Source organism: Rhodococcus coprophilus NBRC 100603, assembly GCF_001895045.1.
Taxonomy (GTDB): domain Bacteria; phylum Actinomycetota; class Actinomycetes; order Mycobacteriales; family Mycobacteriaceae; genus Rhodococcus; species Rhodococcus coprophilus.
Genome location: NZ_BDAM01000009.1, coordinates 1 through 57,671, shown reverse-complemented (window position 1 = coordinate 57,671; position 57,671 = coordinate 1). Strand labels below are relative to the sequence as shown.

At 68.0% G+C, this 57,671-nt stretch carries 42 protein-coding genes and 1 riboswitch (1 of these 43 running past the window's edge); of the genes, 26 read left to right on the top strand and 16 right to left on the bottom strand.

What is annotated here, in order from left to right; translation table 11 throughout:
• Nucleotides 1–472, top strand: the 3' portion of a protein-coding gene (locus RDCOP1_RS15510) for a ribokinase (RefSeq protein ID WP_174555821.1). 398 nt of this gene lie to the left of the window's left edge; the window shows 472 of its 870 coding nt (coding positions 399–870); the start codon falls outside the window, past its left edge; it ends in the stop codon at nucleotides 470–472.
• A 40-nt stretch (nucleotides 473–512) separates the two neighbouring features.
• Here the strand turns inward: RDCOP1_RS15510 and RDCOP1_RS15505 are convergent, their stop codons facing one another.
• The 3 genes from RDCOP1_RS15505 to RDCOP1_RS15495 all read right to left on the bottom strand — a co-directional run bounded on the left by RDCOP1_RS15505 (nucleotide 513) and on the right by RDCOP1_RS15495 (nucleotide 2,067).
• Complete coding sequence (locus RDCOP1_RS15505; protein ID WP_072702136.1) at nucleotides 513–1,343, bottom strand: ABC transporter; 831 nt, start codon at nucleotides 1,341–1,343, stop codon at nucleotides 513–515.
• A gap of 51 nt (nucleotides 1,344–1,394) precedes the next feature.
• Nucleotides 1,395–1,709 carry a DMT family transporter gene (locus tag RDCOP1_RS15500; protein ID WP_072702134.1) on the bottom strand — a complete coding sequence of 105 codons (315 nt, stop codon included), beginning with the start codon at nucleotides 1,707–1,709 and terminating at the stop codon, nucleotides 1,395–1,397.
• Between the two features lie 11 nt (nucleotides 1,710–1,720).
• Nucleotides 1,721–1,786: riboswitch (guanidine-III (ykkC-III) riboswitch) on the bottom strand.
• A gap of 74 nt (nucleotides 1,787–1,860) precedes the next feature.
• The gene (locus RDCOP1_RS15495; RefSeq protein WP_072702132.1) at nucleotides 1,861–2,067 is read right to left on the bottom strand and encodes a hypothetical protein; all 207 of its coding nucleotides are present in this window, start codon (nucleotides 2,065–2,067) and stop codon (nucleotides 1,861–1,863) included.
• A gap of 198 nt (nucleotides 2,068–2,265) precedes the next feature.
• Here RDCOP1_RS15495 and RDCOP1_RS15490 point away from each other — a divergent pair, with 198 nt between their 5' ends.
• Nucleotides 2,266–3,483: a polyhydroxyalkanoate synthase family protein gene (locus RDCOP1_RS15490; protein ID WP_072702130.1), complete on the top strand. Its 1,218-nt coding sequence runs from the start codon at nucleotides 2,266–2,268 to the stop codon at nucleotides 3,481–3,483.
• A gap of 47 nt (nucleotides 3,484–3,530) precedes the next feature.
• Here RDCOP1_RS15490 and RDCOP1_RS15485 read toward each other — a convergent pair whose 3' ends face one another.
• Nucleotides 3,531–4,181, bottom strand: a complete 651-nt coding sequence (locus RDCOP1_RS15485; RefSeq protein ID WP_072702128.1) for a TetR/AcrR family transcriptional regulator — start codon at nucleotides 4,179–4,181, stop codon at nucleotides 3,531–3,533.
• 178 nt (nucleotides 4,182–4,359) lie between these two features.
• Between RDCOP1_RS15485 and RDCOP1_RS15480 the strand changes: the two genes are divergently transcribed.
• Nucleotides 4,360–5,820 (top strand): DHA2 family efflux MFS transporter permease subunit, encoded by a 1,461-nt coding sequence (locus RDCOP1_RS15480; protein ID WP_084722650.1) that lies wholly within the window; start codon nucleotides 4,360–4,362, stop codon nucleotides 5,818–5,820.
• A gap of 47 nt (nucleotides 5,821–5,867) precedes the next feature.
• Here the strand turns inward: RDCOP1_RS15480 and RDCOP1_RS15475 are convergent, their stop codons facing one another.
• Complete coding sequence (locus tag RDCOP1_RS15475; protein WP_072702709.1) at nucleotides 5,868–6,293, bottom strand: HIT family protein; 426 nt, start codon at nucleotides 6,291–6,293, stop codon at nucleotides 5,868–5,870.
• Nucleotides 6,294–6,416: 123 nt separating this feature from the next.
• Between RDCOP1_RS15475 and RDCOP1_RS15470 the strand changes: the two genes are divergently transcribed.
• From RDCOP1_RS15470 to RDCOP1_RS15455, 4 genes are all read left to right on the top strand, one after another.
• Nucleotides 6,417–7,127 carry a nucleoside/nucleotide kinase family protein gene (locus RDCOP1_RS15470; protein ID WP_072702126.1) on the top strand — a complete coding sequence of 237 codons (711 nt, stop codon included), beginning with the start codon at nucleotides 6,417–6,419 and terminating at the stop codon, nucleotides 7,125–7,127.
• Between the two features lie 10 nt (nucleotides 7,128–7,137).
• On the top strand, nucleotides 7,138–8,391 hold the full coding sequence (gene purD, locus RDCOP1_RS15465; protein WP_072702123.1) for a phosphoribosylamine--glycine ligase: 1,254 nt from the start codon (nucleotides 7,138–7,140) through the stop codon (nucleotides 8,389–8,391).
• Nucleotides 8,392–8,539: 148 nt separating this feature from the next.
• Complete coding sequence (locus tag RDCOP1_RS15460) at nucleotides 8,540–10,297, top strand: CocE/NonD family hydrolase (protein ID WP_231923007.1); 1,758 nt, start codon at nucleotides 8,540–8,542, stop codon at nucleotides 10,295–10,297.
• A 31-nt stretch (nucleotides 10,298–10,328) separates the two neighbouring features.
• Complete coding sequence (locus tag RDCOP1_RS15455) at nucleotides 10,329–11,507, top strand: pyridoxal phosphate-dependent aminotransferase (protein ID WP_072702121.1); 1,179 nt, start codon at nucleotides 10,329–10,331, stop codon at nucleotides 11,505–11,507.
• A 44-nt stretch (nucleotides 11,508–11,551) separates the two neighbouring features.
• Here RDCOP1_RS15455 and RDCOP1_RS15450 read toward each other — a convergent pair whose 3' ends face one another.
• A complete protein-coding gene (locus RDCOP1_RS15450; RefSeq protein ID WP_072702119.1) occupies nucleotides 11,552–13,180 on the bottom strand; it encodes a GMC oxidoreductase in 1,629 nt (542 codons plus the stop codon).
• A 144-nt stretch (nucleotides 13,181–13,324) separates the two neighbouring features.
• On the opposite strand from RDCOP1_RS15450, the gene RDCOP1_RS15445 reads away from it, so the two are divergent.
• The 7 genes from RDCOP1_RS15445 (at nucleotide 13,325) to RDCOP1_RS15415 (ending at nucleotide 19,985) form a co-directional block, all read left to right on the top strand.
• Complete coding sequence (locus RDCOP1_RS15445; protein ID WP_072702117.1) at nucleotides 13,325–13,933, top strand: TetR/AcrR family transcriptional regulator; 609 nt, start codon at nucleotides 13,325–13,327, stop codon at nucleotides 13,931–13,933.
• A gap of 30 nt (nucleotides 13,934–13,963) precedes the next feature.
• Nucleotides 13,964–15,385 carry an adenylosuccinate lyase gene (gene purB, locus RDCOP1_RS15440; RefSeq protein ID WP_072702115.1) on the top strand — a complete coding sequence of 474 codons (1,422 nt, stop codon included), beginning with the start codon at nucleotides 13,964–13,966 and terminating at the stop codon, nucleotides 15,383–15,385.
• 89 nt (nucleotides 15,386–15,474) lie between these two features.
• Nucleotides 15,475–16,071, top strand: a complete 597-nt coding sequence (locus tag RDCOP1_RS15435; protein ID WP_072702113.1) for a TetR/AcrR family transcriptional regulator — start codon at nucleotides 15,475–15,477, stop codon at nucleotides 16,069–16,071.
• Nucleotides 16,068–16,496 (top strand): HIT family protein, encoded by a 429-nt coding sequence (locus RDCOP1_RS15430; RefSeq protein ID WP_072702111.1) that lies wholly within the window; start codon nucleotides 16,068–16,070, stop codon nucleotides 16,494–16,496. Before RDCOP1_RS15435 ends, RDCOP1_RS15430 begins: the two co-directional genes overlap by 4 nt.
• A 4-nt stretch (nucleotides 16,497–16,500) precedes the next feature.
• Nucleotides 16,501–18,105, top strand: coding sequence for an L-lactate permease (locus tag RDCOP1_RS15425; RefSeq protein ID WP_072702109.1), 1,605 nt, complete (start codon nucleotides 16,501–16,503; stop codon nucleotides 18,103–18,105).
• A 54-nt stretch (nucleotides 18,106–18,159) separates the two neighbouring features.
• A complete protein-coding gene (locus RDCOP1_RS15420; protein WP_072702702.1) occupies nucleotides 18,160–19,185 on the top strand; it encodes a Dyp-type peroxidase in 1,026 nt (341 codons plus the stop codon).
• The gene (locus tag RDCOP1_RS15415; RefSeq protein WP_072702106.1) at nucleotides 19,182–19,985 is read left to right on the top strand and encodes a family 1 encapsulin nanocompartment shell protein; all 804 of its coding nucleotides are present in this window, start codon (nucleotides 19,182–19,184) and stop codon (nucleotides 19,983–19,985) included. Before RDCOP1_RS15420 ends, RDCOP1_RS15415 begins: the two co-directional genes overlap by 4 nt.
• A gap of 30 nt (nucleotides 19,986–20,015) precedes the next feature.
• On the opposite strand, the gene RDCOP1_RS15410 is transcribed toward RDCOP1_RS15415, so the two are convergent.
• Both RDCOP1_RS15410 and RDCOP1_RS15405 read right to left on the bottom strand, forming a co-directional pair.
• On the bottom strand, nucleotides 20,016–20,498 hold the full coding sequence (locus RDCOP1_RS15410; RefSeq protein ID WP_072702698.1) for a MarR family winged helix-turn-helix transcriptional regulator: 483 nt from the start codon (nucleotides 20,496–20,498) through the stop codon (nucleotides 20,016–20,018).
• 49 nt (nucleotides 20,499–20,547) lie between these two features.
• The gene (locus RDCOP1_RS15405) at nucleotides 20,548–21,210 is read right to left on the bottom strand and encodes an alpha-ketoglutarate-dependent dioxygenase AlkB family protein (RefSeq protein ID WP_072702104.1); all 663 of its coding nucleotides are present in this window, start codon (nucleotides 21,208–21,210) and stop codon (nucleotides 20,548–20,550) included.
• Nucleotides 21,211–21,371: 161 nt separating this feature from the next.
• On the opposite strand from RDCOP1_RS15405, the gene RDCOP1_RS15400 reads away from it, so the two are divergent.
• The 3 genes from RDCOP1_RS15400 (at nucleotide 21,372) to RDCOP1_RS15390 (ending at nucleotide 23,885) form a co-directional block, all read left to right on the top strand.
• Nucleotides 21,372–22,175, top strand: a complete 804-nt coding sequence (locus RDCOP1_RS15400; RefSeq protein ID WP_072702695.1) for an SDR family oxidoreductase — start codon at nucleotides 21,372–21,374, stop codon at nucleotides 22,173–22,175.
• 75 nt (nucleotides 22,176–22,250) lie between these two features.
• Nucleotides 22,251–23,222 carry a phosphotriesterase family protein gene (locus tag RDCOP1_RS15395; protein WP_072702102.1) on the top strand — a complete coding sequence of 324 codons (972 nt, stop codon included), beginning with the start codon at nucleotides 22,251–22,253 and terminating at the stop codon, nucleotides 23,220–23,222.
• 24 nt (nucleotides 23,223–23,246) lie between these two features.
• Nucleotides 23,247–23,885: a GNAT family N-acetyltransferase gene (locus tag RDCOP1_RS15390; RefSeq protein WP_084722648.1), complete on the top strand. Its 639-nt coding sequence runs from the start codon at nucleotides 23,247–23,249 to the stop codon at nucleotides 23,883–23,885.
• A 47-nt stretch (nucleotides 23,886–23,932) separates the two neighbouring features.
• On the opposite strand, the gene RDCOP1_RS15385 is transcribed toward RDCOP1_RS15390, so the two are convergent.
• The gene (locus RDCOP1_RS15385) at nucleotides 23,933–24,361 is read right to left on the bottom strand and encodes a MarR family winged helix-turn-helix transcriptional regulator (RefSeq protein ID WP_072702100.1); all 429 of its coding nucleotides are present in this window, start codon (nucleotides 24,359–24,361) and stop codon (nucleotides 23,933–23,935) included.
• An 87-nt stretch (nucleotides 24,362–24,448) separates the two neighbouring features.
• Between RDCOP1_RS15385 and RDCOP1_RS15380 the strand changes: the two genes are divergently transcribed.
• Nucleotides 24,449–26,305 carry an ABC transporter ATP-binding protein gene (locus RDCOP1_RS15380; protein WP_072702689.1) on the top strand — a complete coding sequence of 619 codons (1,857 nt, stop codon included), beginning with the start codon at nucleotides 24,449–24,451 and terminating at the stop codon, nucleotides 26,303–26,305.
• Nucleotide 26,306: 1 nt separating this feature from the next.
• Here the strand turns inward: RDCOP1_RS15380 and RDCOP1_RS15375 are convergent, their stop codons facing one another.
• The 4 genes from RDCOP1_RS15375 to RDCOP1_RS15360 are packed head-to-tail and all read right to left on the bottom strand — an operon-like array spanning nucleotide 26,307 to nucleotide 30,569.
• Entirely contained in the window at nucleotides 26,307–26,948 is a 642-nt protein-coding gene (locus RDCOP1_RS15375; protein WP_072702098.1) for an isochorismatase family protein, read from the bottom strand.
• Between the two features lie 28 nt (nucleotides 26,949–26,976).
• Nucleotides 26,977–28,626: a (2,3-dihydroxybenzoyl)adenylate synthase gene (locus RDCOP1_RS15370; protein ID WP_072702096.1), complete on the bottom strand. Its 1,650-nt coding sequence runs from the start codon at nucleotides 28,624–28,626 to the stop codon at nucleotides 26,977–26,979.
• 30 nt (nucleotides 28,627–28,656) lie between these two features.
• Nucleotides 28,657–29,427, bottom strand: a complete 771-nt coding sequence (locus RDCOP1_RS15365; RefSeq protein ID WP_072702094.1) for a 2,3-dihydro-2,3-dihydroxybenzoate dehydrogenase — start codon at nucleotides 29,425–29,427, stop codon at nucleotides 28,657–28,659.
• Nucleotides 29,424–30,569 carry an isochorismate synthase gene (locus tag RDCOP1_RS15360; RefSeq protein ID WP_072702092.1) on the bottom strand — a complete coding sequence of 382 codons (1,146 nt, stop codon included), beginning with the start codon at nucleotides 30,567–30,569 and terminating at the stop codon, nucleotides 29,424–29,426. Before RDCOP1_RS15360 ends, RDCOP1_RS15365 begins: the two co-directional genes overlap by 4 nt.
• Before the next feature lie 177 nt (nucleotides 30,570–30,746).
• Between RDCOP1_RS15360 and RDCOP1_RS15355 the strand changes: the two genes are divergently transcribed.
• The 6 genes from RDCOP1_RS15355 (at nucleotide 30,747) to RDCOP1_RS15330 (ending at nucleotide 51,639) form a co-directional block, all read left to right on the top strand.
• Nucleotides 30,747–38,567: a non-ribosomal peptide synthetase gene (locus RDCOP1_RS15355; protein WP_072702686.1), complete on the top strand. Its 7,821-nt coding sequence runs from the start codon at nucleotides 30,747–30,749 to the stop codon at nucleotides 38,565–38,567.
• 92 nt (nucleotides 38,568–38,659) lie between these two features.
• Nucleotides 38,660–39,679, top strand: a complete 1,020-nt coding sequence (locus RDCOP1_RS15350) for an ABC transporter substrate-binding protein (RefSeq protein WP_072702090.1) — start codon at nucleotides 38,660–38,662, stop codon at nucleotides 39,677–39,679.
• 113 nt (nucleotides 39,680–39,792) lie between these two features.
• On the top strand, nucleotides 39,793–49,086 hold the full coding sequence (locus RDCOP1_RS15345; protein ID WP_072702088.1) for a non-ribosomal peptide synthetase: 9,294 nt from the start codon (nucleotides 39,793–39,795) through the stop codon (nucleotides 49,084–49,086).
• 14 nt (nucleotides 49,087–49,100) lie between these two features.
• A complete protein-coding gene (locus RDCOP1_RS15340; RefSeq protein ID WP_072702086.1) occupies nucleotides 49,101–49,322 on the top strand; it encodes a phosphopantetheine-binding protein in 222 nt (73 codons plus the stop codon).
• Nucleotides 49,323–49,332: 10 nt separating this feature from the next.
• Nucleotides 49,333–50,583, top strand: coding sequence for an enterobactin transporter EntS (gene entS, locus RDCOP1_RS15335; RefSeq protein ID WP_072702084.1), 1,251 nt, complete (start codon nucleotides 49,333–49,335; stop codon nucleotides 50,581–50,583).
• A gap of 132 nt (nucleotides 50,584–50,715) precedes the next feature.
• On the top strand, nucleotides 50,716–51,639 hold the full coding sequence (locus RDCOP1_RS15330; protein ID WP_072702083.1) for a DUF5996 family protein: 924 nt from the start codon (nucleotides 50,716–50,718) through the stop codon (nucleotides 51,637–51,639).
• Nucleotides 51,640–51,699: 60 nt separating this feature from the next.
• On the opposite strand, the gene RDCOP1_RS15325 is transcribed toward RDCOP1_RS15330, so the two are convergent.
• The 3 genes from RDCOP1_RS15325 to RDCOP1_RS15315 all read right to left on the bottom strand — a co-directional run bounded on the left by RDCOP1_RS15325 (nucleotide 51,700) and on the right by RDCOP1_RS15315 (nucleotide 54,528).
• On the bottom strand, nucleotides 51,700–52,110 hold the full coding sequence (locus RDCOP1_RS15325; RefSeq protein WP_231923006.1) for a hypothetical protein: 411 nt from the start codon (nucleotides 52,108–52,110) through the stop codon (nucleotides 51,700–51,702).
• A gap of 75 nt (nucleotides 52,111–52,185) precedes the next feature.
• The gene (locus RDCOP1_RS15320; RefSeq protein ID WP_072702081.1) at nucleotides 52,186–53,058 is read right to left on the bottom strand and encodes a siderophore-interacting protein; all 873 of its coding nucleotides are present in this window, start codon (nucleotides 53,056–53,058) and stop codon (nucleotides 52,186–52,188) included.
• 30 nt (nucleotides 53,059–53,088) lie between these two features.
• The gene (locus RDCOP1_RS15315) at nucleotides 53,089–54,528 is read right to left on the bottom strand and encodes an MDR family MFS transporter (protein WP_072702079.1); all 1,440 of its coding nucleotides are present in this window, start codon (nucleotides 54,526–54,528) and stop codon (nucleotides 53,089–53,091) included.
• Between the two features lie 105 nt (nucleotides 54,529–54,633).
• On the opposite strand from RDCOP1_RS15315, the gene RDCOP1_RS15310 reads away from it, so the two are divergent.
• Together RDCOP1_RS15310 and RDCOP1_RS15305 are read left to right on the top strand one after the other, a co-directional pair.
• On the top strand, nucleotides 54,634–55,518 hold the full coding sequence (locus tag RDCOP1_RS15310; protein WP_072702077.1) for a phosphoribosylaminoimidazolesuccinocarboxamide synthase: 885 nt from the start codon (nucleotides 54,634–54,636) through the stop codon (nucleotides 55,516–55,518).
• Between the two features lie 6 nt (nucleotides 55,519–55,524).
• A complete protein-coding gene (locus RDCOP1_RS15305; RefSeq protein WP_072702075.1) occupies nucleotides 55,525–57,660 on the top strand; it encodes a S9 family peptidase in 2,136 nt (711 codons plus the stop codon).
• Nucleotides 57,661–57,671 lie beyond the last annotated feature (11 nt).

The following is a 57,671-nucleotide window of genomic DNA, read 5'->3' as shown; positions in this document are numbered from 1 at the left end:
CCCGGCCGTCGTGCTGACCCAACTCGAATTGCCGATCGCCGCGACCACGGCGGCGGTGGAGTGGGCACGCGTGCACCGTCGGCGACTCGTTCTCAACCCCAGCCCGGTAGTCGCGCTCGACGACCTGATCCTCGCCGACGCCGATCCGCTGGTCGTGAACGAACGCGAAGCCCTCTTCTACGCCGACGCCTCAGTGGAAGACGACCCCGACGACATCGCCACCCGTCTCCTCGAGCGTGTGCGGAGCGCCGTGATCACCCGCGGAGGACGCGACGTGGTGGTGGCAACCGAGGACTACGTCGAACGCATCGCGGTCCCCCGCGTGCACGTGGTGGACACGACGGGTGCCGGCGACCACTTCGCCGGGACGCTCGCCGCCCGGCTGGGGATCGGAGAAGATCTTTTCGCCGCTGCGCACGAGGCGGCAAGGGCTGCGGCGACCCTCGTTTCATCGAGGCGGGCCGAGCGCTGACCGTCGAGGCGGGCCGAGCGCTGACCGTCGGGCGGGCGAATCACGTGGGCGGCAGTAGTTCGCCTTTGCCGCCGCGCAACCACCGGCCGGGCAGCCTGCCCGCGAGATCACCGAGCGGCCCCACCGCCCCCCGAAGCAGTTCGACTGTCTCCCTGAGCATGTCGACGCTCGCGTTCATGCTGATGATCCCCGGCGTCAGTTCCGCGAGCGTGGTGGACAGCGACACGATCTGATCGAGTGGCCCACCCTTCGCCAGCAAGCGATCGAGGGCTCCCTGCTCTGACAACAGCACTTCGAGCACACCACCCTGCGCCAGTGCCCGTTCGACGACACCCCCGGGACGCGTCGCGACGTCGACGATCCCGCCCGGTGCGGTGAGCCGCTCGACGGCTCCGTCCTGCGCCAGCAACCGCTCGAGAGGCCCTTCCGGTGCGGTCAGCCGGTCGAGCAACCCGCCGTCCGAGAGCAGACGATCGAGAGCGCCGTCGTCGGCGAGGACCCGTTCGAGCGGTCCGCCGGGTGCCGTCAGGCGATCGAGGGCTCCGCCGGGTTCGAGCAACCGGTCGAGGATGCCGCCGGGAGCAGTGAGCCGATCGACCGGCCCGCCGGGTTCGAGCAGCCGGTCGAGAGGCCCGCCCGGCCGCATCGCCTGGCCGAGTCCGCGGTCCTCGGAGGTGAGCGTCGAGATCTGCTGCAGCAACCCCATCGAACTGCGGGTGTCGGGCAGGCCGACGGCACCGAGCGCCGAATACGTTTGTGGCGACACCGCGATACGGACCGTACCGATGACGGCTTCGGTGATACCGAGTGCCGTATCTGCCGCCGACAGACCGACCCGGAACGGAAGTGCCAGCGCGGAACCGAGGCTCATGGGGTCACTGTAACCGCATCGTCACCGACCCCCGGGACGTAAGCGGGACGGTCAGTGCACGACCTTCAAACCCACGACACACGCAACGATTCCGGTGATCAGCAAGAGCTTCACGAACGTCGCGGACTCGGTGCCGGTCAGCATCGCGTATCCGACGGTCAGCGCCGCCCCGATGCCCACCCACACCGCATACGAGGTGCCCACCGGCAACGTGCGCATCGCGTACGCGAGGCCCGCCATGCTCGCGACCACCGCGACGCCGAAGACGACCGTCGGCCAGAGCCGCGTGAAACCGTCCGATCTGCCGAGGGCAGTCGCCCATACGGCTTCGAGGACACCGGACAGGACGAGAACGACCCAGGCCATGACGCAACGCTCCTACACCGTCTTGTCGCTCGCCGGGTACGGTGCGCTCGTCCGGGGGACTCGTCTGTGGTCCCTCACCGCCAGGTTAGGAAAAGAGTGCGAGGGCGGCAAGCCGCGACCCCCGAGTGTGAGGTGTCTGTCCGCGCGGGCGTCAGGACGCGACGAGTATCTCCGTCTCCACGGCCACCGCGGAGCAGGCGCATCCGCCGACGAGATCGGCGCAGTCGGCGACCAGCGAATGCCGCACGACCGAGAGGTCGATGCAGGTGTCGTCGGTGCACTCGACGTCCACCGCCGAGTGCAGCACCAGGGACCCGTGGCAATGGTCGATGAGGTTGTCGCACTCCCTACACGTCATATCCCTTTGATAGCACTCACCGCGGACAGGCTGTTCGAGGTGGGTACCCCGGCGTGTTGCACGTCGCTCCCAGCGACTTCTCAGGAAACTCACGCTCAGGACCGAGAATCGCGCGGCAGAGAGAACGACCGGAACCATGCTTCCGAGTGAGCCTTCCGCGATCACCGACACCGTAGCCGGGCGCTGTGAGCGGACCGAGTGACCAATACGATCTTCGTACCCGGAACGTTCACCGAGAACTGGAGGCATCTGATGGGTATCACGGACTCGGTGACACGGGCGGCCCACAACGCGTGGGCATTGTTCGCCGGCGACGGGCTCGCGCCGCCCCACCGCACGGAGTCGGTAGTTGTCGGTCGGGGTCCACATCGGACACTGCGCCGGTTCGGCCCCGACGACGGCGGTGATCCGGTCCTTCTCGTCACACCCCTCGCTGCCTCGCCCACCTGCTACGACCTCATGCCGGATCAGAGCCTCGTGCAGTACCTCAGCGAACTCGGACGCAGCACCTTCGTCGTCGAATACGGCGAGATGACCTCCGAAGATCGCGATCTAGGACTCGAATACTGGATCGACGAAATCGTGCCCGAGTCGATCCACCTGGTGTCCGAGCTGTGCGGCAACCGGGACGTCGACGTCGTGGCGTGGAGTATCGGCGGTGCGATGGCACTGCTCACCTCAGCCGCACACCCGGAACTGCCGGTGCGGTCGATCACGGCCTTCGGAAGTCCGCTCGACTTCTCCAAGATCCCGGTGATGGCGCCGCTGCGGTTGATCGGCAAGCTCTGCGCCGAGCCGGTGATCGATGTTCTCAACTCGGTGTTCGGCGGTGTGCCCGCGCCTCTCGTGCAGGCCGCCTATCGCGTCACGGCGCTCGACCGGGAACTGGCCCGGCCGTGGTTCGTCGCCTCCAACATCACCGATGCCGGCAAGCTGAGCCGGATGGAACTCGTCGACCGCTTCCAGGACGAGATCTCCGGATATGCGGGCAGGGCGTTCGCGCAACTCGCGCAGATGACGGTCGCCAACGATCTGTCGGGCGGAAAGCTGCGTCTCGGTGAGCGGGTCGTCGATCTGGCCGGTGTCACCGTGCCGGTGCTCGCGTTCGCCGGTACCGAGGACATCCTCGCTCCGTCCCGGGCCGTCGAACCGGTCACCCGGTTGCTGCCGAACACCAGCGTGCGGTTCGTGGAGGTTCCGGGTACGCACCTGGGGATGCTCGCCGGGGCACGCGCACGCACCACGTCGTGGGTGGAACTCGCCGCATTCCTCGAGGAACCGGGCTGCGACGAGGAACCGGGCTGCGACGAGGAACCGGGGTACGGCGTCGAGGCAGGGTTCGTCGATCCAGGACAGGACCGGTCGGCATCTCCTTCACCGGCTGCGGCGCCGCACCCCGAGCGCGCCGATCGGTAGAACAGGGCAGGGTGCGCCGCCCTGCTGCGTTCACAACCGGGGGAGAGTCAGACGTCCCTGCCCGTGAAGATCCGGCGCGCTTCCCTGCGCGTTGCCCGGTAGATCTCGACGAGGTCGCCGCTGTCGCCCTTTTCGATGCCGTCGACCCACGCGTCGAAGGCGGTACGTGTGGCGACGCCTGCCGCTTCGACGAGCAGTCGTGCGTAGGTCGGAGGGCGGATGCCGTCCACTTTCGCTGCCACGGTCTGGGTGATGCGGCACATCGCGACGGCGTCGGTGGCGAATGCGGCAGCGCGGAGATGATCGTCGGACGCGATGAGGCGGCGGGCCCTGAGCAGGCGGTCCTTGGTGTCGTCGGAGCTTGCCATGAGCCGGCACAGCGAGCGCTCATAGAGAGCTTCGATGCCCTCGAGGTCGACCTGTTCGGGGGGGACCGAATCGAGCCAGGCGAGCAGTTCGGCTTCGAACTCCCTGTCCGGCTCGTACACCGAGTCCTCTTTGGTGGCGAAGCAGCGGAAGAACGTGCTCGGCGATACACCGGCCAGACGAGCGATCTCGTCGACCGTCGTCGCGGCCGCGCCCTGCTGTTCGAAGAGCGTCAGAGCGGCCCGGGTGATTTCGCGGCGGGTCTCCTGCTTGCGGCGTTCCCGCAGGTCCGGGACGCGTGCAGGTGAGGTCGATCCGACCGGGGGAACCATCCGATCGCTCCTTTCGCTCCGGGCAAGCAAACGTGAGGTGTCCTGGCCGAAGCCGATTCAACAGCGGAAGTCATCTTAACAGCTGAAATCAATTTGACAGTGACTACCATTTGGAGTGAACCTGTCAGAACTGAAGCAGTCGCGGCAGCAGAGGTCCACATCCAGAAAGTTCCACTCAATGCAGATACAACAGGCCGACGACCGACCGGACATCGTCTCCGAAGAAAAGCTGGACCGCGGAAGTGTGCTGCTGATCGGTGTCCTCGTCATCGCAGCCTTCGTCATGATCCTCAACGAGACGATCATGAGCGTCGCGCTGCCGCGCTTGATGGACGACCTCGACATCACCGCGAGTACCGCACAGTGGCTCACGACCGGCTTCCTGCTCACGATGGCAGTGGTCATTCCGATCACCGGTTACCTGTTCCAGCGATTCACCCTCCGGCAGGTGTTCATCGCGGCCATGGGCATCTTCAGTACCGGTACGTTGCTCGCGGCGCTCGCTCCCGGATTCGAAGTCCTGCTGGCCGGACGCGTGACGCAGGCGTGCGGCACCGCCATCATGCTGCCGCTGCTGATGACGACGGTGCTCCGCGTGGTTCCCGCCCACAAGCGGGGAAGCATGATGGGAGTCATCTCCATCGTCATCGCGGTGGCACCGGCCATCGGGCCCACCGTGTCGGGCATCGTTCTGAACGCACTCGACTGGCGGTGGATGTTCTGGATCGTCCTGCCCATCGCGCTCGTCGCATTCGCTATCGGAGCGGCTCTGGTCAAGAACGTGACCGCGCCCGTCGCCGTCCCGCTCGATCTGGTGTCGGTGGTGCTGTCGGTCTTCGCGTTCGGCGGAATCGTCTACGGGTTGAGCAGCATCGGACATTCGGCCGAGGGCTCGGCCGTGCCGGTGTGGATTCCGCTCGGTATCGGCGTGGTCGCGTTGATCGTGTTCGTGCGACGGCAGATTTCGAGGCAGAGCGAAGGACACGCCCTGCTCGACATGCGCCCCTTCGCAACTCCCACCTTCAGCATCGGACTCGGGATGCTGGCGATCAGCATGATGGCGCTGTTCGGTGCTCTGATCCTGCTGCCGCTGTACCTGCAGAACATTCGCGGCCTCGACACCCTCACCACGGGTCTGCTGCTGCTTCCCGGTGGCCTGGCGATGGGATTCCTGTCGCCGTTCGTCGGCCGCATCTTCGACCGCACCGGACCACGCGTGCTCGTGATACCCGGCGCCGTCGTCGTCAGTTCCGCGTTGTGGCTGATGACGTTGCTCGACGCGGAATCTGCTCTGCCGATGGTCGTGGCCGTCCACACCCTGCTCATGGCCGGTCTCGCGACGGTCATGACCCCGCTGATGACCTCTTCGCTGGGATCACTTCCGAGTGAGCTCTACTCGCACGGCAGTGCCATCTTCAGCACGATCCAGCAGTTGGCGGGTGCGGCGGGCACGGCGCTGTTCATCACCGTCATGTCGACCACCGCGGCGTCGCGTGCGGCCGACGGCGCGACGGAACTGATAGCGAGCCAGTCGGGCATCCACACCGCATTCCTCTACGGCGGGGCCGTTTCCCTCGTCGCGGTAGCTGCGTCCTTCTTCATCCGGACGCCGAAGGCGGTCACTCTCGTCCAGGCGTGACGTCACGACCTCGCGGCCCGGACCCCCTGCGGGTCCGGGCCGTTCCGTCATGCCGGGACGTTGTCCGCGTACCCCAGTGCCCGGAGTTCGTCGCGGATCTTGTTCTGCGCACGGTCGAGGGACTCGGCCGACGGATCCTTCTCCGCGGTCGCGAAGTCGAAATCGTCGAGCGAACTAGCCGGGAACACGTGAAGGTGCAGATGCGGGACCTCGAGACCCGCGATCACCAGACCGGTCCGCGGCGCGTCGTACGCCGCCCGTACCGCCTTGCCGACGATGCGCGCGACACCGTTGATCTTGGCCCAGAGTTCGTCGTCGACGCTCTCCCAATGGTCGACTTCCTGCCGGGGCACGACGAGCACGTGACCTTCGGTCAGGGGGTTGATGGTGAGGAACGAGACGACGTCGTCGTCCTGCCAGACGAATCGGCCCGGCAGTTCCCCGGAGATGATCATGCTGAAGACGGATGCCATAGCGCGAGGATAGGCGGATCGCAGTCGGTCGGCGACCTCCGTGACAGCCGGGACCCCGACGGATGCCACGGTGTTCGGGCTGCGCGTCGAGGGTCCGGACACCACAGTCGTATCGTCGCTCACATGGAGGCCCCCGAACCTGTGTGCTCCGAACCTGTGGATGCCGAATCCGCATCCCCCGAATCCGTGCGCACAGGACCGCTGCGGGAACTCGTCGACGAACTCGTCACCTACGTGCTCGCGGGCCTTCCGGAAAGCCGGCGCACCGTAGTGGGGTTGTGTGGGCCCCCGGGAGCGGGCAAGAGCCGCGCGACATGGCTGCTGATGAAGGCGCTCCGGCGTGCGGGTATCCCTGCCGGGCAGGCGCCCATGGACGGATTCCACCTGTCGAACCGGCAACTCGACGCCCGTGGCGCCCGCTCGCGGAAGGGAGCACCCGATACCTTCGACGTCGCGGGTTATCGCAACACCCTCGAGCGGATCAGGGCGCGCGGCAGCGAGACGGTCTATGCACCCGACTTCTCCCGGCGGCTCGACGAGCCGATCGCCGGGGTTCACGCGATAGCTCCCGAGGACCGCGTGGTGATCGCGGAGGGCAACTACCTGCTGTTCGACGAAGGAGGATGGGGCGACATCCGGCCGCTGCTCGACCTGGTGATCTACCTCGACGTCCCCGATTCCACGCTCGCCCGCCGCCTCGTGCACCGGCACGTCGCCAACGGACGAGCCGACGATCAGGCCCGTGACTGGGTGGACAATGTGGATCTCCCCAATGCCGCTGCCGTCGCCGCGAGCCGCTGCCGCGCCGATCTCGTGTGGAAGCCCGTCCCGTAGTCTGTCCTGCGTGCGCGTACTCGTTATCGGCTCCGGTGCCCGTGAACATGCTCTCGCCTTGGCCCTGCGCCGTGACCCCGGAGTGACGGCAGTCATGGTTGCTCCCGGTAACGCCGGGACCGCCGCGATCGCCGAGCAATTCCCGGTGGACGCGGCAGCCGCCGACGACGTGGTGGCGCTGGCAAAGGCCCAGAAGGCGGATCTCGTCGTCATCGGACCCGAGGTCCCTCTCGTGCTCGGCGTAGCCGACGCGGTCCGCGCGGCGGGGATTCCCTGCTTCGGCCCGTCCGCCGACGCCGCGCGCATCGAAGGATCCAAGGCGTTCGCCAAGGATGTGATGGCCGCTGCGGGCGTGCGTACCGCCCACAGTGAAGTTGTGGACTCTCCCGCGCAGATCGACGAGGCGCTCGACCGGTTCGGGCCCACCTGGGTCGTCAAGGACGACGGTCTCGCCGCCGGCAAGGGTGTCGTGGTGACCACCGACCGCGACGCGGCCCGCGATCATGCCGCGGAGATCATCGAGAACGGCCACCCGGTGCTGCTCGAGTCGTTCCTCGACGGTCCCGAGGTCTCCCTGTTCTGCCTGGTCGACGGCGAAACCGTCGTGCCGCTGCTTCCCGCCCAGGATCACAAGCGAGTGGGTGACGGCGATACCGGCCCGAACACCGGGGGAATGGGTGCCTACACCCCGCTCCCGTGGCTGCCCGACGGCAGTGTCGAGCGCATCGTGCGTGATGTCGTCGAACCGGTCGCCGCCGAACTCGTCCGCCGGGGCTGCGGATTCTCCGGCCTGCTGTACGCGGGCCTGGCGATGGGTGCGGACGGGCCCGCCGTCGTCGAATTCAACTGCCGCTTCGGGGATCCCGAGACGCAGGCCGTGCTTGCACTGCTCGAGTCGCCCCTGGGCACCGTGCTCGACGCGGTCGCAACCGGGACGCTCGACACCCTGCCTCCGTTGCAGTGGCGCGACGGTGCCGCGGTGACGGTCGTACTCGCCGCCGAGTACTACCCGTCGACCCCGCGTACCGGGGATGTGATCGCGGGGGCGGACGGCGACAACGTGCTGCACGCCGGCACGAAGCGAGGGCCGAACGGTGAGCTGCTCTCGGCAGGTGGTCGCGTACTCAGCGTCGTCGGTGTGGGCGACGATCTGGCCGCTGCGCGTGCCGACGCCTACGCCACACTCGGGGGGATCAAGCTTCCCGGCGGGCACTACCGGCGCGACATCGGCCTGGCCGCAGTCGAAGGTCGTATCACTCTGTAAACGCATCGGGGTGGGTCGCGAAAGCCTTGCACCGACCAGGTGCATGTTGCACACTCTGTGCATCTTCTGACGTGCCAGGGGTGAAAGCATGGTTTCGTGTCGACGAACACTTACGCAGGATCCGACACCGCTGCGGCACCACAATGTCGTGAGGTACCCGCTGCCCGACGACATCGTCGTCGAGCGTGACCTTCCGATCCGCACGGGAGACGGCACGATCCTCCGCGCCGATGTGTACCGGCCACATCATGCTGCCGACGAACAGTTGCCCGCGCTCGTCGCCGTCACGCCGTACGGCAAGAGCGCCGGCATCGACGACTACCCGGTCGATTTCGCCGCACTCGCAGCCTCGGGCACGTTCGTCGGCGACCTCGGGCTGAGTGAGGCCACCTCGTTCGAAGCCCCCGATCCCGCCTATTGGGTACCGCGCGGATACGCCGTCGTCGTCGCCGACATGCGCGGTTGTTTCGCCAGCGACGGCCGCCCCAGGCTGCTGCTCAGCCGCGCTGCCGTGGACGCGGCCGCGGTGATCGAGTGGGCCGCGGAACAGGCCTGGTGTACCGGCAAGGTCGGACTCGCCGGAGCGTCGTACCTGGCCACGCTGCAGTGGTACACCGCCGCGCTCCGTCCGCCGCACCTCGCGGCGATCGCCCCGTGGGAGGGCATCACCGACCCCTGCCGCGACACCCTCACCCACGGCGGAATCCCCGAGACCCGCTACAGCGAATTCTGGTACCGCGCAATGAACAGCGGCGCCCGCCCGGCGTCCACGTCGCTGCGGCGGATCACCCCGTGGCTGCTGCGGCGTTTCCCCGACCGGTTCCGCCACGTCGCGCCCCCGCCACCCGACCTCGAAGACGTGACCGTGCCCGCTCTCGTCGGGGTGTCGTGGTCGGACCAAGGCCCCCGCAACCGCGGGTCGGTCGAGGGGTACACGCGCCTCGGATCGTCCGACAAGTGGCTCTACACCCACGGCCGTAAGATGTGGCAGACGTACTACAGCGCCGAGGTCCTCGAGGTTCAGCGACGGTTCTTCGACCGGTTCCTCAAAGACGAGGACAACGGCTTCGACGCCGTGCCGCGCGTGCGCCTGGAAACCAGGCACGATCTGCGCACCTACTCTGAACGGTTCGAACAGGACTGGCCCGTTCCCGGCACCCGCTACGTGCCCCTGTACCTCGACCACGGCACCTGCTCCCTGGAGGACACGTTGCCCGGCGAACCGCAGTCGCGGCGCACGTTCCCGGTCGCCGGGGACGAACTGGTCTTCACCACCACCTTCACCGAAGACACCGAGGTCACCGGGCACGCCGCCCTCCGCTTGTGGGTCCAGGCCAAGGACGCCAACGACATGGATCTGTTCGTCGGACTCAAGAAACTCGACTCGCGCGGCCACGACGTGTGGTTCGAAGGGCACGGCGGATACGAGGAAGGCTTCGTCGCGCACGGCTGGATCCGCGTGTCGCACCGAGCCCTCGATCCCGAGGCGTCGACCGCCTACCGCCCGGTCCTCGACCTCACGAAGTACTGGCCGCTGCTGCCCGGCCAACTCGTGCCCGTCGACATCGAGATCATGCCGCACAGCACGTTCTTCGAGGCGGGCTCGACCCTCGCGCTCGTCGTCTCCGGTCACGACCTCGACGGCAACCCCGCCGTCGGCCACGACCGCACCGTGAACAGGGGCTTCCACATCGTGCACGCCGGTGGCGACTTCGACTCGCACCTGCTGCTTCCCGTCGTCCCGGCCCGTCCGCCTGCACCACTCGCGGTCGACGTCGCCGAGAACAGCAGCGAGCAATCCGGGCAGGCACGAGGGTTCCCGCATCAGGCCGCACCGTTCGTCCCGTTGGACGAAGTGCCGATCGCCTGGTCCGCGCTCGCTCACCGGCAGCGGGCCGGTCTCTAGCGTCCCGCTGCGCAGTACTACCGTCGTTCACGTGCGCACCGAATCGCGACGTTCCGGTATCGAGACATTCCACGTCATGGATGTGTGGAAGGCGGCGGCCGAACGGCAACGCTCCCACGGCGACGTCCTGAGCCTGGCGGCAGGCCAGCCGTCGACGCCGGCTCCCGCGCCCGTGCTCCGCGCGGCCGGGCTGGCCATCGAGGCGGAACTCCTCGGCTACACCGAGACCTTCGGGATCCTGCCGCTACGCGAAGAGATCGCCGGTTACCACCGCGACCGCTACGGAATCGACGTCGATGCGGACGACGTCGTCGTCACCACCGGGTCGTCCGGCGCCTTCACCCTCCTGTTTCTCGCGGCGTTCGACCCGGGCGACACCGTGGTCGTCGCGCGCCCCGGATATCCCGCCTACCGCAACACCCTCGCCGCACTCGGGTGCAAAGTCGTCGAACTCGACTGCGGGCCCGAGACGCGGTACCAGCCGACGGTCGCGATGCTCGAAGAACTCGACACTCCGCCCGCGGGCCTGATCGTCGCAAGTCCCGCCAACCCGACCGGCACCATGATCGAACCTGCCGAACTCGCCGCGCTCGCCCGTTGGTGCGACGAGCACGACGCCCTGCTCGTGTCCGACGAGATCTACCACGGCATCGAATTCGGAACGCCGGGCTCGCCCGCGACGTCGACGGCGTGGGCGACCTCGCGCGAGTCCGTCGTGGTCGGTTCGGTATCGAAGTACTTCTCCATGACGGGTTGGCGCCTCGGCTGGATGCTGGCACCCGAGTCCTTGCGTCCGGCGTTGCAGCGGCTCGGATCGAACATGACGGTGTGCCCACCGTCGATCTCGCAGTTCGCGGCGATCGAGGCGTTCGGTACCGAAGCGCGCGCCGAACTCGACGCCCACGTGTCGCGCTACGCCGTGAACCGCGAGTTGCTGCTCACCGGGTTGCCCGACCTCGGCATCACCGAACTCGCTCCCGCGGACGGGGCGTTCTACGTCTACGCCGACATCGAGCATCTGCTGCTCTCCGGGGAGACGTCCACGGCGTGGTGTGCGCGCCTGCTGCACGACACCGGTCTCGCGCTCGCGCCCGGCGTCGATTTCGACACCGTGCGCGGCGACCGCACCGTGCGGCTGTCGTTCGCGGGGGCGACCGCCGACGTCACCGCCGCGCTCGACAGGCTCGCGGGCTGGCTTCCGCTGCCCTGAGCGCCGGCCTGCCGCCGATGACCTGACGGCTGTCGGCCGGTGACCTAACGACCGTCGGCGACGATCCGGGCGAGGTTGCGTTCGGCGAGCGCGGCGATCGTCAGCGACGGATTCGCCGTGCCGGTGCTTCCGGGGATCAGCGCGCCGTCCACGACGTACAGCCCCGGATGTCCGTGGACGCGCCCGTAACCGTCGGTCGCGTCGCCGAGCACTGCCCCGCCGAGCGGATGGGCCGTGAACGACGCGTTCACGTCCTCCGCCATCGGAGGTGCGCCCGGAACGGTGCCGCCCGCAGCGGCCATCGCGTTGTGGACCGCCCGCAGGGCGTCGACGCTCGCGAGTTCACCGCCGGCCGGCCAATCGACGATGGTGCGTCCGGAAGCGGGGTCGTAGACCATCTCCGCGCGCGTCGGGTCGAGCGTCATCCCGAGCGACGCGAGCATCCCCACGTCTTTCGCGGTGCCCGCGACGAACCAGTTCTCGAGGCTGAGCGGCAGTCCCGACTCGTCGACGATCCGCGATGCGGACGGCGCGCCCTGATCCCCGCCGAACCCGTCGGTGAGGGCGAGAGAACGAACGAGCACAGCATCACCGTTTGTGCCCCAGCCCCGTCCGACGTGCTCGTTCAGCCGCCGCAGAGAGCCGGTGTGACGAGCTTCGACGAGCAGTTCGGTCGTGCCGATCGATCCGGCTCCGAGCACGAGACGGTCGCACGTGAGGGTCGTCGTGTTCAGGATCGCGCCGGTCGGATCGACGGCTTGCACCTCGACCCGGTACCGTCCGTCGGCTTCCTGGCCGACCGCGAGCACCCGGTGCCCGTGACACACCAGCGCGCGCCCGGTCGCCTCCGCTTCCGGAATGTAGTTCTGCGTCAGGTCGAACTTCGCGCCGTTGGAATTGCCGAGGTTGCTCTCCCCGGCGACGGCGGAGCGTCGCACCGAGCCCGCCAGCTCGGCCCGGACCACGTCCCAGTCCCAGATGCCGTCGACCCGGTGCGGTGAGTACCCCGCAGCCCGCGCGTCGTCGTCCCAGCGGCGAGAGTGGGTGAATTCGGGAGAGTGATAGATGTCGTCGGGCATCGGGTCGAGACGCAACATCGACCGGACCTTCGGGTACCACGTCGAGGCCATTTCGCCGTAGCTCAGCCGGTCGCCGAATACGTGTTCGAAGAAGCGCTGTTCCGGCGCGATCATCACCCCGGTGAACACGACCGAACCGCCACCGACGGCCGCGCCACGCCACACCGACATGTGGGGGTAGTCGACGACGTCGAGGACGCCGGCGAAGTCGTCGCACTCCACCGGGATGCCGGTCGGGCCGGTGAAATGCGTCCGGTGGTAGTAACCGCGACCGTCGGCGAGAAGATCGGACGTGAACACCTCACGCCACGGATCGCGGGGCCAGCGCATGCCTCGCTCGAGCACGGTGACATGGCTGCCGGCTTCCGCCAGCCGCAGCGCGGCGACACTCGCCCCGAAGCCCGAACCGACGACGATCACCTCCGAGTGCTGCGGAGGCACCGGCGAAGGCGTGAAGAGTTCGGGAACGGTCTCCCAAAGCGTGTCGAGACCGACGGGCAACGCCGAGGCGACCCGGAGAGGGCCTGCCGGCAACCCGACCGCGGCGACTGCCGCTCCGAGTGCGGATGCCTGAAGCAAGCGGCGACGTCTCATCGCGGTACGGCTCCGATCGTTCGTGAAAAACGGGGCGGGCCGCCCAGTCCGGCCCTCGAGCTGACGACTGCGGGCGCAATCGTACCGGGTGGTATCAACTGGCGTTTTCCCCTGGTGAGCGGGCTCGGCTGTCACGATGTGACTGTGACTACCGCAGCCACACCGAAAGGCGAGCGGCGCCGCCAGGCGCTCGTCGAAGCTGCGGCGGAGTTGATTCTCGAGGGTGGCATCGAGGCTGTGCGCCACCGTGCGGTCGCGACGCGCGCGGGTCTGCCACTTGCGTCCACCACGTACTATTTCGATTCCCTCGAGCAGCTCGTCGTGTGCGCCATGCAGCACAACGGTGCCCGCGACGTCGAAATCATGCGCGCTCGCGTCGAGGACGTTCCGGCGAGTCCGCGCAGCTCGGAGAAGACCGCCGAACTGGTCCTCGACCTGCTCGTGGGGAACGCGCAGTCCGGCGACGACCGCGACCGGCTCGTCGCCCGCCACGAAGGATGCGTCGCCACCGCGCGGCATCCCGAGCTGCGCGAAGCGCAGGTGAGCCTCAGGGAACAGATCGACGATCTGCTGACCGACCTGCTCGAGCGGTGCGGCCGGGAGGTCCGGGTACCGCAGTTGCACCGGCTCGTGGTGGTGGTCGACGGGGCGGTGTTGTGCGGTCTCGTCGACGTGGATCCCGACCCGCGTGCCGCGGCACGGGCGATTCTGGTCGACGTCATGCACACCGTCGCGCCGCCTGCCGAACCATGAGTCCGGGCACGGAACGTAAACTGGCCACTCGTGAGCCACATCCCGAACGTCCTCGCCACCCGCTACGCCAGCCCCGAACTGAGGGAGCTGTGGTCGCCGGAGCACAAGATCGTGCTCGAACGGCAGCTCTGGATCGCGGTCCTGCGTGCGCAGGCGGAACTCGGGATCGACGTGCCGGCGGAGGCGATCGACGATTACGAGCGGGTCGTCGAGCAGGTCGACCTGGCGTCCATCGCCGACCGCGAGCGCGTCACACGCCACGACGTCAAGGCACGCATCGAGGAGTTCAACGCCCTCGCCGGGCACGAGCACGTCCACAAGGGCATGACCAGCCGCGACCTCACCGAGAACGTCGAGCAGCTGCAGATTCTGCGGTCGCTCGAGCACGTGCACTCGCACGGTGTCGCGGTCGCCGCGCGACTCGCTGAACGCGCCGCGGAGTACTCGTCGTACGTGATGGCCGGCCGCTCGCACAACGTGGCCGCACAGGCCACCACGCTCGGTAAGCGCTTCGCCTCCGCAGCCGACGAACTGCTCCTCGCGTTGCAGCGTCTCCGAGAACTGATCGAGCGGTACCCGCTCCGCGGTATCAAGGGACCGATGGGCACCGCGCAGGACATGCTCGACCTGCTCGGCGGAGACGCCGACAAGCTCGCGCAGCTCGAAGAGAAGATCGCTCAGCATCTCGGCTTCTCGCACGTGTTCACCAGCGTCGGGCAGGTGTACCCGCGTTCGCTGGACCATGACGTCCTGTCGGCTCTCGTGCAGGTCGGTGCCGCGCCGTCGTCCTTCGCGCACACCATCCGCCTCATGGCCGGGCACGAACTGGTCACCGAAGGTTTCCAGCCCGGCCAGGTCGGGTCGTCCGCGATGCCTCACAAGATGAACACCCGGTCGTGCGAGCGGGTCAACGGCCTGCAGGTCGTGCTGCGCGGTTATGCGTCGATGGCCGCCGAACTCGCCGGTGCGCAGTGGAACGAAGGCGACGTGTTCTGCTCCGTCGTGCGCCGCGTCGCGCTGCCCGATGCGTTCTTCGCGATCGACGGCCAGATCGAGACGTTCCTGACGGTGCTCGAAGAGTTCGGCGCGTACCCGGCGGTGATCGAGAAGGAACTCGTCCGCTACCTGCCGTTCCTGGCGACCACGAAGGTGCTCATGGCGGCGGTGCGCGCCGGTGTCGGACGGGAGACCGCACACGAGGCGATCAAGGAGCATGCGGTGTCGGTGGCTCTCGCGATGCGCGAGCAGGGCCGCGAACCCGACCTGCTCGACCGTCTCGCCGCGGACGACCGGCTTCCGCTCGACCGTGCGGCGCTCGACGAGGCGCTCGCCGATCGATCGGCGTTCGTCGGTGCAGCCGACGCGCAGGTGAGCGCGGTGATCGCGTCCGTACAGGAGCTGGTGGAGCGTTACCCGGACGCCGCTCGCTATTCGCCGGCGCCGATTTTGTAACAAGTAGGGGGCGGCTACGGGGGAGTCCCGAGGGGATAGCTGCACACACAGGGGAGGAATCAGTGCTGGAGAAAATAAGCCCGGGGAGGGTGAGAAACGCGACGCGCACGCGCACAGCGTTACTGGACGCAGCGCTCGAAGTGTTCTTACGGGACGGGTATGCCGCAGCGGCGACGGAGGACATCGTTGCGGTCGCGGGGGTGACGCGCGGCGCGCTCTACCACCATTTCGCGAACAAGCGGGATCTGTTCCGGGGTGTTGTCGAACGGGTGCAGCGGGAGGCGGAGCAGACGCTGCACCCCGGAGAGGTCGACGATCGGTGGGAAGGTTTCACCAAGGCGGTGCTGGCGTCCCTCGACGTGGTCAACGACCAGCCCACTCGCCGGCTGCTGCTCATCGAGGCGCCCGCAGTGCTGGGGTGGACCGAAGTGCGGGAGGCACATCGGCATTCCACCCTGCGTATCGTCGAGGAAATGCTCGCAACGCTCGCTCCGGAGACGCATCGGTCGTCGTCCACGCGTACGTCGGTGCTGGCACATCTGCTCGTCGCCGCCGTCGAGGAGGCCATGCTCTACCTCGCGCACAGCGACGATCCGGTCGGTGATCGTCCCGCGGTGCAGGCCGAACTGCTGCGCCTGCTCAGCACTGCACGCGAACCGGTTGCCGTGGAGGCACCGGGCCGGTGAGCGAATGCATCTTCTGCGCCATCGTTGCCGGTGACGCCCCGGCGAGCATCGTGCTCGACGAACCGGATGTTCTCGCGTTCATGGACATTCGGCCGTTCACGCCGGGCCACCTGCTCGTGGTGCCCAAACGGCACGCGTCGGGTCTGGCCCAGCTCGACCCGGACGACGGCGCGAAGGTGTTCGCCGCAGGTCAGCGCATCGCCACCGCGATGCGGTCGAGCGACCTGCCCATCGACGGCGTGAACCTCTTCCTGGCCGACGGTGTCGCCGCCGGCCAGGAAGTGTTTCACGTCCACCTGCATCTGGTGCCGCGCACGAGCGGCGACGGATTCGGTATCCGTGCGCGTGCGCAGACCCCGAACCGCACGGTGCTCGACGGCACCGCAGACGCACTTCGCGCCGCCGTGGAGTCGTTCGGGGCATGATGCGGTGACAGGCACGTATATCCAGCCGATCGCTCCGATCGGCGGCTCACTCGCGTGGTCGGCACTCGTCGCGGGGCTTCCGTTGTTGACGATGCTCGTGCTCCTCGCGGTGTTCCGGCTCAAGTCCCACACCGCGGCGGCGGTGGCAGTGCTGGTCGCGCTCGTCGTCGCGACGGCCGGATACGGCATGCCCGTCGGCTCGGCGGTCAGTGCGGGCCTCGAGGGGGCGGTATTCGGCCTGTTCCCGATCATGTGGACGGTGCTCAACGCGGTATGGGTGTACCGGCTGACCGTCGAGTCCGGTCACTTCGACGTGCTGACGCGCGCGTTCGCGCGGATCTCGCCGGACCACCGCATCCTGACGATCGTCATCGCATTCCTGTTCGGTGCGCTGCTCGAGGCAGTCGCCGGGTTCGGCACACCCATCGTCGTCGCGACAGTCGTGCTCATCGGTGCCGGACTGCCCCCGGTCCGCGCGGCGGCGGCGTCGCTCCTCGCGAACTCGGTGGTGACCCCGCTCGGGGTGATGGGCACCCCGATCCTGACGATGTCGCGGGTGTCGGAGATCCCGGTCGACGAGATCGGGCCGGTCGTCGCCCGGCAGGTGTGTCTGCTCGCCGTGTTCGTTCCGCTGGTGCTCGTCGCCGTGGTGGGTGGGCGTCGCGGCGTGCGCGAGACGTGGCCGGTCGCGCTCGTGGTCGGGGTCGCGTTCGCCTCCGCGCAGTTCCTCTGCGCGAGTTACCTGACCGTGGGGCTGAGCAATATCGCAGGTGCGGCAGCCGGTCTCGTCGCGCTGCTGGTCGTGCTGAAGGTGTGGCGTCCGGGGCCGGACGCGACTCCCGCCCGTGGGGAAACGCGAATCCACGACACCCGCCGGCGGACCGTCGAGGCGTTCGCGCCGTACGCGCTGATCGTGGTCGTGTTCCTCGTGAGCCGTCTCGGCCCGGTCGAGTCGTTCCTGTCCAACGCCACCTTCTCGTTCGGCTGGCCGGGCCTCGACGTGACGGGGGCCGACGGCAGGGTTCCGACGGCGGAGACATTCACGCTCAATCTGCTCACGGCACCGGGGTCGCTCGTGTTCGTCGCAGCATTGCTCTCGGTGGTCGTGCTGGGTGTGGCAGCGGGCGACGCGCTGCGGTGCCTCGTCGCTGCGGTCGTGCAATTGCGCTGGTCGTTCGCGACGGTGACGGCGGTGCTGGCCCTCGCGTACGTGATGAACCTGTCGGGCCAGACCACCACCATCGGCCAGTTCCTCGCGGGCGCCGGCGCCGCGTTCGCGTTGCTGTCGCCGCTGCTCGGCTGGCTCGGTGTCCTGGTCACCGGATCCAACACCGCGTCGAACGCGATGTTCGGAAGTCTCCAGGTCTCCGCCGCGCAGCAGGCAGGGCTCGACCCGACCGTGCTGGTGGCAGGCAACATGGCCGGCGGAACCGCCGGTACGCCCATTGCGCTGCAGAACCTGGCCTTGGTCTCCTCGGTGCAGGGGCTGTCCGGACGGGACGGATTGCTGATGCGGCGGCTGTGGCCCATCAGCGTCGCGATGGTCGTCGTGCTTGCCGTCCTCGTCTGGTTGCAGACCACTGCCGTCCTGTCGTGGATGCTGCCGTGAGCACATTCGGGACGTAGTGGCGTCCTGGGTCTTCGCGTGAACTACGGTGACACCGTGGCGCGTTCCCAACCGATCTTGACTCCGCTCACCGAGGCGGCGATCTTTCTCGTCCTCACGATCGACGAAGGCCGAGAAGACGAGGTACGCAGTCTCCTCGAAGACTTGTCCGGTCTGCGGCGGTCCGTCGGTTTCCGGATTCCGGACGGTGGACTGTCGGTGGTGACGGGCATCGGGTCGGAGATGTGGGACCGACTGTTCGGCGGTCCCCGTCCAGCGGGGCTGCACCCCTTCGTCCCGCTCGACGGCGGCCGGCATCGTGCGCCGTCCACCCCCGGCGACCTGCTGTTCCACCTGCGCGCGTCGTCGACCGATCTGTGTTTCGAACTCGCGGCGAAGATCAACGACCGGCTTCGTGGCGGAGCGACGGTCGTCGACGAAACCCACGGCTTCCGCTACTTCGAACGTCGTGACCTTCTCGGGTTCGTGGACGGCACCGAGAATCCCGAGGACGAGGAAGCGGTTGCCGCCGCGCTTGTCGGTGACGAGGACCCCGAGTTCGCGGGTGGCAGTTACGTGATCGTGCAGAAGTATCTCCACGACCTCTCGACCTGGAACAGCATCAGCGTCGAAGAGCAGGAACGTGCGATCGGCCGGACGAAGCTGGACGACATCGAACTCGACGACGCCACGAAGCCGGCGAACTCGCACGTCGCGCTCACCTCCATCGAGGACGAGGACGGCGAGGAACGCCAGATCGTGCGCGCGAACATGCCTTTCGGCAGTCTCGGCGCCGACGAGTTCGGGACGTACTTCATCGGTTACGCCGCGACGCCGGACGTGACCGAGGAGATGCTGCGCAACATGTTCCTGGGCAATCCGCCCGGCAACTACGACCGCATCCTCGATTTCTCCACGGCCGTCACAGGCTCGCTCTTCTTCTGTCCGTCGTTGGAAATGCTCGAAGATCTTCCGCCCGCACCGGCGGACGCACCCGGAACTGCCGACACGAGTGCATCGACGCCGTCTGCTGCGGACGGGTCACTCGGAATCGGTGCTCTCAGAAGGAGTTCAACGCTGTGAACAATCTCTATCGTGACCTCGCTCCGATTACCGACGCGGCGTGGGCCGAGATCGAGGAGGAGGCGACGCGCACGTTCAAGCGGCATGTCGCGGGCCGCCTCGTCGTCGATTTCTCGGGCCCCCACGGAACCGATTTCGCGGCGGTCGGTCTCGGCCGACTGGGCGAGGTCGAGTCACCCGCGGCGGGAGTTCGCGCGCGTCAGCATCGGGTAGCGCCTCTCGTCGAACTCCGCGTGCCGTTCACGCTCTCGCGCGAAGAGCTCGACAACGTCGAGCGCGGTGCCAACGACGTCGATCTCGATGCGGTGAAGGAAGCTGCCCGGCAGATCGCGTTCGCGGAAGACCGCGCGATCTTCGAGGGTTACGCCGCCGCCGGCATCGAGGGCATCCGTGCCTCGTCGTCCAACACCGCGTTGCAGCTCCCCGACGATCCGCGCGACATCCCGGAGACGATCAGCCAGGCGCTCTCCGAACTGCGTCTCGCCGGTGTCGGCGGGCCGTACCACGTGCTGCTCAGCGCCGACGAGTTCACCAAGGTCAGCGAAACGTCCGATCACGGCTATCCGATCCGGGAGCAGATCAAGCGTCTCATCGACGGCGACATCATCTGGGCTCCCGCGATCGACGGAGCCTTCGTCCTCACGACCCGCGGCGGCGACTACGACCTGCAGGTCGGGCAGGATCTGTCGATCGGATACCTCTCGCACGACAGCGAGAACGTCCAGTTGTACTTCCAGGAGACGTTCACGTTCCTCGTCTACACGAGCGAGGCGTCGGTACCGCTGATCTCGCACCGCTGATTTACCGCCGCCGGAGGCCGGGACCTGTGCCTAACGGTGCGGAGTCCCGGCCTTCAGCGCTGCGCCGTTGACGCGGACGAGTGCGGTGTGGAGCGCCTCGAGTTCGGCCATGTCGACGCCGAGGGATTCGACCACCTCGCCGGGCACCGCCTCCGCGTCGCGGCGCAAGGACCGGCCCTTGTCGGTGAGGTCGACGACGAGTTGCCGCTCGTCCACCGTGCTGCGTTCGCGCGTGAGGAGGCCGAGGGCTTCGAGCCGCTTGAGCAGCGGTGACAAGGTGGGGGAGTCGAGTTGCAACACGCGCCCGATGTCCTTGACCGTCATCGGTGCCCGTTCCCAAAGGGCGAGCATCACCAGGTACTGCGGGTGCGTGAGACCGAGCCGGTCCAGGATCGGCCGGTATACGGCGAGAACAGCGCGGTTCGCGACCGCGAGTGCGAAGCACACCTGCCGGTCGAGTGCCAGAGGATCGTCGCCGGAGGAGGTCTGCGCTGCCGGAGTATCGACGCTCATACGACCGACAATACCGAAGTCGTAGGACGCCGATCCGACCGCTCCGGCGTCACTCCAGGCCGGTGGCACGCAGTGTGATGTTCAGCCGGCCGCGGGTCAGTCCGACCTCCGCGCTACCGGTGCCCGGGAATACGACGGGCACGCCGTGGAACGCGAACCGCGAGGGTCCGCCGAACACGAACAGGTCGCCGGATTCGAGGCGGACATCGGTATAGGGCCGGCCCCGTGACTCGCAGTTCCCGAAGCGGAACGTGCAGGCGTCGCCGATACTCAGCGACACGATCGGCGCCGCGACCCGCTCGTCCTTGTCCTGGTGCATCCCCATGCGCGCGTCGTCGTCGTAGAAGTTGATCAGTGTGGCGTCCGGCGTGTAGCCGTCTCCCGCTGCCGCGTCCTCGTATGCATCGGCGACTGCGCGTCGGCCGAGACCGACGAGCAGGTCGGGGACGGGTGGCACCGGCGCATCGTCGACGTCCACGGCCGTGCGGCTGTACCGGTAGGGCGACCAGTGCCAGCCGAGGCACACGGTACGTACCGACATCTGCCCACCGCTCGGCAATACGGTGTGCCGCATGGGCGCCGGACCCCTTGCCCACTCGCGGCACAGTTCCACCAGCGCGCGCTGTTCGTCGAGACTCAGCCACCCGGGTACGTGCACCGCGCCGGGTGCGACCTCGCGGCGCGGGCGGGAGATCGAGAACAATTCGTTCACGGGCGGGTCACTCTCGGCGATCGGGGCATTGCGTCCTTCTCCAGGATGCCAAGCCTGGACGCCGACGACGACTCGCCCCCGCGCAATCGGGTGTTCGCCCTATAGTCCGGTGCAGCGTGCAACGGTGCGGTGCTGCGCACATCACGACCGAGGGGGTTCCGGTGAAAGTTGACGGCAAGGTAGCCATCGTGACGGGCGGGGGTGGCGGAATCGGTGGCGCTCTCGCCGCCCGCCTGGTGGCGGAAGGTGCCCGGGTGGTCGTGGCCGACATCGACGCGGACGCTGCCCGAAGCGTCGTGGACGAGATCGGTACCACCTCGGCGATTGCGGTGGGAGCCGACGTTTCCGACTCCGACGAGATCCGGGGTCTCGTCGAACGTGCGGAAGAAGAATTCGGGCCCGTCGACCTGTATTTCGCGAACGCGGGCATCACCGGTCCACCCGGGCTGGACATCGGCGAATCCGCCTGGGACCAGGCTCTCGACGTCAACCTGCGCGCTCACATCCGCGCTGCGAACCTCATGGTGCCCGGATGGGTGGATCGGGGCGAAGGTTACTTCGTCGGCACCGCGTCGGCTGCCGGCCTTCTCACCCAGATCGGGTCGGCCGCGTACTCGGTGACCAAGCACGCGGCGGTCGGGTTCGCCGAGTGGCTGTCGGTCACGTACGGAGACCAGGGTGTGCGGGTGTCGTGCCTCTGCCCGATGGGTGTCAACACTCCGCTGCTGTATGCAGGAAAGAACTCCGATACCGAACTCGGAGCGCTCGCCACCCGTGCGGTGACCGGTGCCGGCGCGGTTCTCGAACCGGACGATGTCGCGGAGATCGTGCTGCGTGCACTCGAGGAAGAGCACTTCCTGATCCTTCCCCATCCCGAAGTCCTCGAGATGTACCGGCACAAGGGCGCCGACTACGACCGATGGTTGAGCGGCATGCGCCGGTACCAGCAATCACTCCGGGGCTGAGCCACGGCGAGTTCGGGAGAACGGTTGCGCGGAAACACCGCCCGCCCCCACTTGTGGTGACATAGCGTCTGCGCCATGGCTTCTGTCGACACCGTCCGCGGCCCCGCCGACACCGCTGATCTCGGCCGCGTCCTCATGCACGAGCACGTTTTCGTGCTCGGTGAGGAACTGCGCGAGAACTATCCAGGCTTTCCGACGGGATGGGACGAGGAACTGCGCGTCGACGATGCCATCTCGAAGCTTCGTGCATTGTCCGACCGCGGCATCGACACGATCGTCGACCCCACGGTGATCGGACTCGGCCGGTACATACCGCGGATCCAGCGCATCGCCGAACACACCGACATCAACATTCTGGTTGCGACGGGGCTGTACACGTACAACGAACTTCCGTTCCAATTCCACTATGTCGGACCGGGATTGTTGTTCGACACCCCCGAACCGCTCACCGAATTGTTCGTCCACGACATTCGTGAGGGCATCGCCGACACCGGTGTGAAGGCGGCGATGCTCAAGTGCGCGATCGAGGCACAGGGCCTCACGCCCGGGGTGGAACGGGTGATGCGTGCGGTCGGCCGTGCACATGTGGAAACGGGGGTCCCGATCACGGTGCACACCAATCCGCATACCGAGTCCGGTCTCGTCGCGCAGAAAGTCCTCGCCGAGGAAGGCGTCGACCTCACGAAAGTCGTGATCGGGCACAGCGGTGATTCCACCGACCTCGATTACCTCCGTAAACTCGCCGACGCCGGGTCGATACTCGGGATGGACCGCTTCGGCCTCGACCTGCTGCTGCCGTTCGAAGAACGCGTCGCCACCGTGGCCGCGCTGGCAGAACTCGGATACGCGGACCGCATGGTGCTCGCGCACGACGCGTCGTGCTTCATCGACTGGTTCCCGCACGAAGTGAAGGAACTCGCGGTACCGAACTGGAACTACAACCACATCAGCGACGACGTGCTGCCCGTTCTCCGCGAGCGCGGCGTCAGCGACGAGCAGATCACCACGATGCTCGTCGACAATCCGCGGCGGTTCTTCGAATCCTGAGCGCGCCCCAGGCGGGACCGGACGGTGCTGACGCCGGCCGTACAGGTCGATCAATACAGTGGAGCCATGACAGCGCACGGTTTGCCGATGACGGTTGCTCGCGGCGTCGGGGTGGACACCGACACTGCAGTGCGGGGCGTCCTCACCGGTCGCCGCCCCGAGGACCACTTTGCCGACGTGACGGTGCGCACGCTCGAGGATCGAGACTGGGATGCGGTGCGGCGGATCTACGGTGAGGGGATCGCGACCGGCATCGCGACCTTCACCGCCGAGGTTCCCGCCCGCGAGGTGCTCGACAAGGTGTGGCTGCCCGGCCATCGGTGGGTCGCCGAGATCGACGGGCGCGTCGTCGGCTGGGCGGCGTTGAGCCCGGTTTCGAGCCGCGAATGCTATGCCGGGGTGGCGGAGAATTCGATCTACATCGCCGACGGGATGCGCGGGCGCGGGGTCGGCAAGGCGCTGCTGCGCACCCAGGTCGATGCCGCCGACGAGGCGGGGTTGTGGACGCTGCAGACCGTGATCTTCCCGGAGAACCGCACCAGTCTCGCCCTGCACCACTCGGTGGGATTCCGCACGGTGGGTATCCGCGAACGTATCGGCAAGCTCGCCGGCGTCTGGCACGACACCGTCCTGCTCGAACGCCGGTCCGAGACGGTGATCTGACAGACCCGGTCTACCTTGTCGGTACCGTGGCCGGACCGGTGGAGATCTCAGTGTGGCGGGTCGTCCACGAGCTTGCGCAGCAGCCGTGACAGGTCGGCTCGTTCGGATGCGTCGAGCCGGGAGAACACCTCTGCGGCGTCGGTGTCGCGTGCCGCGTCGAGTTCGCCGAGGACGGTACGTCCGTGGTCGGTGAGCTGCACACACACCGCACGGCGGTCGGCAGGATCGGCGAGGCGCTCGGTGAGGCCGCGTGATTCGAGCCGGTCGACGACCTCGGTGGCCGAGCGTGGAGCGATGCGCAGGGCCTTCGCCACGACTCCCAGGCGGATGGGAGCGTCGCTCTCGCCGATGACCCGGAGGGCGCGGTGCTCGTGGGGGGACAACTCCCAGGGCTGCAGGAGGTCGTGCCAGCGGCGCCGGAGAGTGCGCGTCGCGCCCATGAGCAGATCGCGCAACACCACGGGAGAATCGGACATGACCGGATCATACCTCACTTGACAGTTACCTCTTAATGAGGCAACCTCAGTAAGTACGTTCGAATCATGAATCGAGGTGGTGTGCACATGATGCATCCCCCACCAGGTCGAGGCCGCCCCTCCGGAGGCCGCGGAAAAATCGACCCCAAAGACGTCGCACAACTACGGGAATCTCCCGTCAGCCTGCGCCGCATCGGTGCGCTCTTCGCCCCCTACCGCAGGCAGATCGCGTTCGTGGTCGTGCTGATCGTCGCGTCGTCCGCCGTCTCGCTCGCTACACCCTTCCTCGTCCGGGCCGTCATCGACGACGCGATTCCGGACCAGAACGTGAGCCTGCTGCTGTGGGCAGTGGGCGGCATGCTCGCGGTCACCGTGATCAGTTCGCTGTTCGGAGTGGTGCAGACCTGGATCTCCACCACGGTCGGCCAGCGGATCATGCACGGTTTGCGGACACGGGTCTTCACTCACCTGCAGCGGCAATCCCTGACCTTCTTCACCCGCACCCGCGGCGGTGAGATCCAGTCGAGGCTGACCAACGACATCGGCGGCATGCAGTCCGTCGTCACGACCACCGCCACCTCGCTCGCCGCCAACATCACGACTGTCGTCGGCACCGCGATCGCAATGGCCGTGCTGAGCTGGCGACTGTCACTGCTGTCGCTGATCGTGCTCCCGCCCGCGATCTGGCTCACCCGCCGCGTCGCACAGATGCGACGCGCGATCACCACCCGCCAGCAACGCCGGCTCGCCGACATCCAGACCCAGATCGACGAAGGCCTGTCCGTCAGCGGTGTGCTGCTCGGCAAGACCCTCGGCACCGGACCCGCCCTTTCCGACAAGTTCGCGAGGACCTCCGCCGACCTCGCCGACCTCGAGGTGCACGCCCAGTTGTCGGGCCGGTGGCGCATGGCCACCATGAACATCGTCTTCGCCGCGATCCCCGCGGTGCTCTACCTCGTCGCCGGACTTCCCGCGACATCCGGAGGCATGACGATCGGCACGCTCGTCGCATTCACCGGGCTGCAGGGCGCGCTCTTCCGGCCGCTCATGAGCCTGCTCGACGTCGGTGTGTCCGTCACCAGTTCGCTCGCGCTGTTCAGTCGCATCTTCGAATACCTCGACCTGGCGGTCGACATCGACGAGCCTGCCCATCCGGTCCCCGTCGATCCGGCGCGCATCTCCGGCAGGGTCCGGTTCGAGAATCTGAGCTTCCGCTACGAAGGCGCACACCGTCTCGCGCTCGACGGAATCGACCTCGACGTCCCTGCCGGCGCCCGAGTCGCGCTCGTCGGTGAGACCGGATCGGGAAAGACCACGCTCGGGTCACTGGTGGCACGGCTGTACGACCCGACGTCGGGACGAGTGACGATCGACGGAATCGACCTGCGCGACATGCGACTCGCCGACGTCGCGGCTCTCGTCGGAGTCGTGTCGCAGGAGACGTACCTGCTGCACGCCACGGTCCGCGAGAACCTGCGTTACGCCCGGCCGGACGCCACCGACTCGGAGATAGAGGACGCCGCGCGTGCCGCGCACATCCACGACCTCGTCATGTCGCTGCCCGACGGCTACGACACCGTGGTCGGTGCCCGCGGGCACCGGTTCTCCGGTGGCGAGAAGCAGCGACTTGCGATCGCCCGCACCCTCCTGCGCGACCCGCGGATCCTGGTGCTCGACGAAGCGACGAGCGCTCTCGACAACGACACCGAACGTGCGGTGCAGCAGGCACTCGACAACGCGCGGGCCGGGCGCACGACCATCACCATCGCGCACCGCCTTTCGACCGTGCGCGACGCCGACGAGATCGTCGTTCTCGATCACGGCCGGATCATCGAGCGGGGAACCCACGACGCGCTCGTCGCACTCGGCGGGAAGTATGCGGCACTGAGCCGGCGCGACGAGCGCACGGTCTCCGAGCACGACGACCGGTCCGTCGGGGTGTGACTCAGGCGCGCACCGACGAGAGCGCACCCACGACGTCGTCGGTGGGCAGTACCACCGCGCACCGCGACGCGACGTAGTTCAGCGCGTCGATGTGCTCACGCTGTGAGAAGTCGGCGGTGCCGTCCGAGACGAAGAAGACCTGGATGTCGTTCATGAACCCGTCCAGCGCTGTCGTGAGGCACCCGATGTGGGCGTAGACCCCGGTGACGATCAGCTGGTCACGGCCCCACGCGCGCATCCGCTCGAGCAGATCGGTGCGGATGAAGGCGCTGTAGCGCCACTTGGTGAGCAGGGTGTCGCCGGCGTGCGGTGCAAGTTCCGCGATGATCGACGTCTCGTTGGGGTCCTCGGACAGTCCGGGACCCCAGAAGTCTGACAGCAGCGCACGATCGGACGGGTCCTGGTCGCCGGGTTGCGCGGTGTAGACCACCGGAACGCCGACCTCGTGGGCGGCGTTGCGCAGCTGGTCGATGTGCGGGACGACGGTGGCGAGCGGATCGGCCGTCCGGTCGAACGACCGCACGAAGTACTCCTGCATGTCGTGGACGAGCAGTACGGCGCGGTCCGGGTCGACCGACCACGACACCACGTTCGCGGGCTGCTCGTCGGGCAGGGAGTAGGACACGGACTTCGGCAGAGCCATCGGTTTTCGCTTTCTGCAGTGAGGGCGGTCAGTTCTGGAGGGCGGCGGTCAGCGCCCGGCGGAGTTCGTTGCGGCTGATCTTGCCGACACCGGTCACCGGGAATGCGTCGACGAAGCGCACCTTGTCGGGGATCTTGTATGCCGCGAGTCCCCGGTCGCGGAGGAAAGCCTTGAGGGCGAGTGTTTTCGGTGTCTCACCCTCGGTCACGACGAAGGCACACGTGCGTTCACCGAGGTACTGGTCTGGCATCGAGACCACCGCGGCGTCGAGCACCGCGGGATGCGCGATGAGGTGGTTCTCGACCTCCTCGGCTGCGATCTTCTCGCCGCCCCGGTTGATCTGGTCCTTCGCCCGGCCTTCGACGACGATGTAGCCGTGCTCGGTGATCCGCACGATGTCGCCGGTGCGGTAGAACCCGTCGGCGGTGAACGCCGTCGAATTGTGTTCGGGTGCATCGTAATAGCCACGAATGGTGTAGGGGCCGCGAGTCAGGAGATGGCCGGCCGTACCGAAGGGGACGGGCTCGCCGGCGTCGTCGAGCACACGGATCTCGTCGTGTGGGCTGATCGGGCGGCCCTGGGTGTGGACGATCGTGTCTTCGTCGTCCTCGAGACGGGTGTAGTTGACGAGACCCTCCGCCATTCCGAACACCTGTTGCAGTGTGCAGCCGAGTTCCGGGCGCACCCGCTTGGCCGCCTCTGCGGGGAACTTCGCACCGCCGACCTGCAACACTTCGAGCGACGAGAGGTCGTGCGGGGAGCGGGCCCGCGCCGACAACCACGCCAGGGCGAGCGGGGGCACCAGCGAGGCCATCGTGATGCGTTCACCCTCGATCAGGGCGAATGCGGTGTCCGGGCTCGGGTCCGGTGCCAGCACAACGGTTCCGCCGGCGTGGAGGACGCCGAGGATGCCCGGTGAACTCATCGGGAAATTGTGCGCGGCCGGAAGTACGACCAGCATCCGGGTGTCTTCGTCGACCCCGCAGATCCGTGCCGACTCGCGCACCGAATAGAGGTAGTCGGCGTGGGTCCGGGGAATGAGTTTGGGTGTGCCCGTTGTGCCGCCGGACAACTGGAGGAACGCGACGGACTCCGCGTGGACTCCGGCGACCGCCGCCGGCTCCTGCTCGCGCAGTGACGCCAGTGAGACGAATTCGCCCGAGTCTCCGGCGACGACCACGGCCGGTGGGTTTTCCAGCGCGCCGGTCACCTCACGGGCGAGCGTGCGGTAATCGAATCCTCCGTGTTCGGCAGCAACGATGTAGGCGGCGGCATCGGCGAAACGGCAGAAGTAGCCGATCTCCGAGGCGCGGTGCGCCGGCAGTGCGAACACCGGCAACGCGCCGAGGCGGAAGACCGCGAAAAGGACTTCGGTGTACTCGACGATGTTCGGCAGCTGGAGCACGACCCGGTCGCCGGCCCGGACACCGAGACACCCGAGTCCGGTGGCGATGCGCGCGGCGGACTCGTCCAGATCACGATAGGTCAGCTGCCGGCGCGCGCCGGTGGCGTCCGGTCCCACCACAGCGATCCGGTCGGCGAACCGCGCGCTTCGGTTCGCCGTGAACTCCGCGAACGTCTCCTCGGTCCAGTACCCGGCGCCGCGGTACAACTCGCTGAAGTCCTCGGGAAAGCGGGCGATGTCGGCAAGCGCACTGCGCCGTAGGCCGGAGGTCACGAATGGTTTCCTTTCGGGGATGAACAGGTCTCAGGCGCGGAGAGTCGCGCCGCCGTCGACGTACAGGGCTTGCATGGTGATGTGCCGGGCACGGTCGGAGAGCAGGAACTCGATCGAATCCGCGATGTCGGACGGATCGGCGATGCGCCCGAGCGGAATTCCGACCTTGAACTGTGCCGGGTCACCGTCGATGGCACTGTGCGCGCCTGCGTCGTCGTCCGGGTCCTCCCACAGCGACCGTTGCATCGCGGTGTCGGTGGAACCGGGTGCGACGATGTTTGCGCGGATCCCGTACTGCGCCAGTTCGAGTCCGGCGACCCGCACGATCATTGCGGCGGCGGCCTTCGACGACCCGTACGCGCCCATTCCCATTCGGGGCACCCCGGCGGAATTCGAACCGACCACGACGATCGCTCCCGAGCGGCGCTGCCGCATCACGCGACCCACGGCACGCAACACCGACAGCAACCCCGTGACGTTCACGTCGAACATGCGCTGCCAGTCGTCCGGATCGGAGTCGAGGACGGACCCGGTGGTGAATACGCCTGCCACATGGGCAAGTCGCTCGATGGGGCCGTGGTCGGATTCGATGCTGCCGACGGCGAACTCGATCGCGTCGGCGTCGCGTACGTCGACCGGATACACAGGGATGTCGTCGCCGATCAGAGCTGCGGTCTTGCGCAGGCCGTCGGAGTCGCGGTCCAGCAGTACCGGTCGGTGTCCGGCGCGGGACAGGGTGAGGGCAGTGGCGCGTCCGATGCCCTGTGCGGCACCGACGACGAGCGTGACGGGGGCGCTCATCGGCGTACTCCGAATGCGTCGAGGACGGTCCCGAATTTGATGCTGGTCTCGGCGAGTTCGTCGGCGGGATCGGAATCGGCGACGATGCCGCCACCGGCGTAGGCGGTGAGGGTGGTGCCGTCCGCGTCGAGGACCGCGCACCGGATCGTCACCATCCATTCGCCGTCGCCGTCGGAGTCGCACCATCCGACCGCGCCCGCGTAGAACCCGCGGTCACCTTCGACGTCGCGGATGAAATCGCGTGCCGCCTCGGTGGGCGTCCCGCAGATCGCGGGCGTCGGATGCACCGCGAGCGCGAGATCGAGCGCTGTGGTGGAGCGATCGCGCAGGCGTCCCGAGACCGGAGTGCCGAGATGCCACAACTGTTTGGTGCTCGTCAGCGACGGCAGGTCCGGGATGTCGAGGTCGGTGCACAGCGGTTCGAGAACAGCGCGCAACGCCCGGATGACGTGCGCGTGCTCGGCGAGATTCTTCTCCGACGCGGCGAGGCGTTCGGCGGCTGCGCGATCGGCTGCGGGGTCGGCGTGGCGCGGCGCGGAGCCCGCGAGGGGATGCGCAGTGACGACATCGCCTCGGCGCCGGATGAGCACCTCGGGGCTCGACCCGATCAATTGCCGTCCTCGCCACGCATCTCCTGCGGGAGTGAGGTCGACGGCGAAGCCGTTGCGGGCAGGGTCGTTTCCGACAAGTCGTGCGATGAGGTCGGCGGCCCGGACCGGGTGCTCGGAACGCAACCGGAGTGCGCGTGCGAGAACGACCTTGACGAGGTCGTCGTCGGCGGAGCGCAGCCGGGCGAGTGCGGTGGTCACGCGATCGATGTGAGTCTCTTCCGCCGGAATCGTGTGTACGACGCGGATGGCGGGAAGGCCGGCCGGCGACGAGGCGCCGATCGGAGTGGAGGTGCGCCGCAGCGTGTGCGGTGCCGTGAGTGCGACGGGGTGAGCAGGGTCGAAGGGGAGCGCACCGGCGAGGGCGCGCACGTGCCCGGTCCGCAGAGCGGCGGCCGCAGCGTCGGCGCAGTCGAACCGGTCGTCGATTCCTTCGGCGACCACGGTGCCGTGGGGGCGGGACAACACGAACGGGCGTGCGACGGTCCGCTCGGCACAGTCGGGTGTCGGTGTGTCGACAACCGATGATTGCATGCTCGAACCTCTCGATAGCGGAGTGAGACGGTGGATCGAGCGCAAGCTGCACAAGATCGCCTCAGCAACATATACGGTTAGCCTTACCTTTGGTACTGTTCCGGTCGCCGAGTGTCGGCACAACACGGGTGTTCTGCTCGCGCCCAATAGTTTTCGAATGCAGAAAAGGGGATGCCGGTGCCCACGTCCAGGCCGTCGACCACAGGACTGGCGCTCACGCGCGCCCAGACGGGCGTATGGTTCGCCCAGCAACTGACCCCCGACAACCCGATCTTCAACACGTCCGAATGCATCGAACTGCGCGGAACGGTCGATACGGACGCCCTGGTCACCGCGGTTCGCAACGCGGCCGACGACTGCGAGGCGCTCGTCGCCTCGTTCGAAGTGCAGCACGACGGTACGGTCGTACAGTTTCCCGGGCAGCGACGGCTGGACGAGCCTCCGGTGGTGGATCTGCGCGCGGGCCGCGCCCGCCACACCCACGGCGCCCCGGACGTGTGGGCGGCTGCCCACGAGTGGATGGCGAACGACCTGGCGCGCGCGATAGATCCGGCCGTCGACCTGTGTGTCCGTGCCGCCGTGTTGCGGCTCGCGGACGACCGGGTCGTCCTGTACGTGTGCGGCCACCACCTCGTTTTCGATGCCTTCGGGTTCTCCCTGTTCAACCGCCGGATCGGTGAGCACTACACCGCACTCGTGACGGGTGCGGAAACCCCCGCCCACCGCTTCGGCCCCGTCGAACCGGTGGTGCGCGAAGAACAGAGCTACCGCGACTCGGACGCCTTCGCCGACGACCGTGCGTTCTGGTCCGGCTATCTCGCCGACGTCGAGGAAGCGGTCGCGTTGCGGCCCGGCGCGACCGGGATCGCCCGGCGCTCCCGCGCCGCCCGGTTCACGCTCGACGCACGCCGGCAGAGCGGGCTTGCCGCACTCGGCAAATCGGCCCGCGGAAGCTGGGGCGACGCGGTGACGGCGCTGGTGGCGGCGTATCTCCGCGGCGCAACCGGACGGGAGGACCTCACCCTCGGGTTCCCGGTGATGAACAGGCTCGGCTCCGCCGCACTGAACGTGCCGATGACCGCGGTCAACGTCGTACCGCTGCGGCTGCGCCCGGCCGCGCGGAACACCCTGTCCGAACTCGTCGGACAGGTCCGCGATTCGGTTGCCCTGTGCCGCAGGCACTACCGCTACCGCGGTGAGGACATCCAGCGCGACCTGCGGCTACCCGCCGGATCACGCGGGGTGATCGGGCCGTCCGTCAACGTGAAACCGTTCGGCGACCGGTTCCGCTTCGCCGACATCAGCGCCGCCGTACATTCGGTCGCTCGCGGCCCGCTCCAAGATTTCATGATCACCGTGCGGCCTCTCGACGAGAGCGCCGGACTGGAAGTCTTCGTCGACGTCGACGCCGACATCTACGACGACGAGGCACTGCAGCTCCACGTCGCGCGACTCGAGCAGTTGTTCGACGCCGTGAGCACCCTGGACCCAGCGACCCCCCTCGCACAGCTCCCGATCCTCACTCCCGGTGAGCGGGAACGGATCCTTCAGCGCTGGAGCGCATCTCCGGACGTTCCGGTCGAACCGGGCCTGACTCTCGTCGATCTGTTGGATCGCCAGGCGGAAGCGACACCCGACGTGGCGGCGGTAGCGGACGCGACCACCACACTGACCTACGCCCAATTGCGCACGCGGGTGGACCGCCTCGCGCGGCACCTCGTATCGGAGGGTCTCGGCGGCGCCGCCGAACCGAGAATCGCGATCGCACTGCCGCGCACCGTCGAGGCCGTGGTCGCGATCTTCGCGGTCCTCGAGACCGGTGCGGCGTACGTGCCGATCGACATCGACCAGCCACTCGAACGCCTCGCGCACGTACTGTCCGACGCATCGCCTGCGTACGTGCTGACCTCTCCGGCCACGGACGGCCGGGTCGCGGACGCCGACCCAACCGTGCACCGGATCAGGCTCGACGAGATCGACCTCTCCGGCGCGACAGAACTCGACGGCGCGGGGGAGCGGGGACAGGTGCCCGTCGGGCGGCCGGCACCGACACCGGACTCCGTCGCGTACGTCATCTACACCTCCGGATCCACGGGCCGGCCCAAGGGCGTGGTCGCTCCCCACCGCGGTCTGGTCAACCTCCTTCACAGCCACCGCGAGCAGGTGTTCACCCGTGCCGAGAAGGAAGCCGGCCACGAGCACCTCGACCTGGGCCTCGCCTGGTCGCTCGCCTTCGATGCCTCGGTACAGCCGCTGTTGTGGATGCTCGCAGGCCATACCCTCCACATCGTCGACGAACTCGCGCAACGCGATCCGGCACTGCTCACCGAACAGGCCCTCCGTGAGCGCTGGGACTTCGTGGAACTGTCGCCGGCCCAACTCGATCAGGTGGTCGAGGACGGGATGCTCCCCGAGGATGCCGTCTCCACCCTCGGCTTCGGAGGCGACGCAGCGACCGCCCGGCTGTGGGACAACCTGCGCGCGCGCCGGGGCGCCGCGTTCAACTTCTACGGACCCACCGAATGCAGCGTCGATGCGCTCGTCGCCGAGGTCCACGACAGTGAGACACCGGTGGTGGGCCGCCCGGTAGCGAACCTGCGTGCCTACCTCCTCGATTCGGGTCTCGCGCCGGTGCCGCCGGGTACCGAGGGTGAGCTGTACCTGTCAGGTCCGGGGGTCGTCCGCGGCTATCTCGACGCTCCGTCCCTCACCGCGGCCCGATTCGTTGCGAACCCGTTCGCCGGCGACTCGGGTGATCCCGTGCACGCGAGGCTCTACCGCACCGGTGACCGCGTGATGTGGACCCCGGAGGGCCGCATCGTCTATCGCGGACGCGTCGACAACCAGGTCAAGGTGCGCGGTTTCCGTATCGAACTCGGGGAGGTCGACGCGGCGTTGCTGCGCCTGCCGGGCGTGGTGCGCGCTGTCTCGGCGATTCACACGGACGCCGCGGGCACCGCACAACTCGTGGGTTACCTCGTCGGCGATGCGCTCGACCCCGTAGCGGCACGAGCACAACTGACCGAGTGGCTGCCCGCAGCCATGGTGCCGGCCGCCCTCGTCGTACTTGCCGAACTGCCGCTCACGTCGAACGGGAAACTGGACCGGAAGGCCCTTCCGGCCCCGGATTTCGGCGCTCTCGTATCGTCGCGGGCACCGTCGACCGACCTCGAGCGTCGTCTGTGTGAGCTCTTCTCCGACATTCTGGGGCTCGAAACGGTGGGTGTCGACGACGACTTCTTCGCACTCGGCGGGCATTCGTTGTCGGCGGCAAAGCTCCTCGCCCGGGTTCGCGACAGCCTCGGGGTGGAACTGGCCCTTCGCGAGGTGTTCGATCATCCGACCGTCGCCGGGCTCGCCGTGCGGTGCGAGAGCGCGGGGGTCGCGGACGGACCCGAGCGTCCGCCGCTGGTCGCGGGGCACCACGGTGACCTCGTCCCGTTGTCGTTCTCGCAGCAGCGCCTGTGGTTCCTCTTCCGGATGGACGGGCCCAGCCCGACCTACAACGTGCCTTTGACGGTGCGGTTGCACGGAGACGTCGACCACACCGCGATGCGCCGGGCCGTGGCGGACGTGCTCGCGCGCCACGGAAGCCTGCGCACCGTGCTGACCGAGCGGGACGGCACAGGGCTGCAGCGTGTGCTGGGTGAGGTCGAGACCCCGTTCGCGGTCGTGGAGACCACCCCGGACACGGCGGAAGACGACGTGCGGTCGGCGGCGCGCTACGCCTTCGACCTCGAACGCGAGATTCCGCTACGGGTCCGGTTGTTCACTGTCGCCCCCGGCGAGAGCATCCTGTTGCTGCTCGTGCACCACATCGCGAGCGACGAGCTGTCCACCCCGATCCTGTTGCGTGACCTCGGGGCCTACTACGCCGCTCACACCGGTGGCGCCCCGGCGCAACCGGCACCGCTGCCCGTCCAGTACACCGATTACGCGGTGTGGCAACGAGAACTGCTCGGCGACCCACAAGACGAGACCACGGTCGCCGGACGCCAGCTCGCCTTCTGGCGCAGCGAACTCGCCGGGCTCCCCGCGGAACTCGATCTGCCGACGGATCGGTCCAGGCCGGCCGTCGCGTCGTTCGCCGGTGGGGGTGTGGAAGTGGAGGTTCCGCCCGGCCTCGCCGAAGCCGTGCGCGCCGCCGGTCGCGACACCGGTGCGACGATGTTCATGATGGTCCATGCTGCGGTGGCGCTGGCTCTGTCCCACAGCGGGGCGGGGGAGGACATCCCGATCGGTTCCCCGACTGCGGGCCGCCCCGCATCGGAACTCGACGACCTCGTGGGATTCTTCGTCAACATGGTGGTGTTGCGCACCGATCTCTCCGGTGACCCGACCGTCCGGGAACTGCTGGCCCGCATCAAGAGTGCCGATATCGCTGCGTACGCTCATCAGGACGTGTCCTTCGACCGGGTCGTCGAGGCGCTCGAACCCGAACGCAGCGCTTCCCGACATCCGTTGTTCCAGGTGATGGCCCAGTATCGAAACCCTCCGGCGCTGACCGCATTCGAAGATCTTTCGCCCGACGTGTCACTCGTGCCCAACGACGCCGCGATGTTCGATCTGACCTTCGATGTGGTCGACACACCGGACGGATCCATGCGGGTACGCGTCGAATATGCCCGTGATCTGTTCGACCACCACACCGCGGAGTCGTTCGCGGCGCGGGTGGTGCGCGCATTCGCCGCTCTCGCGGGAGATCCCGACCGTGTGCTCTCCCGGATCGACCTGCTGTCCGATGCCGAACGTGAACGGCTCCGCGCCGGCAGGCCGAACCCTGACACCGAACGACCGGAGTCGGGCCCGGCGACGCTCGTCGACCTGTTCGCCCGCACGGTCGCTGCGGTGCCCGATCAGCCCGCCGTCGTCTCCGCCGCCAAGACCGTGACGTTCGCCGAACTCGACGCGTGGTCCGACCGGATCGCCGATGCCCTGCTCGGGCGCGGTGCCGGACCTGAAACCATTGTGGGACTGCGGATTTCGCGTGGAAGCGCGGTGGTTGCGGCGATCCTCGGTGTGTGGAAGTCCGGCGGGGCCTACCTTGCCCTCGACCCCGACTACCCGGCCGAGCGCATCGACTACATGATGCGTGACGCGGGTGTGACCGTCGTCCTCGACGATGCTGCGGTGGCACAGTGCGGCGCCGCGCAGACGAATCCGGTTCCGGCCGCAGGGCCGCGGGGTCTTGCCGGGGCGGACGACGCGGCCTACGTGGTCTACACCTCCGGTTCCACCGGGCAGCCCAAGGGTGTCGTGGTGCCCCACCGCGGTGTGGTGAACCTCTGGGAGACGGTGCGTTCCCGCACCTACGGCGATCCGGAGGAGCGGCGACTGCGGGTACTCCTCAGCTACACCTTCGCGTTCGATTCGTCGGTCGAGCAGTTGCTGGCAATGCTCGGCGGTCACACGGTGCACGTCCTTCCGGACGCGCTGACCGCCGACGCCGAGGGCATCGTCGGTTACGTTCGCGAACACCGGATCGACGCCCTGGACTGCGCGCCGGTACTGATGACACAACTCGTCGCGGAAGGTCTCCTCGATGCGGATGCGGTGCACCGGCCGACGGTGCTCGCTGTGGGGGGTGAGGCGGTACCCGCCGAGCTGTGGGCAACGCTGGCGTCCACACCGGGTCTGCGCGCGCTGAACATCTACGGCCCCACCGAATGCACGGTGGACGCGACCGCCGCGCTGATGACACCGGACCTCGCACCGCACATCGGAGAACCCGTCGTCGGTGGCCGTGCACTCGTGCTCGACCACTACCTGCGACCGGTGCCGCCGGGGGTGCCGGGGGAACTGTACGTCGGAGGCCCACACGTCACCCGGGGGTACCTGGGCCGGTACGGCCTGACCGCGAGCAGGTTCGTCGCGGATCCGTTCGGCGCACCGGGGAGCCGGCTCTACCGAACCGGTGACACAGTGCGATGGACGTCTCGCGCTCCTCACCGGCTCGAATACCTCGGCCGCAAAGACGATCAGGTCAAAATCCGCGGGTTCCGCATCGAACTCGGTGAGATCGAGACGGTACTCGCGGGCCACCCCGCCGTGTCGGGAGCCGCGGTGCTCGCCCGGGAGGACGAGCCCGGGCGCAGGCGTCTCGTCGGCTACATCATCGTGCCGGGAAGCGCTCTGCACGGAAGTGCAGAGGTGGACGGCGAGGCAGTGCGAGCGTATGCGGCCGAACGGCTGCCCGCCCACATGGTCCCCGCCGCGGTGGTGGTACTCGGCGAGTTCCCGCTCACCGCCAACGGCAAGGTCGACCGGGCCGCGCTCCCGTCCCCGGTGTTCGCGCCCACGAGCGCCGGACGGCAGGCGGACAACGACGTCGAGCGACGGCTCTGCGACGTCGTGGCCGCAGTGCTCGGACTCGACGCGGTGGGTGTCGACGACGACTTCTTCTCGCTCGGCGGCGATTCGATCGTGTCGATCCAGCTCGTGTCCAAGGCACGCGCAGCGGGACTGCGGTTCACCGCCCGGCACGTGTTCGAACACCGGACGGTCGCCGGCCTTTCGGGTGTCGTGGAGCTGGACGCAGGCGGCGGGCACACAGATATCGAGGCGGCGATCGGGAGCGTTCCGGCGACGCCGATCGTCCACGACCTGCTCGAGCGCGGCGGGCCGTACGCCAGGTACGCGCAGTCGAGGTTGCTGCGGACTCCCGAAGGGCTGACCCTCGAATCGCTGACCGGCGCCGTGCAGTCGGTACTCGACGTGCACGACGCGCTGCGTTCGGTATTCGACTCCGCCGCCCGCACCCTCGAGATCCTGCCGGTGGGGGCGGTCCGGGCCGCCGATGTGGTGACCCGCGTCGACATCTCGGGCCTCGACGACCCGTCCCCGGTGATCGTCGCAGCCACCGAGGATGCCTACGCGGCGCTGGACCCGGCGTCCGGTGAACTCGTCCGGGTGGTGTTCTTCGACGCCGGACCCGGCGCGCAGGGCCGGGTGCTGCTCGCGGTGCACCACCTGGTGATCGACGGCGTGTCCTGGCGGATTCTGGTTCCGGACCTCGCCGACGCGGTCGCGGGGACCGCGCCGGTCCGGTCCGGTACCCCGCTGCGGGTCTGGGCTCGTGGGCTGCTCGAGGCCGCTCCGGCGCGGCGTGCCGAACTCCCGATGTGGAGTCGCATCACCTCGGGAGAGGGGCGCGTCCGGATCGGCTCGCGCAGTGTGGATCCCGAACGCGACACGATGTCCGCCACGGCGCAGGCCCACGTGGAGGTGCCGGTCGCGGTGACCGAAGCGCTGCTCACAACGGTGCCCGAACAATTCCACGCCGGGGTCGAGGACGTGCTGCTCGCAGCCCTGGCCCTTGCCACCGCACGGGTCTGCGGTGCGGGCGCGGTCGCCGTGGATCTCGAAGGCCACGGGCGCGAGGAACAGGCGGTGCCGGAAGCCGACCTCTCGGGGACCGTGGGATGGTTCACGAGTCTGTACCCGGTGCGGCTGGACGTGTCGGGAACCGACCTCGACGCGGCTTTCGGCGCCGGGCGGGACGCGGGCGAGGCACTCAAGCGGGTGAAGGAACAACTTCGTGAGATACCGGACAGCGGAATAGGTTTCGGAATCCTCCGGTACCTCGACGACGAGGGGCGGCGCGTCCTGGCGTCGGCGGTGGTCCCGGAGATCGGATTCAACTACCTCGGCAGGCTGACTCTCGGTGAGGCGGAGGGGCGCCCGTGGTCGAGCGCACCCGAATCGTCCGCGCTGGGCGGTGCCACAGAGGCGGACATGCCGGTCAACCACGCGCTGGAGATCGGTGTGTTCACGGACGAGACGGTCGAGGGGCCGATGCTTCGCGGCTCTTTCGGATACAGCCCGGCGCTGGTGCCCGAGCATCTGGTGGCAGACCTCGTGAGCGCGTGGGTCGCGGCGTTGGAGGCGCTGGCCCTGCATGCGTCGGCGGGAGATGCCGGTGGTTTCACCCCGTCGGATCTGACCCTCGGCGGGCTCGACCAGTCGGAGATCGACGAGTTCGCCATGGAATTCGGGTGATCGTGACGCTTGGCGTAGGCCATTGTTTCGGTTAGCCTAACCAATCGTGACCGGGGGTACATCCCGGCGTAAAGACATGTGGGAGAAACGTGATGCGGGTTCTTGAACGTAGCCGGGCGCGTAGCGTCGCGGTTCTCGGTGCGGCTGCGCTGCTCACCGCCGGACTGGTGGGCTGCTCGAGCGACAACGGCGACACCTCGGAGGGTACGGAGACCGCGGCGACACGGACGTTCGAAGCGCAGAACGGATCCATCGAGATCCCGGCAGATCCGCAGCGCATCGTCGCGTGTGGATACGCCGCCTTCCCCCTCATCCAGTCGGGCGCCAACCTGGCCGCGGTGTGCGAATGGACCCGCGAGATCGACAGCATGGACGACGAGACCCTCGCCGCATACGAGGCGCTGCCGAAGGTGGCACCCGACGGCGCAGCGAGCGAACTGAACTACGAGGCCATCACGGCCGCCGAGCCCGACCTCATCATCATGGGCGTTCCGGCCCGCGTGCAGTCCCAGGTGGACATGGCCAAGCTCGAGGCACTCGCGCCGGTCGTCTTCCTCGGCCCCACCAACCCGGGCGACTGGCGGGACCTCGGTGAGCAGTACGCCGACGCCGCCAACGTCGCCGACACTTACGGGGACTCCAAGTCGCAGTACGAAGCTCGTGCTGCGGAGATCGCCGACAAGTACGCCGGCACGCTCGGCAGCCTGAAGTTCGCGGGCCTGTGCAGCACCTGCGGCACCGAGCCGGGCGAGTTCTTCCGCGAGTACAAGTCCTCCTACACCACCAATCTCTTCGACGACCTCGGCTTCACCTTCCCCGGTGAGCCCGTCGATCCCGCGGACGTCCACGGCGAATACGTTTCTCTCGAGCAGTTGCCGCAGAACCTCGCGGACGCCGACGTGATCGTCTACGGGCTCGAAGCCGACGGCTCGGTCTCCGCCGAACTGCAGGAAGTCTTCGATTCGCCGCTGTGGCAGAACCTTCCGGCCGTCAAGGCAGGCAACCTCGTCGGAGTTCAGCACGCCAACGCCGCCACCTACGAAACCGCGCTCCTGGCTCTGGATTCCATCGACTCCGGCCTGGAAAAGCTCCCGGCGAACCAGAAGCAGTAACAGCTGTCGCGGTCGATCACCGCGGCTGCCTCGACCGAACGGCCCCCGATGTCCCCGACTCGGGGGCCGTGTTCGTCGTGCCCGAAAGCCCGTCTCCGCCCCGGAAAGCAGACATGACTCGCTCCACTGCGCTCGAAGACATCGTTCCGCTCTCGCCGTTACAGCAGGGCCTGCTGTACCTGAGTGCGATCGCCGCGCCCGACGAGCCGGGCAGTGATGCCCGCACCGCAGATCCGGACGCGTACACCGTGCAGTCGGTTCTGCGGCTGTCCGGTGCGGTGGACGAGGAGCGTATGCGCACGGCGGCACAGGCACTGCTCGACCGGCATGCTTCCCTACGCACCTGCTTCCGGCCGCGTAAGGACGGGCGCACCGCCGGACTCGTCGTGCGTGGTGTCGAAGCGCCCTGGGTCGGTGTCGATCTGACGGGACTGCCGATGCCGGAGGCGGAGCGACGGTTGCGAGACCTGATCGATGCCGACCTTCACGATTGGTTCGACCTCACACAGCCGCCACTGGTGCGATGGCACTTCGTGCGTTTCGGCGCCGAGGACGTCCGGTTGCTGCTCACCACCCACCACATCGTCGTCGACGGATGGTCCACACCGATCATGGTGCGGGAACTGCTCGAACTGTATGCCGCGGGCGAAGTCGCCGCCCGCGCCGGCGCCGTGCTCCCCGCGGTGCGGCCCTACCGCGACTACCTGGCCTGGCTGGACCGCCAGGACCACGACACCGCGCGGGAGTTGTGGCGGCAAACCCTCGCGGAACTGCCGGAGCCGAGCCTGGTGGCGCCGCCCGGTTCCACGCGCACCGCGCAGCAGTGCGACGACCTGACCGTCCCGGTGCCCGCAGGTCTCGCAGATCGGATCGCGACACTGACCCGGACGGCGGGCGTCACGTTCAACACGGTGCTGCAGACCGCGTGGGCGATGCTCATCGGCAGTCTGCTCGGACGCGACGACATCGTCTTCGGGGCAACCGTTTCGGGCCGTCCGCCGGAACTTCCCGGTGTCGAATCCATGGTGGGGCTGTTCATCAACACCGTGCCGGTCCGGGTTCGTCTCGACCCGCGCGCCACCGTCACCGACATGCTGCGCCGGGTCCAACTCGAGCAGTCGCGCACCGTGGACCACCAGTACGTCGGACTCGCCGACATCCAGCGCGACGCGGGGATCGGTGAACTGTTCGACACCCTGACCATCTTCGAGAGCTACCCCGTCGACCGCGACGCTCTCGAGCGCGCCCAGCAAGCAGGCGGCATCTCCATCGACGGAGTCGAGGCGCACGACGCCACCAACTATCCGCTCGTCCTCACCGCAGGACTCGCAGAGGATCTCGTCGTCAAGCTCGACTACCGGCCGACCCTGTTCACCGCCGCCGACGCCGCCGCCTTCGGTGCCCGGCTCGTGGCGATCCTCGAGGCTCTCGCGGCCGGCGCGAACACACCCGTCGGGCGGCTCGACCTGCTGCCCGCACACGACCGGCAGCGCGTCCTCAAATCCTGGTCGCAGGCACCCGCCGCTCCGTCGAGCGGAACAGTCGTCGATGTGCTCGCCCGCCGGTTCGGCGAGCGTCCCGACGCCCTCGCCGTCGTGGGCGACGGCGAGCGAGTGACTTTCGCCCGCTTGGGCGGAGAGTCCGCGCGCCTCGCGCGGCTGCTCATCGCGCACGGTGTGGGACCGGACGACCGCGTCGGCCTCGCCCTGCCGCGCACGCCCGTCATGGTCGAGGCGATCACGGGGGTCCTCGTCGCAGGCGGTGCGTACCTGCCGCTCGACCCGTCCTATCCGGCCGACCGGCTGAAGCACATGATCGCCGACGCCGCACCCACCCTCGTGATCAGCACCGTCGCAGTCGCGAGAGAACTCGGTGCGGTGCTCGATGGCACCGACGTGCTGTTGCTCGACGATCCCGGCGTCGAAGCCGCGCGCGCCGAACTGCCGGCGCACCCCGTCACGGACGGTGAGCGTCGTGCACCGCTGCATGGGGGACACGCCGCCTACGTCATCTACACGTCCGGATCGACCGGCGTCCCGAAGGGCGTCGTGGTCTCGCACGATAATCTCGCGGATCTCGTTGCAGCGCAGAGAGACACCCTCATGATCCCGGGGGTGCGGGAGCCACGGGACGGACAGTGGCGCGTATTGCTGACCTACCCGTTCGCGTTCGACTCCGCGGTGGCCGCGCTCACCTGGCTGTTCGAAGGGCACACCCTGTACCTGCCGTCGGACGAACACCGGGCAGACGTGGCGTACCTCGTCGACTACGTGCGCACCCACCGCATCGACTACGTAGACACGGTTCCCGTCCTCATGAGCCGGTTGCTCGACGGAGGCCTTCTCGATCCGGAGCACCACCGGCCCGCCAAGGTCACCGTCGGCGGTGAAGCTGTGGGGGGCGAACTGTGGCGCACCCTCGCCGCCTCCGGTGTCGAGGCGTTCAACTGCTACGGACCCACCGAATGCACCGTCGACTCCTCCTACGCCCGGATCTCCGGTGAGACCGTCACGATCGGCGGGCCGACGGCGGGCACCCGGCTGTACGTGCTCGACAACTGGCTTCGCCCGGCGGCTCCCGGGGTCGCAGGCGAACTGTACGTCGGCGGAACCGGCGTCACCCGCGGATACCTGGGCCGTCCCGGCCTGAGCGCCGAACGATTCGTGGCCGACCCCTACGCCGCCGGGGGACAACGCATGTACCGCACAGGTGACGTCGTGCGCTGGAACCACGACGGGCACCTCGAGTACGTGGGACGCGACGACGACCAGGTCAAGATCCGGGGCTACCGCATCGAACTCGGAGAGATCGAAGCCGCCACCGTCGCCGATCCGCACGTGCGGGCCGCCGTCGTCGTTCCCCACACCGACGAGCGCGCGGTGACCAGGCTGGTCGCCTACGTGGTGGCCGACGGCACCGTCGAGCCCGGGGACCTCCGTGCCGCTCTCGGGAAGCGACTGCCCGAGTACATGGTCCCCGCTGCCGTTGTCCTCCTCCCGGTCCTGCCGGTCACCACCAACGGCAAGATCGACAAGAAGGCTCTTCCCGCACCGGATTTCGCGGCGCTCGCCGGATCCGGTGAAGCCACCACCGAACTGGAGAAGACCCTGTGCGGCGCGTTCGCCGACGTGCTCGGGCTCGAGCGGGTAGGCGTCGAGGACGACTTCTTCGCGCTCGGCGGGGACTCCATCGTCTCGATCCAACTCGTCGCGCGACTGCGCGCCGCCGACATCCGGGTGACCGCGCGTCAGGTGTTCGAACTGCGCACCGTTGCCGCGATCGCGGCAGCGCACGACACCGCGCCCGCAGCGGAGACGGACCGGGAACGCACTTCGGCCGTCGGGGAGGTTCCGCCGACACCGATCGTCCGCGAGACGCTCACCCACATGTCCGCCCGCACGCTGCGCCGCTTCACCCAGTCCCGTCTGCTGGTCGCGCCGCAGGGTCTGGCGACCGGCGATCTCGTCGCCGCCGTGCAGGAACTGCTCACCACCCACCACATGCTGCGGTCGCAGTTCGTCATCGAAACGGAGGACGGAGACGCCTCCGCGTCGTGGGTCGTACCGTCCGAGACGCCGGACGCCGCCGAACTGGTCCGGCGCGTGGACGTGCGTGGGCTCGACGCCGATCGGTGGCAGGCCGCATTCGCCGCCGCTCGGGATTCTGCACTCGACCGGATCGATCCCGCGGCCGGCGTCATGCTGCAAGTCGTCTTCTTCGACGCCGGATCGGAGGTGCCCGGGCGTGTGCTGGTGATCGCTCACCACCTCGTGGTCGACGGGGTGTCCTGGCGCATTCTCGTCCCCGACCTCGCAGATGCTTCGGACCGTGCCCGACGCGGGGCGGGCGGTGGGCTCGACGAACCCCGAACTTCGTTCCGTGACTGGGCAACCGGACTGGTCGAGGCGGCATCTTCCGAGCGGACAGCGCAGTCCCGCACGGTGTGGGAGCGCGCCTCCGCGGACACCGGCCCCGAGACGACCGTGCTCGGCACGCGCGCGCTCGACCCCACGCGCGACACGGTGGCGACGTCGGCGTCCGTCGAGGTGCAGGTGCCCGGCGACATCACTGCCCGCATCCTCACCTCGGTCCCCGCAGCCTTCCGCACCGGCGTCACGGACGTCCTGCTCACCGCACTCGCAATGGCGGTGACATCGGTTCGCGGCGGATCGTCGGTGCGGGTACATCTGGAAGGACACGGCCGCGAAGAACAGATCGTGCCCGGCGCGGACCTCTCTCGCACGGTCGGCTGGTTCACGTCGATGTACCCCGTCGTGCTCGACCTCGGCCCGGCCTCCGGGAAAACTGTTCCGGAGAACGCTGCCCGGTGTCTCGCCCACGTCAAGGAGTCACTGCGGGCCGTGCCGGACAACGGGATCGGCTTCGGGATCCTGCGGCACCTGACCGACGACGCCTACGCCGACTACCGAGCACCCGAGGTCATGTTCAACTACCTCGGACGGATGACGCTCGGTGAGAGCGCCGCCGCGCCGTGGTCGGCGGCTCCCGAGGCCGCCGCACTCGGCGGAACCGCGGATCCGGCCACTCCGCTCGACCACGTGCTCGACGTCAACGCGATCACCGACGACGGTCCGGGCGGCCCCGTGATGTCGGCCGAATTCACCTATGCCACAGGTGTACTGGATGCGGCAACCGTCGAGCGGATTGCCGCTGCATGGGCCGACGCACTGGCCGTATTGGCCCATGTGGCCGACGAACCCGCCGCGATCGCACCGACCCCGTCCGATCTGACAGCGAGCGGTCTGACGGTCGAGGAAGCCGCAGAACTCGCCCTAACCGTCGTAGGTGGGCTCGAAGACGTCGTGCCCCTGACCCCGTTGCAGCGGGGCATGTACTTCCTGTCCCGGCTCGACGAGGACAGCGTCGACGTCTACACGATGCAGTCCGTCCTCGACCTCGACGGTGCCGTCGACATCGACCTGCTGCGGCGCAGCACTGCGGAGCTGATCGCACGACATACGGTGCTGCGAACAGGATTTCGAGTCTCGGAGGCAGGCACCCCGGTCGGTGTCGTCGCCGCAACCGTCGATACGCCCTTCCGCGTGATCGACCTCTCCGCGGAGGCCGATCCGCTCGCAAGCGCCCACGCCCTCGTCGAACAGGATCGTGTAAAGCGGTTCGTTGCCGAGACCGCGCCGCTCGTCCGCTTCTGCCTCCTGCAACTGCCCGGTGACCGGTCGCGCCTGGTCTTCACGGCGCACCATCTCGTCCTCGACGGATGGTCGACGCCGCTGCTCGTGCAGGAACTGTTCCAGATCTACGCAGCCGGAGGCGACGCGTCGGCTCTGCCGCGTCCCGTGCCGTTCACCGACTACCTGGCGTGGCTGGACCGCCAGGACGGTGCCGCCGCACTCGAGGTCTGGAGGGAGGCGTTGTCGGGGGTCGACGAACCGACTCTCGTCGCACCTGCCGGATCGTCTATGCGAGCAGAACTGCCCGATGAAGTGACGATCTCCGTGCCCGGCACGTTGTCCGAACGGATTCTTTCGGCGAGCCGCGCCCGCGGTGTCACGGTCAACACCGTGGTGCAGACGGCGTGGGGACTGCTGCTGGCTTCGCTCACCGGGCGGGCGGACGTGGTGTTCGGTGCGATCGTCTCCGGGCGGGTCCCGGAGGTCCCAGGGGTCGAGTCCATGATCGGGTTGTTCATCAACACCGTGCCGGTACGGGTGCGGACCAGCGCAGACGAATCGGTCGCAGAGTTGCTCTCGCGCACCCAATCCGAGCAGAACCGCCTGATGGACCACCAGTACGTCGGTCTCGCCGACGTGCAGCGCGCAGTGGGAGTGGGCGAACTGTTCGACACGCTGCTGGTGTTCGAGAACTACCCGGTGGACCGGGACGCCCTCGATCGCGCCCAGCGCGACAGCGGAGTCCGGGTGTCCGCGATGAACGGCACGGACGCCACGAACTTCCCGCTCGTACTCGTCGCGGGACTGCAGGACACCCTGCGCCTGGTGCTCGAATACCAGCCCGCGGTCTTCGATGAACGCGACGCCGCGGCCGTGGGGGAGCGACTGGTCCGGATCCTCGACCAGCTCGTCGCAGACCGCCCGGCGCCCGTCGCGCGCCTCGATCTGCTGACCCCCACGGAACGCCGGGACATGCTCGCCCGCTCGGAAACCGCCCACGCACCCCGGTCGGGAGCCGTGACCGTCGCAGACCTGCTAGCCGCGCAGATCGCCCGCACCCCCGACACAGCAGCCGTCGTCTCGGGTGCGGTGACGTTGTCGTTCGCCGAACTCGGGCATCGCGCCGCACGTCTGGCGCGCTTGCTGATCGGTATGGGGGTGGGACCCGAGACGGTCGTGGGACTGGCATTGCCCCGCTCCGAGCACATGATCGTGGCCATCGCCGCCGCCATCGGCTCGGGCGGCGTCTACGTGCCCATGGACCCGTCCTACCCCGCAGATCGACTGGTACACATGATCGCCGACTCCCGACCACGCGTGATCGTGACGGTCTCGGTGGTCGCCGAGCAGATCGCGGCGGTGGCCGGAACCACCCCGGTGGTGGTTCTCGACGACCCCGCGACCCGAAGTGCGCTCGCCTCGCTGCCCGGCACCGCGGTCACCGACGCGGATCGTCTCGCGGCGCTGCGACCGGACAACGGGGTGTATGTCATCTACACCTCGGGGTCCACCGGACTGCCGAAGGGCGTCGCCGTCACGCACGCCAATCTGCTCAACCTGTTCGACAGCCACCGCGCCGATCTCTACGTGCCTACGGTCGCCGCATCACAGCGCGAGGTCGTCGGTGTCGGCCACGCCTGGTCGTTCGGCTTCGACGCATCGTGGCAACCGACGCTCTGGATGTTCGACGGTCACACCGTCCACGTGTTCGACGAGGACACGATGCGTGACCCGGAACGGATGGTCGAGTACACGATCGAGCACGGACTCGATTTCCTCGAGGTCACTCCGTCGTTTCTGGACCGGATGCTCGCCGCGGGGCTCTACGACCATCCACACCGGCCCGCCACGGTCGGATTCGGAGGTGAGGCCGTCGACCCGGCATCGTGGCGCCGGCTCCGGGAACTCACCGACGGTCGCGCGTTCAATCTGTACGGGCCGACCGAATGCACGGTCGACTCGCTCGTCGGCAAGGTCACCGACGCCGATACCCCGTGTCTCGGCAGCGCCGTGCACGGGGGCGGCGCGTACGTCCTCGACGCGATGCTCAGGCCCGTCCCGCCCGGCGTCGCCGGTGAGCTCTACATCTCGGGCGACGGTGTCGCACGCGGCTACCTCGGCCGGCCCGATCTGACCTGCACGCGGTTCCTCCCGAACCCTTTCGGCAGCAGTGGATCCCGCATGTATCGCACTGGCGACGTCGTCAAGAGGGTGACCGGCGCGGACGGGAACACTGTTCTCGAATTCCTCGGACGCGGCGACGACCAGGTCAAGATCCGGGGCTTCCGCGTCGAACTCGGTGAGGTCGAGGCCGCCCTGACCGCAGTGCACGGGGTCCGCGGCGCGGTGGCCGTGGCGCACACCGACAACCGCGGTGTCGTCCGCATCGTCGGCTACGTGACACCCGACGGTGACGTCGACCCGGTGGTCGTCCGCGCCGTGATCGCCGAGAGGCTGCCCGATTACATGGTCCCCGCGGTCGTGATGGTCGTCGACCGATTCCCGTCGACCGTGAACGGCAAGGTCGATCGGAAGGCGTTGCCCGAACCCGATTTCGCGGCACTCGTCGGGTCGCGCGAACCGAGCACCCCCGCCGAAGCTGCGCTCGCGTCCGTGGTCGCCGACGTTCTGGGTCTGGAAAGGGTGGGCGCCGACGACGACTTCTTCTCCCTCGGCGGAGATTCCATCGTGTCCATGCAACTCGTCTCCAAGGCGCGTGCGGCCGGGGTGCGCATCACCACTCGCCAGGTGTTCGAAATCCGCACCGTGGCGGGCCTCGCGGCGGCCGCCGACACCTCCGGGTCGGCGCACGAGCGAATTCTCGGCGCCGGTGAGGCGACCGGCGACGTGCCGCTCGTCCCGATCGTCTGGGAGGCTCTGGGCTGGGGAGGCGATCTCGACCGCTTCTCCCAGGCCCGGTTGCTCGTCGCACCGGTCGGTGCGACGCTGCCCACGCTGCAGACGGCGGTGCGTGCGCTGCTCGGCGCGCATCCGATGCTGCGATCCCGCTTCGCCACCGGCGCTACTTCCGGAGCGGCCTGGACGGTCCCGGAGGAAGATTCGCCCGAGATCCCGGACATCGACGATCTCGTCCGGCGAGTCGACGCGACCCATGTCGGGGACGCGGGCGTCGACGACCCACGGTGGCAGGAACTGTTCGCTGCCGAACGGGAACGGGTCTACTCCGCGCTCGATCCGGCCGCCGGGATCATGCTCCAGGTCGTCTGGTTCGATTTCGGGCCACGACGACCGGGCCGCGTCCTCGTCGTCGTGCACCACCTCGTCGTCGACGGCGTGTCGTGGCGGATTCTCGTGCCGGACCTCGCGGACGCGGTCGAACAGGCAGGCCGCGGCGGAAGCATCGTCCTCAGTGCCTCCGGGACCCCGTTCCGCGCCTGGGCCGCAGGCCTTGCCGAGGCGGCACGATCGGAGCGGATCGTCGCCTCGTGGTCGGCATGGGAACCTGCGCTGACGGCGTCCGAACCTCCGCTCGGCGAACGGGTGCTCGACCCGGCCGTCGACACCGTGTCGGCCCTGCGGTCGACTCACGTGCGCATACCGGTCGCGGTGACCGAGCGGGTTCTCGCCGGTGACTCGATCAACGACACCCTGATCGGCGCACTCGCACTGGCCGTGGCGTCGGTGCGCGGCGGCGACACCGTGCGGGTGGAACTCGAAGGGCACGGCCGGGAGGAAGAGGTGTTGCCGGGTGCCGACCTCTCGCGCACCGTCGGATGGTTCACGTCGATGTTCCCGGTCGCGCTCGATCTCACCGGTATCGACATCGACGAAGCGCTCGACGGCGGAGCGGCGTCGGCCGAGGCCCTCCTCCGCGTCCGCCGGTCGCTGCGTGCCCTGCCTGACAACGGGATAGGGTTCGGTCTGCTGCGACGCCTCAACCCGGACTTCGCGGATCGGTTCACCGGATATCGACGCCCCGAAGTGGTGTTCAACTACCTCGGCCGGATGACGCTCGGCGAGGAGACCGGAGCACCGTGGGCGGGTGCGCCCGAAGCGCCGGCACTCGGCGGATCCGTGGATCCGTCGACTCCGCTCGACCACGTGCTGCAGGTCGATGCGATCACCGAGGACACCCAGGACGGCCCCGTCCTGGACTGCGAATTCGCCGCAGCCGCCGGGGTTGTCGATGCAGATCTGCTCGAGACGCTGGCACGGCGCTGGGCGCAGGCATTGGCGGCACTCACCGGCTACCGATCGCCGGCCGGCGCGGACAACTCTCGTACAAGTCAGTAGAAGGAGACAGGAACATGCTCGATCGCACGACGATCCTCGCCGATACCGCCCGCATCCTCGAAGTGGAACCGGACGAGCTCGACCCGACGGTGAACCTGGTGGACCAGGGACTCGACTCGGTGCGTCTGATGGCGCTGGTCGAACAGTGGCGCAGCGCCGGTGCCGACATCGATTTCGTGTCGCTCGCATCGGAACCCGATCTCGAGCAGTGGTGCGCGCTGCTCGGCGGACAGTGAGCCGATCGCTGTGGCGCTCCTCGACAAGCTGATCATCGACATCGATCCGATCCGGACGAGCCGCGAATTCCGGTATCTGTTCACGGCCCGGGTGGTGTCGCTGCTCGGGCTCGGATTGCTCATCGTCGCCGTTCCGGTGCAGGTCTACCAGCTCACCGGTTCGACGGCCCAGGTCGCCGCTGTGACCGCGGTGCTCGGCATCACCACCTTCGCCGCGACTTTCGTCGGCGGTGTCCTCGCCGACAGGTTCGATCGCCGCAACGTGATCGCCATCGCGCGCGGAACCGCGGCGGTGGCCTTCGCCCTGCTCGCAGTCAACGCCTACCTGCCCGAACCGCAGATGTGGGCGATCTACGTCATCTCGGTGATCGACGGGGTCGCGGGAGGGATCTCGGCGACCGCCCTGATGGCCGTCACTCCCAGTCTGGTGCCGCGCGACAAGCTCGCCGCCGCAGGGGCACTGATGGCACTGACGGCCGATCTCGGTTCGATGATCGGGCCGGCACTGGGCGGTGTGGTCATCGCGGCCGGCGGTGTGGGGCTCGCATATGCGTTCGCAGCTTTCACCACGGTCGTGACCACCTTCTGCATCACCAGGCTGCCGTCGCTGCCGCCCTCGAAGACGGCCGACGAATCGCCGCTGAGATCGATTGTCACGGGCTTCGCGTACGCGTTCCACAATCGTGTGATCGGCCAGGTTCTCGTCGCGGGTTTCGCCGCGATGCTGCTCACCGGGTGGGCGGTACTGCTCCCGGCCTTCGCCGACGAAGTGCTCGGCGCGGGGCCGTCCGTGATCGGGTTGCTCTATGCCGCACCCGCGGTCGGCGCTGTCCTCGGTTCGCTCACCAGCGGATGGACGGGTTCCGTCCGGCGGTCCGGGCTGGCCGTCTTCGTTCTCATGGCGGTGTCGTCCGCCGGTCTTGCGGGAGCCGGAGCGACAAGCATGACCGCGATCGTCCTGCTGGGACTGGCGGCGTACGGGTTCGGTGATTCCCTCGCCGACGTCGTCCGGTACGCGACGGTGCAGCGCAACACCGCCGACGAGTATCGCGGCCGGATCGCCGGGGTCTGGTCGGCTCAGGTGACGGCGGGTACCTCCCTCGGTGCCCTCGCCGCCGGCGTGATCGCGTCGGTGGCACCGATCTCGGTGGCGTTGTGGGTGTACGGCGCCGCGGGTGTCGTGCTCGTGCTGGTGCTGTACCTGTCCATGCCGACGCTGCGTCGTTTCGTCGACTCCGACGAGCTCGAACAGGTCGCCTGAGCGCGGGTCCGAGGCCACGGTCCCGGCAACAGGAGAAGGCGGCAACCTCTCGCGCCCGGCGACGAATCCTCGCGACGGACCCCGAGCGGCAGCGCAGCCGGGTAGCGTCGAAACGCAAACCCGGGAGGTAGCGTGAGCGAACCGAGAGAGATTCCCGGCGAGGAATGGCCGAGCCTGCGTGCCGCCGACTGGGCTGCGACTCGCGACACCTTGCACATGTGGCTGCAGATCGTGGGCAAGATCCGGCTGGTCCTGTCACCGGCGATCAATCACTGGTGGCACACGACGTTGTACGTCACGGCCCGCGGATTGGGGACGTCGTCGATTCCGTACCGTGGCAGCGTATTCGACGTCGAGTTCGATTTCTGCGAGCACAATCTGAACATCCGGTCGAGCGAGGGTGGCATGAGTGTCGTCCCACTCGCGGCGCAGTCTGTGGCGGATTTCTATTCACGCACCCTCGGCGCCTTGAACGAACTGGGCATCGAGACTCGGATCCACGCAACTCCCAACGAGGTGGATCCCGCGATTCCGTTCGCGCAGGACGATATGCACAGCACTTATGACGCCGATGCGGCACACCTCTTCTGGCGGCAGTTGATCTGCGCCGACCGTGTGATGCAGGAGTTCCGCGCGGATTTCCTGGGCAAGGTCAGCCCCGTTCATTTCTTCTGGGGAGCAATGGATCTGGCTTGCACCCGGTTCTCGGGGCGGGACGCCCCACCGCATCCGGGCGGGATCCCCAACTGTCCCGACCGGGTGATGACCGAGGCCTACTCGCACGAGTTGAGCAGCTGCGGGTTCTGGCCGGGCGGCGGGGAAGAGGGTGCCTTCTACTCGTATGCGTACCCGCCGCCGGACGGCTATGCGGATCATCCGGTGCGTCCGGATTCTGCGTACTACTCCGCCGAACTCGGAGAGTTCGTGTTGCCGTACGAGGCGGTGCGCGCCGCGGCCGACCCCGACGCGGAGCTACTGGGATTCCTGCGCAGCACCTATGCCGCCGCCGCCGACCTCGGACACTGGGATCGCGTCCACCTCGAGCGGCCGCAGTAACGAACCCCGGCGCGGGCCGGGCCGTGCAATCCCTGCTGCGCGACAGCGGGGACCGTTCGGTTATCGGTAATGTGCGTTCCGGACGTTGTGCGCCCACAATTCGATCGCTGCGTAACCGTCGCCCACTCCTTGGGTGTACGCCACCAGCGCACCGTAGAGGCGGCTGCCTTCGGCGGCGAGTTCGATGGTGCCCACCCAATCGGCCGCCCGCGCCATGACGTGCGCGGAGATGTCCGTGATGTCGCGCGTCGCTCCGGATACGGCGGTGAACGACTCGTCTGCGATCTGGAAGGTCTCGACCACGCCGCGCCAGTAGTACTCGGCGTCCATTGCGGCCCGTAGTGATTGGTAGTCGGTCGTGTCCTGCATTGCCCTGGCATTCCGAAACTGATTTGCGGCATGCTCGGACGATCCCAGCGGGACGTATGTCATGTCGTCGACGGTTTCGTTGCCTGCACGTCTGGTCCTCACCGCAGAGATGGTGCCCGATCGCGCGGCAGAACGAAACATCCGGTCTGTAACGATCCGCGCGACCGGGGTGGGTCCTCAGTGAGCGTGCTGGTGATCGTGGTCGTGATCGTGGGGGAGGACCTCGTCGTGTTCGTCCTCGACCCGGTCGTGGTCGGCGGTCTTGCCGTAGCCGGTCTCGGTCATCCCGCGTCGCCAGTATCCGATGACGAGTGTGGCCTTGCGGTCGAATCCTGCATCGTTGCGCAGCCACTTGCGCATCGCCAGCACGGTCTTCGACTCCGCCGACACCCATGCGAACTTCGTGACGTCGCCGCTGGGCATCTCGACCGCGGTCGCGGCGTCGAACAGTTGATCGGTGGTGCCCGCGGGTGCGCCGTTGCGATGGATCCAGCGGATCTCGACTCCGTCGGGATGACGCAGGTCCTGCTGCTCGTGTTCGTCGGCCACCTCGATCAGGACGACACCGGTGGCGTCCTCGCGCATGTGCTCGAGCATGCGCCCGATGGCGGGCAGGGCCGTCTCGTCACCGACGACGAGATACCAGTCGGCCTCACCGGCGGTCACGCCCCCCGCGCCGGCCGCAGCGATCACGTCCCCCGGGCGGGCGTGTTCGGCCCAGCCGCTCGCGAGGCCCTCGTCACCGTGCTTGACGAAATCGATGTCCATCTCGGCGGCATCGGCGTCGAGGCGGCGGACCGTGTACGTCCGGACCTGCTGTTTGACGGTGGGGTCCGGCCACGCGAGCCGCCCCCATCCGTTACGGGCCGGCACCTCGAGTCGACCGTTCGCGCGGGGAAACACCAACTTGATGTTCGGCACCCGGCCCGGGACGGAGGCATATTCGGCTACGCCGGGGCCGGCGAACGTGATCCGGCGCATGTGAGGGGTGATGTCCTCGACCCTCGCCACTTCGATGAGGACGGGGAGCATCCCGTATTCGTTGGTCATAGCGGACACCTTAGGGCACCCTGACCACATTCAGGCAGAGTCGGATTCCGATTGCCGACGGTTCGGAATGAGTGCCACACAAACGGTGAGGATCACCGCGCAGACGAGCACCGCGGTGAACACTGGCGCGACGGACACCGCGAGCTGCGTAGCGTCCGGCACGGATCGGCCGGGGGTGACATCCGAACGGGACAGCGCCGTATTCGCGAGCGCACCGAACACGGCGACACCCACAGCGCTTCCCAACGCGCGCGCGAATGCGTTGGCACCGGTGACCACACCCCGCTCGGACCACTCGACACTCGATTGTGCGGCGATGAGTGCAGGGCTCGCGATCAGTCCCATCCCGAGTCCGATGAGCACGCAAGACCCTGCGACGTGCCACGGCGACGATCCGACCTCGACCCGGGTGAGCAGGACCGCGCCGGCGAGCAGCGGTATCGCACCGACCAGGCCGGTCAGCCGGAACCCGATCCGCAGGTACAACCGGCCGGACTGCGATGCGGCGATGGGCCAGCCGATGGTCATCGTGGCGAGCGCGAATCCGGCGACCACCGCGGAGGTGCCGAGAGCGCCTTGCACGAACGAGGGGACGTACGACGTCAACCCGAGTACCACCGCGCCGACGAGGGCCGAGACAGCGCTCGTGGTGATCAGGACCCGGCGGGTCAGCACCCACATCGGCAGGATCGGTTCGGCGGCGCGGGACTCGATCCATCCGAAGACCGCCAGCAGCGCGATCCCGCCGGCGAAGATGCCGATGCTCAGGGCCGAGGACCACGCCCACGACTGGCCACCTTCGAGCAGACCGAGGATCACCAGCGCGGCACCCGCCGCGAGTGTCACTGCGCCCGCCCAATCCACGCGTCGCGCGCTGCCGGAGGGGCGGTCCTCGTGGAAGTTGCGGACGATCACCCATGCGGCGACCGCGCACAGCGGCACGTTGATCCAGAAGATCCACCGCCACGACCAGAAGTCCGCGAAGACGCCGCCGAGGGCCGGTCCCACGACCGCAGACATCCCCCACACGCTGGCGAGATATCCCTGTGCTTTGGCGCGCTCGGCCACGGTGTAGATGTCACCTGCGATGGTCTGCGCCATGGGCAGCACAGCACCCGCACCGAGACCCTGGACTGCGCGGAACGCGATGAGGGCGGGCATGCTCCACGCCAGCGCGCACAACACCGATCCCAGCGCGAAGACCCCGATGCCGAACAGCAGCACCGGGGTGCGGCCGAAGGTGTCCGACAACTTGCCGTACACCGGGACCAGCACCGCCTGCGTAAGCAGGTAGCCGGAGAACAACCACGGGAACTGCGTGAATCCGCCCAGGTCGGCCACGATCGTCGGCACGGCTGTCGCGAGGATCGTGCTCTCGAGCGCCACCAGCGACGTCGCCAGCATCAATGCGACGAGGATCGGTCCGCGTTCGGACCGGAACCCGACATCGACCCGGGACGGTGTGGTCATGGTGCCCCCTCTTCGCTCAGAGCGTCGGCTCCGGGTCCATTGTCGACGATGGGATATCCGCCACGGGGTTCGGTCCCCGTCCGCATCGCGCACTAGGGTGACAGCGTGCGTCCTTTACTCGAGTCCTATCCCCACCTCGCCGGCGGCAAGGTCCGTGATCTGTACGTCGTCGACGACGAGCACCTCCTTCTCGTCGCCAGCGACCGGATCTCGGCCTACGACCATGTGCTCGACACCCCGATCCCCGACAAGGGCCGGGTCCTCACCGCGATGAGCGTGTTCTTCTTCGATCTGCTCGACGCGAACAACCATCTCGCGGGTGAGCCCGACGACGAACGTATCCCCGAAGAGGTCCTCGGCCGGGCGCTCGTCGTGAAGCGCCTCGACATGGTGCCGGTCGAATGCGTCGCCCGGGGCTTTCTCACCGGATCCGGTCTCCTCGACTACCAGACGAACGGTTCGGTCTGCGGTGTGGCGCTGCCCGAGGGTCTCGTCGAGGCCAGCCCGCTGCCCGAGCCGATCTTCACCCCCGCCACCAAGGCAGCGCTCGGTGACCACGACGAGAACATCACGTTCGATCAGGTCGTGGAGAAGCTCGGCGTCGATCTCGCGATGAAATTGCGTCAGGACACCCTCGACATCTACGGCCGCGCCGCGATCTACACGTCCGAACGCGGCATCCTGCTCGCCGACACGAAGTTCGAGTTCGGCCTGGACAAGGCCGGCAACCTGGTGCTTGCCGACGAGGTGCTCACTCCGGACTCGTCGCGCTACTGGGATGCCGCCGAGTACGAAGAGGGCAAGGTACAGCCGAGCTTCGACAAGCAGATCGTGCGCAATTGGCTCACCAGCGAGGAGTCCGGCTGGGACCGCGCGTCCGACACCGCGCCGCCGCCGCTTCCGCAGTACATCGTCGACAAGACGCGTGCCCGGTATATCGAAGCCTACGAACGCATTTCCGGGCTCTCCTTCGACGATTGGATCGGCTGAACGCAGATGACCTCCTCGAATCCGATCCCGCCGGTTGCCAAGAAGGTTCCCTTCGAACGTGTCCATCACGGCCATACGTTCGTCGACGACTACGAGTGGCTGCGCGACAAGGAATCACCCGATGTCGTCGCGTACCTCGAAGCGGAGAACGCCTGGACGGACGCACAGACCGCGCACCTCGCGCCGTTGCGCGAGTCGATTTTCGAGGAGATCAAGTCCCGCACCCAGGAAACCGACATGTCGGTTCCTGCCCGCATGGGCGACTGGTGGTACTACGCGCGGACGGTCGAAGGTAAGCAGTACGGCATCCAGTGCCGCGCTCCGATCACGGACGCGGACGATTGGACGCCGCCCGAGGTGACTCCCGGAGTCGACCTGCCCGGAGAGCAGGTGTTGCTCGACGGGAACGTGGAAGCCGAAGGGCACGAGTTCTTTTCGATCGGGGCGTTCTCGATCAGTCAGGACGGCACGCTGCTGGCGTATTCGACGGACGTCGTCGGCGACGAGCGGTACACGTTGCGGTTCAAGAATCTCGAGACCGGTGAGTTGCTCGCCGACGAAATCACCGGCACGGCACCGGGGGCCACGTGGGCGCTCGACCACAGCCACGTCTTCTATCAAACAGTGGACGAGTCGTGGCGTCCCGACACCGTATGGCGTCACAAGCTCGGCACCCCGCGCGACGAGGACGTGAAGGTTTTCCACGAGCCCGACGAGCGGTACTGGGTGTCGATCGGGTCGACCCGCAGCGAGAAGTACCTGATGATATGGGTGGGGTCGAAGATCACCACCGAGGGCTGGATTCTCGAATCCGATAATCCCACAGGCGAATTCAGAGTTCTCCTCCCGCGTCGTGAGGGTGTCGAATACGGCGCGGAGCACGCGGTGATCGGCGGCCGGGACCGGCTGTTGATCATGCACAACGATGTCGACCCTGCGACCGGGGAGAAGGCCGAGAACTTCGTCCTCGCGGAAGCTCCGGTCGACGACCCGTCGTCGATGCGCACGCTCGTAGAGCATCGTCACGACGTGCGTCTCGAGGATGTCGAGGCGTTCGAGGGGCACCTGGTGCTCGGTTACCGCCGCGAGGCGCTCACCCGCGTCGCGGTGTGGCCCCTCACCGAGGACGGATACGGCGAACTCACCGAACTCGAGTTCGACGAGGAACTGTTCGCGGTCGGCCCGGGTGGCAATCCCGAATGGAAGCAGCCCGTGCTGCGGCTCGGCTTCACGTCGTTCATCACCCCCACCCGGGTGTACGACTACGTCGTGTCCACCGGCGAACTGCTGCTCCGGAAGGAGCAGCCGGTGCTCGGAGACTTCGATCCCGCACGCTACGAGCAGCGCCGCGAGTGGGCCACGGCAGAGGACGGCACCAGAATTCCGTTGTCCGTCGTGCAGCGCAAGGACCTGACGGACGGGCCTGCGCCGACCCTGCTCTACGGCTACGGGTCGTACGAAGCCAGCATCGATCCCGGATTCTCGGTCGCCCGATTGTCGTTGCTCGACCGCGGCATGGTGTTCGTGGTCGCGCACGTGCGCGGTGGCGGCGAAATGGGCCGGCACTGGTACGAGAACGGCAAGACCCTCACGAAGAAGAACACCTTCACCGATTTCGTGGCGTGCGCGCGGCACCTCGTCGACGAGGGTGTGACCAGCCCCGATCGGCTCGTCGCGGACGGTGGTAGCGCGGGTGGCCTGCTCATGGGGGCGGTCGCCAACATCGCTCCCGAGTTGTTCGCGGGCATTCTCGCGAACGTGCCGTTCGTCGATCCGCTGACCTCCATCCTCGATCCGTCGTTGCCGCTGACCGTGATCGAGTGGGACGAGTGGGGCAACCCACTCGACGATCCCGCGGTGTACGAGTACATGCGTTCGTACAGCCCGTACGAGAACGTCGAGGCCAAGGATTACCCGGCGATCCTCGCGATCACCAGCATCAACGACACGCGCGTGCTGTACGTCGAACCCGCCAAGTGGGTCGCCAAGCTGCGGGCGACCAAGACGGGCGACTCGCAACTACTGCTGAAGACGGAGATGAGTGCCGGGCACGGCGGTGTGTCGGGCCGGTACGAGAAATGGCGCGAGGTGGCCTTCGAGTTCGCATGGGTGCTCGAAACGTCGGGTGCCTACCGGGCGTGATCCCGCAAAGG

Coding starts and splice junctions, on each gene's coding strand:
- RDCOP1_RS15505 (WP_072702136.1), bottom strand. CDS start 1,343: ATGAGCCTCGGTTCCGCGCTGGCACTTCCGTTCCGGGTCGGTCTGTCG.
- RDCOP1_RS15500 (WP_072702134.1), bottom strand. CDS start 1,709: ATGGCCTGGGTCGTTCTCGTCCTGTCCGGTGTCCTCGAAGCCGTATGG.
- RDCOP1_RS15495 (WP_072702132.1), bottom strand. CDS start 2,067: ATGACGTGTAGGGAGTGCGACAACCTCATCGACCATTGCCACGGGTCC.
- RDCOP1_RS15485 (WP_072702128.1), bottom strand. CDS start 4,181: ATGGTTCCCCCGGTCGGATCGACCTCACCTGCACGCGTCCCGGACCTG.
- RDCOP1_RS15480 (WP_084722650.1), top strand. CDS start 4,360: ATGCAGATACAACAGGCCGACGACCGACCGGACATCGTCTCCGAAGAA.
- RDCOP1_RS15475 (WP_072702709.1), bottom strand. CDS start 6,293: ATGGCATCCGTCTTCAGCATGATCATCTCCGGGGAACTGCCGGGCCGA.
- RDCOP1_RS15470 (WP_072702126.1), top strand. CDS start 6,417: ATGGAGGCCCCCGAACCTGTGTGCTCCGAACCTGTGGATGCCGAATCC.
- RDCOP1_RS15450 (WP_072702119.1), bottom strand. CDS start 13,180: ATGAGACGTCGCCGCTTGCTTCAGGCATCCGCACTCGGAGCGGCAGTC.
- RDCOP1_RS15410 (WP_072702698.1), bottom strand. CDS start 20,498: ATGAGCGTCGATACTCCGGCAGCGCAGACCTCCTCCGGCGACGATCCT.
- RDCOP1_RS15395 (WP_072702102.1), top strand. CDS start 22,251: ATGGCTTCTGTCGACACCGTCCGCGGCCCCGCCGACACCGCTGATCTC.
- RDCOP1_RS15385 (WP_072702100.1), bottom strand. CDS start 24,361: ATGTCCGATTCTCCCGTGGTGTTGCGCGATCTGCTCATGGGCGCGACG.
- RDCOP1_RS15380 (WP_072702689.1), top strand. CDS start 24,449: ATGATGCATCCCCCACCAGGTCGAGGCCGCCCCTCCGGAGGCCGCGGA.
- RDCOP1_RS15375 (WP_072702098.1), bottom strand. CDS start 26,948: ATGGCTCTGCCGAAGTCCGTGTCCTACTCCCTGCCCGACGAGCAGCCC.
- RDCOP1_RS15365 (WP_072702094.1), bottom strand. CDS start 29,427: ATGAGCGCCCCCGTCACGCTCGTCGTCGGTGCCGCACAGGGCATCGGA.
- RDCOP1_RS15360 (WP_072702092.1), bottom strand. CDS start 30,569: ATGCAATCATCGGTTGTCGACACACCGACACCCGACTGTGCCGAGCGG.
- RDCOP1_RS15350 (WP_072702090.1), top strand. CDS start 38,660: ATGCGGGTTCTTGAACGTAGCCGGGCGCGTAGCGTCGCGGTTCTCGGT.
- RDCOP1_RS15345 (WP_072702088.1), top strand. CDS start 39,793: ATGACTCGCTCCACTGCGCTCGAAGACATCGTTCCGCTCTCGCCGTTA.
- RDCOP1_RS15340 (WP_072702086.1), top strand. CDS start 49,101: ATGCTCGATCGCACGACGATCCTCGCCGATACCGCCCGCATCCTCGAA.
- RDCOP1_RS15320 (WP_072702081.1), bottom strand. CDS start 53,058: ATGACCAACGAATACGGGATGCTCCCCGTCCTCATCGAAGTGGCGAGG.
- RDCOP1_RS15315 (WP_072702079.1), bottom strand. CDS start 54,528: ATGACCACACCGTCCCGGGTCGATGTCGGGTTCCGGTCCGAACGCGGA.
- RDCOP1_RS15305 (WP_072702075.1), top strand. CDS start 55,525: ATGACCTCCTCGAATCCGATCCCGCCGGTTGCCAAGAAGGTTCCCTTC.